This window comes from Pseudomonas sp. MWU13-2105, from assembly GCF_023242315.1.
GTDB lineage: Bacteria > Pseudomonadota > Gammaproteobacteria > Pseudomonadales > Pseudomonadaceae > Aquipseudomonas.
This window is the reverse complement of record NZ_JALLIY010000028.1, coordinates 1-55,443: the sequence shown is the minus strand read 5'-3', so window position 1 is coordinate 55,443 and position 55,443 is coordinate 1. Positions and strand designations below refer to the sequence as shown.

55 protein-coding genes, 6 pseudogenes and 1 riboswitch are annotated in these 55,443 nt (G+C 54.8%); of the genes and pseudogenes, 29 read left to right on the top strand and 32 right to left on the bottom strand.

Annotated elements, in window-relative coordinates; genetic code table 11:
* The first annotated feature begins 5 nt into the window (after positions 1–5).
* Positions 6–176: riboswitch (cobalamin riboswitch) on the top strand.
* A gap of 38 nt (positions 177–214) precedes the next feature.
* Complete coding sequence (locus M5B96_RS30405) at positions 215–1,270, top strand: HoxN/HupN/NixA family nickel/cobalt transporter (protein WP_248800662.1); 1,056 nt, start codon at positions 215–217, stop codon at positions 1,268–1,270.
* 157 nt (positions 1,271–1,427) lie between these two features.
* Here the strand turns inward: M5B96_RS30405 and M5B96_RS30400 are convergent, their stop codons facing one another.
* Positions 1,428–1,775 carry a DUF6124 family protein gene (locus M5B96_RS30400; RefSeq protein ID WP_248800660.1) on the bottom strand — a complete coding sequence of 116 codons (348 nt, stop codon included), beginning with the start codon at positions 1,773–1,775 and terminating at the stop codon, positions 1,428–1,430.
* A 590-nt stretch (positions 1,776–2,365) separates the two neighbouring features.
* Here M5B96_RS30400 and M5B96_RS30395 point away from each other — a divergent pair.
* Positions 2,366–3,607, top strand: a complete 1,242-nt coding sequence (locus M5B96_RS30395; protein ID WP_248800659.1) for a hypothetical protein — start codon at positions 2,366–2,368, stop codon at positions 3,605–3,607.
* A gap of 162 nt (positions 3,608–3,769) precedes the next feature.
* Positions 3,770–3,973: pseudogene (locus tag M5B96_RS30390) on the top strand (molybdenum cofactor guanylyltransferase MobA); the annotation flags it as partial.
* Between the two features lie 43 nt (positions 3,974–4,016).
* On the opposite strand, the gene M5B96_RS30385 reads toward M5B96_RS30390, so the two are convergent.
* Positions 4,017–5,561 carry a hypothetical protein gene (locus tag M5B96_RS30385; RefSeq protein WP_248800658.1) on the bottom strand — a complete coding sequence of 515 codons (1,545 nt, stop codon included), beginning with the start codon at positions 5,559–5,561 and terminating at the stop codon, positions 4,017–4,019.
* A gap of 315 nt (positions 5,562–5,876) precedes the next feature.
* On the opposite strand from M5B96_RS30385, the gene M5B96_RS30380 reads away from it, so the two are divergent.
* Together M5B96_RS30380 and M5B96_RS30375 are read left to right on the top strand one after the other, a co-directional pair.
* A complete protein-coding gene (locus tag M5B96_RS30380; protein WP_248800657.1) occupies positions 5,877–6,218 on the top strand; it encodes a hypothetical protein in 342 nt (113 codons plus the stop codon).
* A 326-nt stretch (positions 6,219–6,544) separates the two neighbouring features.
* A complete protein-coding gene (locus M5B96_RS30375) occupies positions 6,545–8,065 on the top strand; it encodes a tetratricopeptide repeat protein (RefSeq protein WP_248800656.1) in 1,521 nt (506 codons plus the stop codon).
* A gap of 247 nt (positions 8,066–8,312) precedes the next feature.
* Here M5B96_RS30375 and M5B96_RS30370 read toward each other — a convergent pair whose 3' ends face one another.
* From M5B96_RS30370 to M5B96_RS30340, 7 genes are all read right to left on the bottom strand, one after another.
* Positions 8,313–9,125 (bottom strand): hypothetical protein, encoded by an 813-nt coding sequence (locus M5B96_RS30370; protein WP_248800655.1) that lies wholly within the window; start codon positions 9,123–9,125, stop codon positions 8,313–8,315.
* A gap of 296 nt (positions 9,126–9,421) precedes the next feature.
* On the bottom strand, positions 9,422–10,300 hold the full coding sequence (locus M5B96_RS30365; RefSeq protein ID WP_248800654.1) for an SIR2 family protein: 879 nt from the start codon (positions 10,298–10,300) through the stop codon (positions 9,422–9,424).
* Entirely contained in the window at positions 10,301–11,314 is a 1,014-nt protein-coding gene (locus M5B96_RS30360; RefSeq protein WP_248800652.1) for a ParA family protein, read from the bottom strand. It abuts the gene before it with no gap.
* A 41-nt stretch (positions 11,315–11,355) separates the two neighbouring features.
* Positions 11,356–12,261, bottom strand: a complete 906-nt coding sequence (locus tag M5B96_RS30355) for a hypothetical protein (RefSeq protein WP_248800650.1) — start codon at positions 12,259–12,261, stop codon at positions 11,356–11,358.
* A 247-nt stretch (positions 12,262–12,508) separates the two neighbouring features.
* Positions 12,509–13,159, bottom strand: coding sequence for a hypothetical protein (locus tag M5B96_RS30350; protein ID WP_248800648.1), 651 nt, complete (start codon positions 13,157–13,159; stop codon positions 12,509–12,511).
* A 325-nt stretch (positions 13,160–13,484) separates the two neighbouring features.
* Positions 13,485–14,039 carry a hypothetical protein gene (locus tag M5B96_RS30345; RefSeq protein WP_248800646.1) on the bottom strand — a complete coding sequence of 185 codons (555 nt, stop codon included), beginning with the start codon at positions 14,037–14,039 and terminating at the stop codon, positions 13,485–13,487.
* Positions 14,040–14,544: 505 nt separating this feature from the next.
* Entirely contained in the window at positions 14,545–14,970 is a 426-nt protein-coding gene (locus M5B96_RS30340) for a hypothetical protein (protein ID WP_248800644.1), read from the bottom strand.
* A gap of 808 nt (positions 14,971–15,778) precedes the next feature.
* Here M5B96_RS30340 and M5B96_RS30335 point away from each other — a divergent pair.
* From M5B96_RS30335 to M5B96_RS30325, 3 genes are all read left to right on the top strand, one after another.
* Complete coding sequence (locus tag M5B96_RS30335; protein ID WP_248800642.1) at positions 15,779–16,330, top strand: DUF2857 domain-containing protein; 552 nt, start codon at positions 15,779–15,781, stop codon at positions 16,328–16,330.
* Between the two features lie 271 nt (positions 16,331–16,601).
* Positions 16,602–17,081 (top strand): hypothetical protein, encoded by a 480-nt coding sequence (locus tag M5B96_RS30330; protein WP_248800640.1) that lies wholly within the window; start codon positions 16,602–16,604, stop codon positions 17,079–17,081.
* Positions 17,082–17,093: 12 nt separating this feature from the next.
* Entirely contained in the window at positions 17,094–17,336 is a 243-nt protein-coding gene (locus tag M5B96_RS30325) for a hypothetical protein (RefSeq protein ID WP_248800639.1), read from the top strand.
* 260 nt (positions 17,337–17,596) lie between these two features.
* Here M5B96_RS30325 and M5B96_RS30320 read toward each other — a convergent pair whose 3' ends face one another.
* From M5B96_RS30320 to M5B96_RS30310, 3 genes are all read right to left on the bottom strand, one after another.
* Entirely contained in the window at positions 17,597–17,932 is a 336-nt protein-coding gene (locus M5B96_RS30320; protein WP_248800637.1) for a DUF6124 family protein, read from the bottom strand.
* A 450-nt stretch (positions 17,933–18,382) separates the two neighbouring features.
* Entirely contained in the window at positions 18,383–18,970 is a 588-nt protein-coding gene (locus tag M5B96_RS30315) for an NADPH-dependent F420 reductase (RefSeq protein ID WP_248800635.1), read from the bottom strand.
* A gap of 36 nt (positions 18,971–19,006) precedes the next feature.
* Positions 19,007–19,615, bottom strand: a complete 609-nt coding sequence (locus tag M5B96_RS30310; protein ID WP_248800633.1) for an FMN-dependent NADH-azoreductase — start codon at positions 19,613–19,615, stop codon at positions 19,007–19,009.
* Positions 19,616–19,734: 119 nt separating this feature from the next.
* On the opposite strand from M5B96_RS30310, the gene M5B96_RS30305 reads away from it, so the two are divergent.
* Positions 19,735–20,637, top strand: a complete 903-nt coding sequence (locus M5B96_RS30305; protein WP_248800631.1) for a LysR family transcriptional regulator — start codon at positions 19,735–19,737, stop codon at positions 20,635–20,637.
* Positions 20,638–20,656: 19 nt separating this feature from the next.
* On the opposite strand, the gene M5B96_RS30300 is transcribed toward M5B96_RS30305, so the two are convergent.
* Complete coding sequence (locus tag M5B96_RS30300) at positions 20,657–21,856, bottom strand: lysozyme inhibitor LprI family protein (protein WP_248800629.1); 1,200 nt, start codon at positions 21,854–21,856, stop codon at positions 20,657–20,659.
* Positions 21,857–22,091: 235 nt separating this feature from the next.
* On the opposite strand from M5B96_RS30300, the gene M5B96_RS30295 reads away from it, so the two are divergent.
* Positions 22,092–23,447, top strand: a complete 1,356-nt coding sequence (locus M5B96_RS30295) for a Fic family protein (RefSeq protein ID WP_248800668.1) — start codon at positions 22,092–22,094, stop codon at positions 23,445–23,447.
* Positions 23,448–23,714: 267 nt separating this feature from the next.
* On the opposite strand, the gene M5B96_RS30290 is transcribed toward M5B96_RS30295, so the two are convergent.
* The gene (locus M5B96_RS30290; protein ID WP_248800627.1) at positions 23,715–24,056 is read right to left on the bottom strand and encodes a DUF6124 family protein; all 342 of its coding nucleotides are present in this window, start codon (positions 24,054–24,056) and stop codon (positions 23,715–23,717) included.
* 760 nt (positions 24,057–24,816) lie between these two features.
* On the bottom strand, positions 24,817–25,158 hold the full coding sequence (locus M5B96_RS30285; RefSeq protein ID WP_248800626.1) for a DUF6124 family protein: 342 nt from the start codon (positions 25,156–25,158) through the stop codon (positions 24,817–24,819).
* Positions 25,159–25,732: 574 nt separating this feature from the next.
* On the opposite strand from M5B96_RS30285, the gene M5B96_RS30280 reads away from it, so the two are divergent.
* Positions 25,733–26,692, top strand: coding sequence for a DUF3742 family protein (locus M5B96_RS30280; protein WP_248800625.1), 960 nt, complete (start codon positions 25,733–25,735; stop codon positions 26,690–26,692).
* 201 nt (positions 26,693–26,893) lie between these two features.
* Entirely contained in the window at positions 26,894–27,253 is a 360-nt protein-coding gene (locus tag M5B96_RS30275) for a DUF3742 family protein (protein WP_248800624.1), read from the top strand.
* A 3-nt stretch (positions 27,254–27,256) separates the two neighbouring features.
* Here M5B96_RS30275 and M5B96_RS30270 read toward each other — a convergent pair whose 3' ends face one another.
* The 5 genes from M5B96_RS30270 to M5B96_RS30250 are packed head-to-tail and all read right to left on the bottom strand — an operon-like array spanning position 27,257 to position 31,920.
* Positions 27,257–28,786: a conjugal transfer protein TraG N-terminal domain-containing protein gene (locus M5B96_RS30270; protein ID WP_248800623.1), complete on the bottom strand. Its 1,530-nt coding sequence runs from the start codon at positions 28,784–28,786 to the stop codon at positions 27,257–27,259.
* A gap of 2 nt (positions 28,787–28,788) precedes the next feature.
* A complete protein-coding gene (locus M5B96_RS30265) occupies positions 28,789–29,130 on the bottom strand; it encodes a hypothetical protein (RefSeq protein ID WP_248800622.1) in 342 nt (113 codons plus the stop codon).
* A complete protein-coding gene (locus M5B96_RS30260; protein WP_248800621.1) occupies positions 29,127–30,521 on the bottom strand; it encodes an integrating conjugative element protein in 1,395 nt (464 codons plus the stop codon). The genes M5B96_RS30265 and M5B96_RS30260 overlap by 4 nt, the downstream gene beginning before the upstream one ends.
* A gap of 50 nt (positions 30,522–30,571) precedes the next feature.
* Positions 30,572–31,519 carry a TIGR03756 family integrating conjugative element protein gene (locus M5B96_RS30255; RefSeq protein WP_248800620.1) on the bottom strand — a complete coding sequence of 316 codons (948 nt, stop codon included), beginning with the start codon at positions 31,517–31,519 and terminating at the stop codon, positions 30,572–30,574.
* The gene (locus tag M5B96_RS30250) at positions 31,516–31,920 is read right to left on the bottom strand and encodes a TIGR03757 family integrating conjugative element protein (RefSeq protein ID WP_248800618.1); all 405 of its coding nucleotides are present in this window, start codon (positions 31,918–31,920) and stop codon (positions 31,516–31,518) included. Before M5B96_RS30250 ends, M5B96_RS30255 begins: the two co-directional genes overlap by 4 nt.
* Before the next feature lie 214 nt (positions 31,921–32,134).
* On the opposite strand from M5B96_RS30250, the gene M5B96_RS30245 reads away from it, so the two are divergent.
* The 5 genes from M5B96_RS30245 to M5B96_RS30225 all read left to right on the top strand — a co-directional run bounded on the left by M5B96_RS30245 (position 32,135) and on the right by M5B96_RS30225 (position 35,791).
* Complete coding sequence (locus tag M5B96_RS30245; RefSeq protein ID WP_248800616.1) at positions 32,135–32,800, top strand: site-specific integrase; 666 nt, start codon at positions 32,135–32,137, stop codon at positions 32,798–32,800.
* 141 nt (positions 32,801–32,941) lie between these two features.
* Positions 32,942–34,132: a Fic family protein gene (locus tag M5B96_RS30240; protein WP_248800614.1), complete on the top strand. Its 1,191-nt coding sequence runs from the start codon at positions 32,942–32,944 to the stop codon at positions 34,130–34,132.
* 139 nt (positions 34,133–34,271) lie between these two features.
* Positions 34,272–34,478, top strand: a complete 207-nt coding sequence (locus M5B96_RS30235; RefSeq protein ID WP_248800612.1) for a hypothetical protein — start codon at positions 34,272–34,274, stop codon at positions 34,476–34,478.
* Positions 34,479–34,696: 218 nt separating this feature from the next.
* Entirely contained in the window at positions 34,697–34,876 is a 180-nt protein-coding gene (locus M5B96_RS30230; RefSeq protein ID WP_248800610.1) for a hypothetical protein, read from the top strand.
* Positions 34,877–35,083: 207 nt separating this feature from the next.
* On the top strand, positions 35,084–35,791 hold the full coding sequence (locus M5B96_RS30225; RefSeq protein WP_248800608.1) for a hypothetical protein: 708 nt from the start codon (positions 35,084–35,086) through the stop codon (positions 35,789–35,791).
* A gap of 207 nt (positions 35,792–35,998) precedes the next feature.
* On the opposite strand, the gene M5B96_RS30220 is transcribed toward M5B96_RS30225, so the two are convergent.
* From M5B96_RS30220 to M5B96_RS30210, 3 genes are all read right to left on the bottom strand, one after another.
* On the bottom strand, positions 35,999–36,307 hold the full coding sequence (locus M5B96_RS30220; RefSeq protein ID WP_248800606.1) for a hypothetical protein: 309 nt from the start codon (positions 36,305–36,307) through the stop codon (positions 35,999–36,001).
* Positions 36,308–36,418: 111 nt separating this feature from the next.
* Complete coding sequence (locus tag M5B96_RS30215; RefSeq protein WP_248800604.1) at positions 36,419–36,571, bottom strand: hypothetical protein; 153 nt, start codon at positions 36,569–36,571, stop codon at positions 36,419–36,421.
* Between the two features lie 439 nt (positions 36,572–37,010).
* A complete protein-coding gene (locus tag M5B96_RS30210; protein ID WP_248800602.1) occupies positions 37,011–37,277 on the bottom strand; it encodes a hypothetical protein in 267 nt (88 codons plus the stop codon).
* A 496-nt stretch (positions 37,278–37,773) separates the two neighbouring features.
* On the opposite strand from M5B96_RS30210, the gene M5B96_RS30205 reads away from it, so the two are divergent.
* Entirely contained in the window at positions 37,774–37,938 is a 165-nt protein-coding gene (locus M5B96_RS30205; RefSeq protein ID WP_248800601.1) for a metallothionein, read from the top strand.
* Between the two features lie 89 nt (positions 37,939–38,027).
* On the opposite strand, the gene M5B96_RS30200 is transcribed toward M5B96_RS30205, so the two are convergent.
* The gene (locus M5B96_RS30200; protein ID WP_248800600.1) at positions 38,028–39,125 is read right to left on the bottom strand and encodes a hypothetical protein; all 1,098 of its coding nucleotides are present in this window, start codon (positions 39,123–39,125) and stop codon (positions 38,028–38,030) included.
* A 13-nt stretch (positions 39,126–39,138) separates the two neighbouring features.
* Complete coding sequence (locus tag M5B96_RS30195) at positions 39,139–39,378, bottom strand: hypothetical protein (RefSeq protein WP_248800599.1); 240 nt, start codon at positions 39,376–39,378, stop codon at positions 39,139–39,141.
* Positions 39,379–39,533: 155 nt separating this feature from the next.
* On the opposite strand from M5B96_RS30195, the gene M5B96_RS30190 reads away from it, so the two are divergent.
* From M5B96_RS30190 to M5B96_RS30180, 3 genes are all read left to right on the top strand, one after another.
* Positions 39,534–39,848, top strand: a complete 315-nt coding sequence (locus M5B96_RS30190; RefSeq protein WP_248800598.1) for a hypothetical protein — start codon at positions 39,534–39,536, stop codon at positions 39,846–39,848.
* Between the two features lie 100 nt (positions 39,849–39,948).
* Positions 39,949–40,473 (top strand): hypothetical protein, encoded by a 525-nt coding sequence (locus M5B96_RS30185; RefSeq protein ID WP_248800597.1) that lies wholly within the window; start codon positions 39,949–39,951, stop codon positions 40,471–40,473.
* 58 nt (positions 40,474–40,531) lie between these two features.
* Complete coding sequence (locus M5B96_RS30180; protein WP_248800596.1) at positions 40,532–40,981, top strand: hypothetical protein; 450 nt, start codon at positions 40,532–40,534, stop codon at positions 40,979–40,981.
* An 84-nt stretch (positions 40,982–41,065) separates the two neighbouring features.
* Here M5B96_RS30180 and M5B96_RS30175 read toward each other — a convergent pair whose 3' ends face one another.
* The 6 genes and pseudogenes from M5B96_RS30175 to M5B96_RS30150 all read right to left on the bottom strand — a co-directional run bounded on the left by M5B96_RS30175 (position 41,066) and on the right by M5B96_RS30150 (position 44,980).
* Positions 41,066–41,461, bottom strand: coding sequence for a hypothetical protein (locus M5B96_RS30175; protein WP_248800595.1), 396 nt, complete (start codon positions 41,459–41,461; stop codon positions 41,066–41,068).
* Between the two features lie 88 nt (positions 41,462–41,549).
* Positions 41,550–41,873 (bottom strand): low molecular weight protein tyrosine phosphatase family protein, encoded by a 324-nt coding sequence (locus M5B96_RS30170; protein ID WP_248800593.1) that lies wholly within the window; start codon positions 41,871–41,873, stop codon positions 41,550–41,552.
* A gap of 5 nt (positions 41,874–41,878) precedes the next feature.
* Positions 41,879–42,604, bottom strand: a complete 726-nt coding sequence (locus M5B96_RS30165; RefSeq protein ID WP_263859733.1) for a retron system putative HNH endonuclease — start codon at positions 42,602–42,604, stop codon at positions 41,879–41,881.
* Positions 42,601–43,977, bottom strand: a complete 1,377-nt coding sequence (locus M5B96_RS30160) for an AAA family ATPase (RefSeq protein WP_318654864.1) — start codon at positions 43,975–43,977, stop codon at positions 42,601–42,603. Before M5B96_RS30160 ends, M5B96_RS30165 begins: the two co-directional genes overlap by 4 nt.
* A gap of 336 nt (positions 43,978–44,313) precedes the next feature.
* A pseudogene (locus M5B96_RS30155) lies at positions 44,314–44,579 on the bottom strand (TraU family protein); the annotation flags it as partial.
* Positions 44,576–44,980, bottom strand: a pseudogene (locus tag M5B96_RS30150) (TIGR03757 family integrating conjugative element protein). The pseudogenes M5B96_RS30155 and M5B96_RS30150, both read right to left, overlap by 4 nt.
* Between M5B96_RS30150 and M5B96_RS32925 the strand changes: the two are divergent.
* The 4 genes and pseudogenes from M5B96_RS32925 to M5B96_RS30135 all read left to right on the top strand — a co-directional run.
* Positions 44,929–45,141, top strand: a pseudogene (locus M5B96_RS32925) (IS66 family transposase); the annotation flags it as partial. The pseudogenes M5B96_RS30150 and M5B96_RS32925 overlap by 52 nt on opposite strands.
* 441 nt (positions 45,142–45,582) lie before the next feature.
* Positions 45,583–46,395 (top strand): annotated as a pseudogene (ltrA, locus tag M5B96_RS30140) (group II intron reverse transcriptase/maturase).
* On the top strand, positions 46,325–46,726 hold the full coding sequence (locus M5B96_RS32920) for a group II intron maturase-specific domain-containing protein (RefSeq protein ID WP_412548668.1): 402 nt from the start codon (positions 46,325–46,327) through the stop codon (positions 46,724–46,726). The pseudogene ltrA and the gene M5B96_RS32920 overlap by 71 nt, the downstream one beginning before the upstream one ends.
* 82 nt (positions 46,727–46,808) lie before the next feature.
* A pseudogene (locus tag M5B96_RS30135) lies at positions 46,809–47,024 on the top strand (transposase domain-containing protein); the annotation flags it as partial.
* A gap of 28 nt (positions 47,025–47,052) precedes the next feature.
* Here the strand turns inward: M5B96_RS30135 and M5B96_RS30130 are convergent.
* Positions 47,053–47,520, bottom strand: a complete 468-nt coding sequence (locus tag M5B96_RS30130) for a hypothetical protein (protein WP_177104820.1) — start codon at positions 47,518–47,520, stop codon at positions 47,053–47,055.
* 865 nt (positions 47,521–48,385) lie between these two features.
* On the opposite strand from M5B96_RS30130, the gene M5B96_RS30125 reads away from it, so the two are divergent.
* The 4 genes from M5B96_RS30125 to M5B96_RS30110 form a co-directional block, all read left to right on the top strand.
* Positions 48,386–50,563, top strand: a complete 2,178-nt coding sequence (locus M5B96_RS30125) for a type I secretion system permease/ATPase (protein WP_248800590.1) — start codon at positions 48,386–48,388, stop codon at positions 50,561–50,563.
* On the top strand, positions 50,550–51,971 hold the full coding sequence (locus tag M5B96_RS30120; protein WP_248800588.1) for an HlyD family type I secretion periplasmic adaptor subunit: 1,422 nt from the start codon (positions 50,550–50,552) through the stop codon (positions 51,969–51,971). The genes M5B96_RS30125 and M5B96_RS30120 overlap by 14 nt, the downstream gene beginning before the upstream one ends.
* Before the next feature lie 158 nt (positions 51,972–52,129).
* The gene (locus M5B96_RS30115; protein WP_248800586.1) at positions 52,130–52,756 is read left to right on the top strand and encodes a hypothetical protein; all 627 of its coding nucleotides are present in this window, start codon (positions 52,130–52,132) and stop codon (positions 52,754–52,756) included.
* A 95-nt stretch (positions 52,757–52,851) separates the two neighbouring features.
* The coding region (locus tag M5B96_RS30110; RefSeq protein WP_248800584.1) for a beta strand repeat-containing protein at positions 52,852–55,443 on the top strand (2,592 nt) is incomplete at its 3' end.

Genomic DNA, 55,443 nt, shown 5'->3' with positions numbered 1-55,443 from the left:
GCCCTTTTATTCATGAGAACCGCGGTCCTAAGTGTAGACTGGCCCGGCAGATGTATCTTTATGTTCCAGGTGAGAAGCCGGTTCAATCCCGGCACGGTCGCGCCACTGTATCCGCACCTCCAGGTAGCAGCCCGGGTGTTCGGGAGTCAGACCTCGCCTTGTAACGTCATTCCTTCTCCTGGTTGGGACGCGTGTTCCCATAAGGTGCCGTTATATGATCCGTCAACTCGCACGAGTTTTCAGCGACTCCAACACCCAGATACGGGCCCGGCTCTTTGGTATCTACGGGGTGCTGATCGGCATCAATGTAATTGCCTGGGTCTGGGCGCTGCTGGCCTTTCATGACTATCCTGTTCTGCTCGGCACGGCCCTCCTGGCCTATAGCTTTGGATTGCGTCATGCGGTGGATGCCGACCATATTGCAGCCATCGACAACGTCACCCGTAAACTGATGCAGGAAAAGAAACGCCCGGTCTCCGTCGGTTTTTTCTTTTCCCTTGGGCACTCTTCCGTGGTGGTGCTGGCGTCTCTGGGCGTGGCTCTGGCAACCTCGGTCATGCAAGACCGGATGGAAGAGTTCAAAGCACTGGGCGGGTTGATCAGCACCTCGGTGTCGGCACTGTTCCTGCTGGTCATTGCGTTGATGAACCTGGTGATCCTGCGCTCAATCTACAAGTCCTGGTGCCATGTTCGCCAGGGCGGTGCCTACGTCGATGACGACTTCGATTTACTGTTGGCCAATCGTGGTTTCCTGGCCCGCATCTTTCGCCCCATGTTCCGTCTGGTGACGCGCAGCTGGCATATGTTCCCTCTGGGTTTTCTGTTCGGACTGGGCTTTGATACTTCCACCGAAGTGGCCCTGCTAGGCATTTCCGCGAGCCAGGCGGCCCAAGGGCTATCGCCTTGGTCAATCATGGTGTTCCCGTTGTTGTTCAGTGCCGGTATGTCGTTGGTCGATACCCTGGACGGCCACCTGATGCTAGGTGCCTACGGCTGGGCCTACATGAAGCCCATTCGCAAGATCTACTACAACATGACTATTACCCTGGTGTCAGTGGTAGTCGCCGTGGTCATCGGCACTATCGAGGCCCTGGGTCTGATCTCGGACAAACTCGAGCTCAAGGGGCCGCTTTGGGGCATCGTGGGCAATCTCAACGATCACTTTGGAACCCTGGGCTACCTCATCATCGGCATTTTTATCGTCAGTTGGGCACTCTCGGTGCTGCTCTACCGCCTCAAGGGCTACGACATGATTGAGGTCAAACACTAAGGCGTTGTGGTTCAACAGACTCGGGCACTGCATAGAGTGGTTTTGGTCTCGGTCCGAGCAGGGGCAGGCAATCGACTGAGGGGGGGCTGACACGGCTGTTGAATTTCGGAGCCGAACGAGCGGAAAGCCAGGTTTTCCGCTCGTTCGCAGAGCGTGGTCAGCCGCTGACGCTGATTGCTTGCCCATCCAGCACCGAGTCCATCTTCAGCTGTGCCAACTCAATCAAATGCACCACACCCATCGCCACCTTGCGGTTCGAACCGGTCTGGTTGTCGGCGTGCTCATAGGCCGTGGCCGCCGCGGATTGCAGAATCGAGTAGACATCGGCCAGGGCGTCTTCCTGGTTCCCGGGTTCATGCAGATGATCATGCAATACGGTGACAGGCGCTGGTTTGGTACCTGCCTTCGGACCGAGGTTGTAGTGAGACAAAGCCCGATCGGCGATACGAGGATCGATGCTTTCGATGTTTGAGGTTGCAGGCGGATTGGGGGTGGGCTTGAACATAGTACGAGGTACTCCAAGTGCATGTATTGAAGCCGTCACCATCGCTACCAAACGATTGAAGGGTGGCGGCCGTACGCAGGTTGGTAGACCGGTGCACTAGGAACCCGGCGCGTCCGCGGACGCCCTGCGCACGGCCACCATAAAAGCTGAGGCCGAAAAAAAGCGCCTTGCTCAAGGTGGCGCTTTGCGCCTAGTTACACCGAGGGCTACCAAACCCTGTCACTGATGAGCAGTGACGGCTCGAAGATAGCCACCGGCGTGGGCAGGCGCAAGCGGTCAGGATTTTCTAGGAAATTTCAGTCAAGGGAAAGAGAGATCTCTTGCGTGCCGCTGAAATCACAGGCTTCTGTTAGGGGGGGCGAGGGCGATTGGCTGTAGGGGGGGCAACCCAGCGTGTGGCCGTCTGTAGCTCCCTTGAAAGAACCTGGGTAGCGCTGCTGAGATCGATGCCTATATGCTTGGTGGATTCATATTCAGGGACCGTGTTGATGTGGAAGTTTTGGCTGAAAGGACTCACTCGTAAACGTCAAGATCCTATTGTGGCTGAGCCCGTTGTCCCGCTACCGGCAGAGCAGGAGCCTCCACTCCGGGTGAAAGACTGGCAGGTACTGGTTAACAGTTGGGATGGTTTCGACCGTGAAACCGGGCTGAATCAGATCAGATCGTCCCAGTCGACGATACGGCTGGCCGCTATCCTCGAACGTCTCAACGACTGGGTGCCTCAAGTCCGCGTTACCGCGGTGATGGCGCTTGATGATTATCTGACGCCGCAGCATGCCGAGTCGCTCATCGCGCAAATGCCCGCCATCATGGCGTTGGGCAACCGAAAGCGCGCCGATCACACCCAGACGATCAAGAAGCTTGAAACTGCGCTGGCGATGAAAGAGTGCATTGCCCACTGCAATGAGGCCTTCTGGGGGAGTAGGGGGGCTTCTGCTCGATTCCTCTTCAATGTCCTGATTCAAACCAAGGTGGAGAACGATCTCACCTTGTTCCTGGTCGAGACGATGGGCCACCCGGATCTGGCGGCTCGACAGATGGCCATCGCCAAGACTGAAGACCTTGCCGAAGAACCGGCGCAAAGAGTCATCGCATTAGGGTTGAGCAACGCAAGCGGTATCCTCAGAACCCAATCGTTCCGTGCAGCCATGCGATTTCAGGAGGGGCGTATTCGCCTGATAGAGCAGTTTCTGGTGGATCCTTCGTCGGCGGCGAGGTCTGCCGCACTGTGGGCTGCCAGTCAGCACGGCATTGATCCTTCCCGGATCCTGCTCGAACGTTTGGCCGGCGACATGCCGATCTCCAAAGCTCAATGGCTGGGTGTGCTGGGGCTTGCGCAAAACCTGAGTGTGCGAGTACCTGAGGAGTGGGTACGCCCAGGTATCAACCAGCGTAGTGGTGCCGTTCGTGCGCTGGTACTGGCAATTGAGGGTGACCACCGGCCGGAGATGGTCGTGGCGGCGCTCAGTGACCCGTCCCAAGGTGTATTCGAAGTCGCCATCAAAGGCGCTCATGTGGTGGTTTGGCGCGATATCCAGGACGAGCTGACATCAAGGCTTGAGCGCGAGTGGGAGACTCTGCAACCCTTTCGCAGACGGGCGCTTCACCGACTCATGCCCAAGTGGGCTCAGGTGCAATTTCTGCTGGAGCAGTTCCAGAAGCAGGGCAACGCTAGCTATTGGCTGGAGCAAATACGCCTCTGGGTTGAGGAGCACTACATGGTCTTTGACCAGATCACCTCGAAGATTGAGCGCCAGCAGACCATTCAGCGCCTGACTGAACTTGAAGCGACAAACGCATTGCCAGTCGGGTCGCTTGCTCGACTGATATGACTGGTAGAAGGTCAACCGCTTCTGGATTCCTGCAGTCATTGACGTGAGCCGCTACTCGCCAAGGGCAGCAATCGGCCAGTAGCGGACATTCGAGGCGTATTAAACGCTTGTTCAGGAGAGTTGTCGTTTCGCAGCCAACACCTCTACCCACCTTCGATTAACCTGCTCAGTCTTGCAGCGACTCGTGACAGCGCTGCCATGGTGTGTCAAGGCGGTTACTGGCAGACGATGTTCAGCGCGGTACCGCGCCGGTTTCTATCTGGGCTCGTGCAAGGGTGGAATGCCGGAGAGCGCAGCCTGCAGAAAGCCTTGTCCTGCGAAGGTGTGGCAGGGCTCGAATGCCCGGAGGCGATACTCGCTGAGTAACTTCACCCCCCCTAGGCCCTGCAAGGCTGAGCGCCTCTTCAAATCATAGGTAGTCTTCATAGACGCGCATTTGATAGGTCAGGCTTTTCAACAACTGAGGATCAAACGACAGTTGGAAAATGCTCTTTGGCAAGCGCTGCGGTGACTCGATCACGCTTGCCGATATCCGCCCTGTGTTCGCATCACGCCAGGTCGCGCTAAGCCGATGCCCCCCTGGAACGGTTTCAACCCTCAACCACACCTGGCCACGTACGTCGCTGGCGCCGACGGCACCCTGTTGCGTCAGCAGGCGGTCCTCGTCTCGAAGCGTTAGTTGCAGCGTCGCCAGTTCGTAACCTTGGTCATTGACCTGGAAGAACGAGACCACCCTGGCCAACCAATCAGGTGAAAGTGGCTGATGTCGGATAATCGCACCAATCACGCGTGGTTCATTGAGCCAGCGACCGGGCTCGACCAGCGCCGCGTAGCCTCCATCCAACTCGAGCGCCAAGCGTCTGGAACCTAACAGATCAGTCAGGCGAATGCCTGCCCCCAGCAGCACGCTATCACCGATCAGGGCGCTGATATCCTCCAGCGGCAACTCACCAGTGCTTGGCAAGATTCCACCCAGGCCTCCCACCAGTTCCAGAAGATCGGACTGCCACAGCTCTGGCTTTGTCTGGCGCAGGAACTGTGCATATTCGTTCACCGCCGCATAAGACCCTGTCTTCTGCGCGATATAGAGCGCCAGCTTGGAGCGATAGTAACGGTCCACCTTGCCCACATTGTCTTGGGCGAACGCCAAGGCCATAGGATCTTCGAACAGTTTGAGGTTATCGAATGCCAGCATTTTCATAGACCAAACGTTATCTGCGTCAGCGATGAGGGTGCGCGAGAATGGTAGGAAAGCACGGTCTAATTTCAGCCGCTCCAGCAGCAACACCCGCTTGTGCTGGCTCAAAGATGAGTCGTTTACCAGTTGGGCAAGGGCTTTACCGGTTGGGTCCTCCATCCAGGCCGGTGCGAACAGCCCACGGCTACGGGTAATGATGGTCAACGCGTCGGAGAACTGCCCGACGTCCGATAAGGGATCTTGAAGGATCACGAGTAGACGCTGCCGCTCAGCTTCTGTCAGAGACAATGAACCATTGCGCCCATCCAGACGCTCACGGGCGAAACGCACCATGTACGCGTTCAGCAGCGCTTGGGTGCGTATTGCATCAAGCGCCTTGCTTTCACGGCTATCACCGTCCTCGAAGCGTAACCACCGATCAACCTTGTTCGTGAAGGTGTTCGTCAGGCTGTCGGCAAGGTTCTTGTAGCCAAAGAATGCTCCCACGGCCAATGCCAGGGTGATGAAGGTTCCGACCGCGAGAATCCACTGCTTGATGTGATGAAGAATCGACAGTGTCTTCTCTATGGCCCGCTCGGAAACCTTCGCCTCGGCATTGCCGATCTGGCTCTGGACTTCGTGGAGCAGACGAGCGCTGGACGCCTTGAGCTCTTGCAACTCCAGGTGGAGGGCCAGGTTTTGCTCAAGCGCCTCGGCACGCAGTTGCGCCGCTGCCTTATCCAGGTGCAGGGAAATGAGTTCCTTGGTAGCAGACAACAGCATTCTTCCTTATATATTCGGAGCGACCAATAATTCCATATCCACCGCTCTATTGACATCCTGTAACCAGCAGCAGTTATTCAGTGCCGACGGGTGAGTGAATCGCCCCGGAGTGTCTAGACACATCGAACGGCTGCTTTTGGCCGATTGCCGTCACTCGGGATCGACAGTTTGCTTGGGTGGACGTGCCGCCATTGGAGGCGCAGTCGACACTCATCAAGTGCACATGACTGGTCAGATTGTGTGAGGGGGGCTTTTTCGTTTTCGGCTACCCAATGCTACAGTCCCGCAAAATCTCAACGAGGGAACGACATGAAATTGATCGTAGGGGCTTTGGCCTTGGCACTGCTTTCTGGCTGTGCAGACAGCGGCCCAATAAAGGTCGGCCCAGACACCTACACGATTTCAACGCGCGTCCCCTTCGGCGGCCCGGCATCTGCAAAAGGGCAGGCCCTGAAAGAAGCGAACGTATTCTGTGAATCCCAGGGTAGAGAAATTCTCCTCGACCACATGCAAGCGAGCGAGTGCGCTTTGCACGGCGGTTGTGGCGAGGCCGAGATCTATTTCTTCTGCCTGGCTAAAGGCGATCCGCAGCTGAAGCGTCAGAAATACAGCCCTGATCCGACGCAGAAGATTGAGATCGATCAGCGCTGATCTTGTGGGCTTGCTGCCTGGTGAATTGGACGGCTGCTAGCCCTAGTCCAGTACTGGGCTTTGTCGTTTATGGGGACTGTGTGGCCAGGGTCGTCATATCTTGCACGATGTTTTCGTGCCGCGTGGCGAATGACGTCTTTCGGCCAAAAGCTGACCGTCATCCAGAATCGGGAATTGGCTTTAAACAAAACGGCTGGTTGGTTGAGTAGACCACTTCACACTGTGTAATCATTGGCGCGACACGGGGTATTTTCAACGTCGCTTTCATGTGCCTCTCTGGATACGCGACACTGTCGGTAAATCCCGCCTGCATTTAAGGCCGTACGATGAACGATATTGAGTTTGCGCACAGCGTCAGCCCTCAGCTGGGTAACCTGTACGAACAGGCAAAGAACCTAGGCGCTTCGACGCCGGGTTATGCAGTTACTTTCTTGAGAAGCTTCGCCGAAGCGTTCTGCGAAACGCTAGTTCCGACTATGGATCGGGATCTGAATCTTGATCGCAAGATCGCGTACCTACGAGATAGGCGTTTGGTAGACCACAGGGTGCTGAACCCGTTACGCGTCCTACAAAAAAATGGGAATGTTGCGGCTCACCCGAAGGCGTTTAGCTATACGTCCCACGACTCAACTGAAATGCTTAGCCAGGCGCTACCCGCCGCCCTCGGATTGCTTGAGTATCTGCATTCCCTGAACCCTGTGCTCGGAGAGTGCCCTGAATACACGGTCACACCATTCACACAGCACAACCTTCGAGAATTGAGCTACATCGCTATTTTTGAGGAGGACGCTGAGGCGCGCTACACGCTCGGAGTCCACTTCAAAGAAAAAGCTAATGTCCTAAAAACCTCCGAGGTAATGTTCAGATCTGATGACGGTTACGGCCTTGAATCCCGAAAGTCTATTGATCAAGCCAATATTTGGTTCAAACTCGCCGCAGAAAGTTCGCATGTCGAAGCAATGTATGAATACGGCGTCTACCATGCGCGCCTCCAAGGCGATGAGTTTCAAGAACAACGCCAAAAAGGTGAACACTGGGTTTGGCGGGCAAGTGATAAAGGCTACGCTAATGCGTTAGCCTTTATCGGCGACTGCCACTTTTGGGGATCGGCTCGATACGCGCAAGATTTCGAGTACGCAAGAGAGCTGTATCAACAGGCTGCCGTCCAGTCTCACCCAGGAGCACTTGCTCAATTGGGGGAAATGCATGAACGGGGGATCGGCGGCCCGAGAGATCTCAATGCTTCATTCGAATGCTCTTTACAGTCTGCCGAGGCTGGATTTCCGCAGGCACAATTTCACTTGTACACGCTGCATCATCAAGGTCACGCTTTCGCCGATGACCGCCTGAAAGCTATCGCCTGGCTAATCGAAGCAGCGGAACAAAAGTATCCAGAAGCGATGCTTGAGCTCGGCAGACTTATCAGTCAGAAGCTCATTCCGGGCCGGAGCGAAATTGATGCTCAAGCTCTTTATGAACAATGCCTCAACAGCGAAAAAACTCGAATAAAAGCCCGGTATGCGCTGGCTCACAGCTTGGTAAAGCAACTGAACAGTCTAGACGCATTGCAATCAGCGTTGGCGCACATTACTAACTGCCAGGATGAAATCAGTGCTACGTCACAACATAAGGATCTGCTTCCTGCGTGCCGAAGGCTTGCCGCATATATCTGGGAGAAGATACCGAAAGCTATGGCTAGCGCACACCCTCACCTTACGTTTCAAATAAGTGTCCCGCCCCCCATCGCAGACGAACCGCCCCAACGGGTTTACGTTGGCTCGCCGGTAGGCAGGAACGAACACTGTCCCTGCGGCTCAGAGAAAAAGTACAAGCACTGCTGCCGTTGACGGCAAAATGGGCTAATGACCTGATCTCCCAAGTCTTGTAAAAGCCCTAAAGCTTCAATTGAGGTTGACTAAGCTAATGAAGGCCGTCCGCTCTTGGCCGACTGCTGCCCCTCGCGAAGGGCAGCTTAGGGTCGATAGCAGTCATTGAGAAGCCTAAAATCAAGCTGGCCACTAGCAAGCCATACGATTGCCAATATTAATTTTCTTGATAGACCGCAGCCATAAGCCATAAGCCATAAGCCATCAGTCAGAAGATAGTCTTGATGACCTTAGTCACACCATTGATGAGGTCTTCGGCCTCTTCTACGGTCGGCTCTGTCGCATTCCTGTGGCCACACTTATTTCTGAGGTCACCTAGGAACTGAATCTGCCGATGCTGGGACAGCTCAATAACGTTGGCAGACTTCAAAGCGTCATTAAGGACAGCGATAGTGCCAGACTTTTTAGGGAGGCCGTGGTTGTCACACACTTGCTTCAAATGGCCTTCCAGGACAACACCAGCTATAGCCCCTGCTGCCCGGGCGTATTTGTTCTTAAGCAGCTCTTGGGCGCCATCCAGCTCCGAGTCGAAGACATCCGCTTGCACCAATTGCCTGATGTCAAATAGTGAGCTCTCAAATCGACGCTTTATCGCCTCGACGATGGCTATCTGTTGTGCCAAAAGCGGGATCGCAGCCTTCGCGTCAGCTTTGACGGTTCGGCCATAGGTCGTGCGCAGCCCTTGGCAGGCATCTTCGATGCGGTAGCTCTCATAAGTTATATCCTTACGAGATTTTGGTTTTTCGTACAGCCGGATAAAGTCGCTCAGGCGATCAGGAAGTAGTTGTCTCACGAGGGGCAGCGCTTCAGAGTACCAGTACTGGTATACGGCCTCGAACGGCTTGATCGTCTTGACAAAGGTTTTCGCCTTTTCTTCGTCCCCCCCCAGCTGCTTTAGCAGGCTGCTGTAGAATTCGTTGTGGCCAAACGCTGAATAGTTTAGCGAATTTTGGACCAAGCCAGCCTCTTGCAGGAGTGTGTCCAAGTCTTTCCGATATTTTTCCAAATTCGTTATTGCCATGGGGCTACCTACCTGAGGGTGCACTCTGCTGAGCGCGGAAACATCAAGGGTAGTGGCAACGTGCCTTGCGCGCCAGGCTGTTCGACGCACCTCGCCACATCTAACCCTTTCTCCTCGTGCGCCTTGTTGCCCGGAGAGCAAAGGACGGATCGGGTCGAAAGCGGGCTCCCTGGCCGCCCCCACCTGGCTGCGGCGAAATCAAGCTAGGCTCCAGTAAGCCAGACGATGGGCAATATAAAATTTCTCGATAGACCGCTCTCGGCCAATAGCGGACGCTGAGTACAACGTTATAGTGGCTACCATGCTTGATTTTTACTCAGCTCGATTCTTTCAAGTTCAACTAGCGCCTTTAATAAATCTAGTTCTCTTGATAAATGAGCGTGATCTTTCGTTGCGGAATACTCTATGAAGTTTATTTTCAGTGAATCACTCAGCACGGATTTAACCTCCGAACAGAAGTTTTTTGAAGCAGTTACAAAGTAATGGCTCTGGCCATAAGGATGTCGGTATCTGTAGTTCTCTAATAACGATCTAATATCGGGATCGCTCACGCCACAACCAACGAAAATAAAAGTATGGGTGCGCAGAAGCGCATCTAAAAGCTCATAGAATTGACTGTGAGAATTTCGAGCCTTGGCGTAATCGGTCCTTGTGAAAATCAATTTATTTGGCGACGAAATCGTCCCATGGCTCTTTATCAAAACTCGTTCATGTCTGCGCAAGCAATCCGCAATGTCATCATCATGATATATCTTTGTAGTTAGCGCCCCAGCTCCACGCTCACCTGCTGCTGTTTCGTAGATGCTATCAAAGTTCGGAGTGATTGCAATTCGTAAATCCAGATTAAAAAGTGTCTTATGTATTGGGGCCGCTTTGAAGTCTGGTGTGTGGAAGCGAGCCTTTACTAAATTTGTAAACTTCTCTTGCTTGATTTCGTTTCGTATTACCTCCGCCGCGGTCAGGTAGTCCCCAGCCTTAATGAGCGCATTAATTTCTTTTACTATCTTCTTTCCAGGAGCGCCTATTTGGCTTGCGGCCTCAATTAAAAAGCTTGCCCAACTAGGAGGCCTGACACCTTCATTCCCCGAAGAGTTCATCGAGACGCCAGCGCCAAAAAATAGTACGCAGCGCCTACAAGCAATAGAGTGAACTAGTTCCTTAGGCCAAATTGACATTTAGATGACCTCGTCCATGTTTGCGCGAAGGCTTGCAGCGATATCTGCAATAACTTTTTCAAATTGCTTTACTTTGTCAAAATGTGCCCCCACGACTCCGTCTGCGGACTTCAGCATAAATATAGGCTTCGTAGATGTTTGGGCCATGGGGACCAAGCTGCTGAAGTAAGGAATTTCACCAAGTTTGTACTCTAGAATTTTCCCTTGGTTTATTTTTTCTATTAGGCTTTTTTTAATGGCAGGCCCAATACGTTTGATTATTTTTTCATAGGCATCAACGGGCTGCTTTTTTCCCGCAACAGTTTTAGCAGTGTATTGCTGAGTGACATAACCGAGAAACTTAATCCCCTGAGGATTCCTTTGGTGTAGGCCATCAAAAAGGAAATCCTCATTATTGTCTTCTTTGTAACTCGTAAGGCCGCGTTCTAAGCCTTTAGTCCAGCTAGTGATCGCAACCTCAATATTCTGAAGGCCACGCAAACTGAAAATATCCGATGACATAGGCAGAATGAAATAGTCGCACGACAAAAGAACAGTACGATTTATCGCGCCGAGAGAAGGGCCTATATCAAAGAAGACATAATCGTATTCTTTCTTTGAGGCCCACTCGAGTAGTGCCCTGAAAAGAAAAGTTGTTTTTAAACCTCGTTCTTGTCCACTAGTTGCATCCACCCAGTCTTTCGCCAAAAAATCCTCGGCCAAAGAAAATCTAGGGTCCCCAGGTACAACATCCACACCGAATGACTCACTTTTTTTAATCGGAATATCAGAGTAGCCTTTCGATTTTTTTAATGAGGTTACTAATTGATTTATAGTCTCTCCATCCTTAGATGAAGAGTATAGATCGTCAAGTATTTTTTCTTTGAACATGTACGCGGTAGCATTGCATTGTGGGTCAGCATCTACCACAAGTACCTTTTTATTGCCTCTTAAAGCATAGTGTGCAGCCAAATTACAAAGGAGAGTAGTTTTTCCTACTCCGCCTTTGTTGTTGAAAACGCAAAAAGCTTTCATATCAGATCCTTTAATGAAAAATCAATCAGGCGCAGCCCCGATTACGCACGTAGCAATTGACGAATTTTCCCTATCCACTTTTTATCATGAATTACTCTTAAGTGCCCTTGTTCGCCATTTATAATTTCTTCTTTTGACAGGGATGAGAGCTCTTCCCAGTTGTCGCCAAATACATATGTAGCATTGTTGAGGTGTATGCTTTCTAAAAAATGGAGTTTTTTAGATGTGAAGCCATAAACAAAATATCCGGAGTATCCACCGCGACCTGTTGCTAAAAAATCGGGTTCGTATTTAGATATTTCTCGCATTCTATGCTCAATCACTCCTTTTTCAGATTGGCTAAGTTTTGCTAGATAAGGAGTTACAATGTCAGAGGCCTTATTCCAAGGATATTTCCCTTGAGGCAATATTTCCCATTGAAGCTGCCGCGCAGACAAGTCTGTTATCTTGTATCTTGATAAATCGAATATCTCAAATTCACCGAAATATTCGAGTAGCAAATTGGCCAGATGCATGACCGATACCGGGTCACTTAAAAGATCTATTTGACGTGTGGAGATATACATCACGCCGCCAATATCTCTAAGCGACAGCTTTTCAGAAGGAGGAGATATGAAATCTATGGGATATACATCCATAGTGCGATGTTGGATTCCATCATGTTCTCGTCCATGCCAGTCTTTCCATGTGCGATATTGAGGTATCATTTTTTTTATTAGAGGAAGATCCTTCCGCTTAACTTCTTTCCCGCTAGCATTAAAGCTTGAAATTTTTCCGATGTCTGAGGCGAGGATTGAATCCCCATCATGCTGGAGGTAATGAATGCCAATTTCTTTTTGCCGAGTTTGAGTTACAGAACTCCAACAAACTACGAACATTACATGATTTGCACCTTTTGCCTCAGCTATCAGGCGCGCGATACTCTTAATTGACCGTCCCTTGATCATTGCTACCCCCCCTTTGAGTGATGTCGCTCATTGTTGAAGGTAGCATCCTGACATCATACTTGAAACCCCTACGACACAAGGGATTCTCGTGGGCAAAAGTAGGTGGGGTACGTCTGGACGAGCGTCTGCTTTTGGCCGACACCGGACTGTCGCAATAGCAGCACCAGCATCCAGCGCGGGTCTCGCCCAACCCTGAATGCAAAAACCGCCTACTCGCCTGAAAAGGCGGGTAGGCGGTCAGTGAGCCTCAGTCAAACTGGGGTAGGGTGGGTTCTATTGGCAGGAGTAGGGAGGTGAATCGCCTGTCTGCCGAGGTGATGATCCAGAGCTTTTTCGCCGCTCCAACGTCAACGTCGTATTGCGAGAACAAGCTGGCGCCGGTCAGTACCGCCCGTTCGTTTTTCAGTCTGTCCGCCCTAGGTAATTCTCCCCAATCACCACAAAGGTGACGGTCCAGAAAATGCGCTATGTCCAACAGACCATGTTGAGCGAGCGCCTCTACACCTTGGGTCATGACGACTTCACCGAGAGCAAAGATCTCTCCAGGAATCCGCTTTTCAAGCGCCTCGGCTTCATGCCTGAGCATGAGCGTCAGCACATGCCGTTCTGCTTCCGTACGGTCTACGACTAGACGCAGATCCAGTAGAGCCAGCGCCGACCGCTCACCGGTAAAGGGAAAGCATTTGTGGCTGAAGTCAAAGAACAATGGCTCATCATCCCAAGACTCCTGAATGATGGCATTGCGAACGGCTTGAAGCACTGCAGTCAGGCGATAGCCTTGTTCAGCGATGTTCAGTGGCTTCGCTATGTAAACACTCTCGTGCCACGCCCTTGGCGTAAAAACGACAGGCAGGTCGAGCAGCGCATCTTGTTGCTGTGTCGGTATATCTAGCTTCATTGGTCTCTCCAGAAAAGCCCAAAACGGAGAGACACTGCGCCCGGACGGGGAGTGTTCCCCGCATGGGCAGAAAGTGTGGTGTATCAGAGCAACGCGGACAGTACCCACGTCTTATAGCGTTTAAACCACAGGCCGAAACCTGCCGGTAGAGTGGTGAAACGATGAATCAGAACGGCCATTCTTTAACAACATAATCGAAAGTAAATTTTCCGATTGGAACGATTATGAAAGTGAAAATTATGCCGAGCTTCCAGCATGTGACAGTCATTTTCTTATCAACGTCAGCAGCTAAGTCCGAAATGGATTTTTTCAGCTCGCTGCCTTGCTATTCTATTGCAAGTCGGAGCTCACCTCCTTGTTTTTCCATGGCAAGCCGGAACTCGCTTCCTTGTTTCTCCATAGCAAGTCGAAGTTCGTTGCTTTGTTTTTCCATGGCAAGAGAGAAGCCGTTGCCCTGTTTTTCCATCGCAAGCCGGAAGTCACTACCCTGCTTTTCTATTGATGCACGAAGCTCGTTACCTTGATCTTTGATCTCAGCACGAAGCTCGTTACCTTGATCTTTGATCTCAGCACGAAGCCCGCTGCCTTGTTCCTTCATTTCAGCGCGAAGCTCGATCCCCTGGGTAACAATCGCTTGGCTGAGTGCGTTTATCTGCTCGCCATGGTTTTTTACCGTGTCGCCAAGCTCTTTGATCGAGCCACGCAGCTCTCGACCCAGATCGACGGTTTTTTGAGTCAGCAGTTTTTCCGTTCGTTCCAGATCGGATTTCGTTGCTACGTTTCGCACTTCGGCCTCCCAAGCCTCTACGACGGCTTTGGCTTTTTCCGGTGGTACGCTGATGTCTGACAGCGCGTCATACACAGCCATAGATCTACTCATGGTGTCTCCTACTCGATGAAAACGTGACGAGGAGGCACCACCTGACGGTAGATCTCCGTCACGGTGGGTTGCTACATTCGATCGGCGAGGGTGTCGACGACTGTTCGCACTTCCGAATGCTGGGCGAACTAGGGATGATCAATGTGCTATCTGCACACCGTGGCCTCGAAGATCACGACCACTTGGGAAGGTGCTGCCAACGACAGCGAACCAGACCAAATCATCGATCCAAACTCATTGAGTGAGATAGCCAGCCACTTCCGGTGAAAATGTAGGAAACGGCCTAGCTCGTTGCGTGCAACTACACGTATGCCGCGCGCAGCCGTACAGAGAGCAGGGGGCTTTGTTCTCGGTTCTGGATGTAGTGCTCTTGTATCGCACGAACTTTCACGGGGTGTGCCTCACGCCACGTCATTACGACTGCGTCGGTAGCGACACCGCTGTCCATAGCGGCGTCCTGGCACAACCCCTGCTGTTCAATACTGCATAGGGGGTGCGCATGGATTTAGAGCTGCGCGCCTGTTGACTCACATTGCGTCGTAGTAACTGAAATATCAGTTGATGCGGGTGTCGGCGTCGACGACTCGGTCTTTGAGACCGGTTTAGTAACAGGTTTGAGGAAAACTAAAAACAGTATCAGTACCACGCCTAAAGTGGCCACCCACGACATGATTATGAAAGTCCTTTGTTCTTTGACTCTTTCGCGTTCTTCACGAATCTTAACCACGACGTCATCGGCGATTTTATTACGAAGCTCGCGATGTTGATCGATAACGGTATTGCTGAGGGTGGCTATGCTCTTGTTCTGTTCTTTGATAGACATGCAGAGCAAACTAATTGCAAAATTTAACTTATCACCCTGATTTGAGATGTTTTGATTTAACAGATTTTCAGTAGATGTCAGATCATATTTTGATGCTGGATCTAGCACTTCGGCCTCCTAAGCCGTTGACAGCGGCTTTGGTCTTGTAAGGTGGTCCATTGCGACGGCTCGTACTCGCAAAGGCTGAATAAGCCTCAACGGATCAATGAGCCGTCAGTACAAGGTGGTCTTGAAGACAACGCCACCTGGGAAGAGGTTGTTGCCAGCCGTCATCCCGATCTAATAATCGAGCTAAACCCTTTAGCTGAGATAGCCAGCCATTTCCCGGGTGGTTGTAAGGAGACACTTCGCTTGTCGCGTGCAGGTGATTTGTTCTGAGCTGGAGAACTGAGTGAATTTTGGCGCATTCCTCGAGAAAATAGCTGCCTCACAACGGATATATGCTTTTCCCTTTTGATGAAGCGCTTTATCTGACAGAAGCTTCCTTATGGATGCACTACATAATTAGGGGTACCACAAAATCGAGCAGTTTCGCAGCAGACCCGTTCGATTAACCCGCGGAACGTTTTCGCAGGTTCGCACGGGAAAATTGACGCAGGCCGCTCAGTCATCACCGCCTATCGCACCAGGAGCGATAGCGACTACAGGGAGAACAAACAAATGGATTTGCGTCCTGATACCACAGGCGATACCACCTATACGGTCCAGTTCAAGCTCAGCACAGAGCAAATGAAGAACCATTGCTTTCTGTACGAGCTGGTCTGCCGTATGGAGGGCTGGGCAGGTGTCGAGATACTGAGTGTCCAGTGCAATGGGCATCGTGAAAATACATAGAGCCCGATGGACTGTCGAGCTATGAGAATGAACGGCCTGTAAGTGAGGCCGATAAAAAAACCATGGAATGGTGGAGGTACACGTGCACCCGTTGAATCTGGCAATCGCCTTTCAAGTTTTGGACAACATCAAAAATGGTCAGCTGCGCAGCTGCCTGGCCATGGGCTTCGAAGAGAAAGATCTGCAAACTCTGATTGATCCTCGCAGCATGGGGACGTTGGTGAATTCACCGGTTCCCTGGTTCAAGATCACCGTGGATGGCACCGTCGTCCACCGCCTGTTGGCCCATGCCAGCAACACGGATGAAGAGGACGCGATCCGCCGCGCGATCACCCTGGGCGCGAGCACACCCATGATCACTGAGCTCTTTGGTTTGCAGGCCAAAGAGGTCGCCGTCCGGCGTGACATCTTGGGTATTCCCCATCGCAAGGGGCGTTGGCCGCTGGTCAGCCCTGAAGACGAGCCCCGCCTGTGGGAGCATTGGGTCCACCTGACGAAAGAGCAGGGCACCAACTTGCAGAACCCACGATCCGTCCTGGAGGTGACCATGTCGATGACCGAGCGCGAACCCACCTTGAACCTGACCATGGTCTGGAACCTGGTCCAGCGTTGGATCGCCGACGGGCTGGTGTGAGGGCCTGAGGATTCGATAACCGTTACGGAAATTGCTGCAGGTCTGGTGAGAGGACCGTTACTCCCCCTCACCAGACCTGCAGCAAGAACCGCCCAGTCTCACCATCGCCACGACGCGCGCGAAGGCGATGGGAGGCGCGTGCGGCGGACGCTTACACCTGTACGAGCTGATCGATGAAGGCGCCTGCCGCCTTGCCAGCAAGGTGAAATGATTTGAATCCAATGCACTCCTTGTAGAGAATCGCCACCTTTGTGCCGAAAGGAAGCGCGCGATGAAGTTCGAAGGGACTTTTCAATACATGGGCAATCACGGGATCGTCTTCAACGTCTCGCAGATCACCCTCACCGACAGTGAACGCGGACGCCTGCGCGAGCTGCATTTTGGCGAGGCGAAAAGCGCCCACTATGAGGTCAACAGCAAGGTCGTCGAGGTGTACGACAAGATGCAGGCCAAGAGCCTGCCGTGCATGATGAGGATCGGCATCTCCAAGCCGCTGACCCGGCAACAGGGCGATGCCCTCAACGCCCAGCGCACCACGATCGCCAACCTTGCAGGCACGGCCTTCACTTCCGCCACCTCTGCCGTGTCCTCCCCTTACGTGGGCTTTTCTGTAGGGGCCGGTGTGCGTATGTACGCCAATGAAATCCTGCCCACCTATCATGCTGGCGACGTACTGGTCAGCATCGAGGCGCAGGTCGACGGCGGTATCGGCCCGCAACGCACCCTCTCGACACTGATCATCAAGACCTGACTGGAGACGCACATGTCCGACATTACCCAACTGGTCATTGCCATGGTGGTGTTCTTTCTGTTCGATCGGTTTCTCAAGCCGTATCTGCTACGCAAGTGGCTAGGAGTGGTGTTGGTGGTGGCGGGTGCGGTTGGCTGCGTTGTGGCAGGTCAGACCCGCTTGTTGGGGTTTGATCTGGGGTTGCTGTCGGTTTTTGCCGTGGCGATGGGGATGGGATTGTTCATGAAGCGGCGGCGGTTCGAGCAGATGGATTGAAGGGATGATCGGGAGAATTGAGTGTGCAGTGGCACCTCTGGGGTTTGCCCTCGATTCAGATCTGATTTGTACGGCTGGGCCACATGGAAAATGAACCTGACCATGGTCTGGAGCCTCGTCCAGCGTTGGATCGCCGACGGGCTGGTGTGAGGGCTTGTTGATTCGGTAACCGCCCCTTGAGGCGGTTACCGTTTTAGTAAGAAAAGCGCGCTCCCCTTACCAGACCACCTTCAGCAAACGCTGCCGCAGGTCCACTTCAGTCAGGCCTGAAACCCTTGAAGTTTTTCCTCCAGCGCTGAGTCCACTCGGCGTTGCGCCAACTCAATCAGATGAACCATGCCCATGGCGACCTTGCGGTTTGATCCTGTGAGGTTGTCTGCATGATCGTAGGCCATGGCCGCGGCCGATTCGAGAATGGAGCAGGCATCGACGAGGGCTTGCTCCCAAAGGTTTGGACTCGCGACGTTGTCAGGTCGAGAGCGTTTGGATGTGGAGGGCTGCGCAAAAATATAGTGCGCCAATGCTCGATCGACGGCATCAGGGGTGAGGTCTAATGGGCTGGGTGTCGCCGGCGGGTTGGGTGTGGCTTTGAACATGATGGAGCTCCTGTGATGGGCTACCACCGCCTGCTGTCAAACAGGGAAGGGTGGCAGCTGTACGTAGGTTGACAGACCGGACACAGGTACCCGGCGCACCCGAAGATGCCCTGCGCACAGCCGCCATAACACGCACGACAGGCTCGCGCCTGCAATGAGGATTGGGGCGCTGCTTGCGCCTGTGAGTATCGGTCTGTCAAAACCGGTCACCGAATGGGCGGTGACGAAACGCAGACTAGCCACCGAAAATAGCGGGCGCAAGCGGCCGGGATTTTCTAGGAAATTTCACTCGAGGGAAAGCGAGTCGTCTTGCTAGCGCTAACAAATCACGGCTAATGCGCGCCATACGGCCGCTCGTTCGACCTGGAGCACGCTGGCAATCGAAGTAGACGGTTCGAAACTCGCGATACCACGGACAACGGGTGCTGGCCGTCATTCGAACCGGTTCAGTCACGGGTGTTTAATGATGTTCTGAAGGATGAGCGGGCCGCCCAGGCTTAGCAGCTTGCTGCCTTGTTCGATCATCCCTAGATTGATCGCTGCGAACCCAAGCTGTCCGACCAAATCGACGACATCGGTATTGGCATCGTGGTCACGTCCCCATAGAAACATCACTCTGCGCCCGCCATTTTCTTCAGGGTGTTTAGCTAGCAGCGCTGCTGGTAACTGATTGAAGGTTTTGACCACTCGTGCGCCGATAAACGCCGATGCCACTATGTCAGTCGACTCTCTATCGCCGAGCTCCTCCGGCGAAACCCCGTAGGTGTTCATAGCATCAATCACGATTCTGTTGTTCCAATCGGCAATCGCGAGCCCGATCTCCCGGTGGGCTTTGAACGGGATGGCGAGGATGACAATGTCTGCCTTGAGCGCTTCCTGGAGGGACTGCGCAATCATTGGCTTGCCCAGTTCTTGGGCAAGCGCTGTGAGAGTGATCGGGTCACGCGTGTTGGCTAGTCCGAACTCAATACCATTTCGGGCAAATTGGCGTGCAAGGGCTGTTCCGAGTTTTCCGGAACCAATGATGGAATAAGTCATGGTGAGTTCCTCAAAAGATGGCTGCGAGTCGAGATGTCAGGCCGTAATGGCAGCAATGGCTCTTCGTGCTTGAGTAACGGCTTCTTCTTTCGCCTCGGGGCTGAACGCGACACCTTCTGCGCGAACGACGGTCGTGTCGGTGATGCCCAAAAAGCTCAAGAGTCCAATCAAGTAGCTCTCGTGATGCTCCAACGCTGCAGCAGGGCTTCCCGCTGAATAGACACCGCCACGAGCGGAGGCAATGAACGCTCGCTTGTTCTTTAGCAAACCTTCGGGGCCGGTGGCGGTGTAGTGGAACGTTTTTCCGGCCACCGCAATCCGGTCAATCCAGGCTTTCAGAGGTGTAGGTATCGACAGGTTGTACATGGGCGCGCCAATCACAACGATATCGGCTCCCAGTAACTCATCCATGTAGGCGGTGCCTTTGAACAGATCGTCAATCAACACCTTGTCCTTGTTGTCGATACCCTGCCATGCCGCTAGGTGGGCTCCCGAAAGGTGCAATGCAGGGTCGTCTGCGAGATCACGATAAATCACGCGGAGCTCAGGTTGCAGCTTTACCAAACGAGCAACGATGTCAGAGGACAGGTTGCGGCTAACTGAATGAGTGCCCAGCAGGCTGGAATCGAGATGGAGGAGTTGCATGGTGACTGACCTTCGAGGTGTAGGGGGGAAGCGTTGAGAATGATCTGCCGCTGAGTTGGATCTGAAAAGACGGTATATTGAGATGCGAAGTATCTGTTTTTGGGATGGTTGGAGGCGTTATGCTCGACGGGGTGTCACTGGATCAGCTCAGAACATTTATCGCCGCAGTCGATGAGGGAAGCTTTTCCGCCGCGGCCAGGAAGCTCAATCGGGTGCAGTCAGCAGTGAGTGGATGGGTGGGCGGCCTGGAAAACCAAATTGGTGTTGTGCTGTTCGACCGCTCAGGTCGATTTCCCAAGCTCACTCCAGAAGGAGTGCTCTTGTTGGCGGATGCGCGGAGCATCGTGTCAGGCGTAGATACGTTGAAGGCCCGTGCAAAGCTCATGTCCTCGGGGATAGAGCCGGAGTTGTCCGTGGTAATGGACGTGTTCTTCCCGACATCGTCGATAACAGCCGTCGCGAAAGAGTTTGCCAGCCGGTTCCCGCTTACACCCTTGAAAATCTTCGTCGAGGCCTTGGGTGCGGCTTACCAGCCAATATTGGACGGACGTTGCAGCTTAGGTATTTTGGGGAGTCTGCCAGTCTCTTTCGCATCGCTATCCAGCGAGCGTATCGGCGAGGTCTCGCTCGTCATGGTTGCGGCTCACGACCACCCGCTGGCCTCTTGGGTTGGAAAAACTCCAAGGCATGAACTGGCGAAACACATTCAGCTCGTTCTGACTGATCGTTCTGATTTAATGATCGGGCAGGACTTCGGTGTGTTGTCACCGTTGACGTGGCGTCTGGCAGATCTATCAACCAAATACGCGTTTCTCAAGGATGGGGTTGGATGGGGCAGCATGCCGCTTCATATGGTTGAGCAAGATATCGCTGCTGGCACACTGATTGTCCTTGATGTCGAAGGAATACCTAGGGAGGGAGTGAAGTTGGGAATATCCGCCGTGCATCCTGCAACGGCTCTTCCTGGACCTGCGGGCCGATGGCTGATCGACCGTATCAAAGAAGCTTGCGCCTACGAGTAGTTGGAAAAGTAACGGGGGCTTACCCGGCCCCGCTATTTTCGCTGATGAAATCCAGGCGCTGGCTCATCCATTGCCGAACGATTTCCCGAGCGGCCTGTTGTGCCTCACTCGTCGATAAACCGCGCTCGTGTTGTAACCAGGTGCTGGTCACCTGTCGGGCGGGTTCAACCGCAGCCAAGGCCTGCTGACGCTGTTTTTTCGGCCAGGACTTGTCGTCGGTCCAGTCACGCACGTTCTGTTCGGGATCATCCGCCTTTGCAGCCGGCGCCTTGAGAAAGTCCCGGGGAGACACCGTAGCCCGCAGCGCCATCAAGTGCCAGTCGGCATAGCTGGCAAAGCGGATGGTGCCGGCATTCCCGCTCGCCGCAGACACTGCCTCGTCAAAGCTGCTGCTCAGTTGCTTCCAGGGACCTTGTTCAAACAGGTTGCCCTGGGGCGCGCAGATCGGCGCAAAGGTGTCACGGGTAGAACCGTAGAGCGAGCCGAAGGCGTCATAGGCAGCCTCACCCTGGCGCGAGAAAACAAAGCAGTGCACATAGGCGCGCTGGTCGGCGAAGAATGCGTATTGTGCCCGTTCGATCATCATGCGCAGCAGCGTCAACTCGACCCGGTCGCGACTCACTGACTGATCATTCTCAATGTCGCTAAACACCGAGCGCGCAAAGTCATCGTCAGCCAGTGCCTTGAGTGCCTGCTGACGGCTCGCTTCGGCTTCCTCTTGCGTCACTCCACTGGCCGGCTCAAAACGGTGCAGATAAACCCGCCAGGCCGCGGCTAACTCACTGCTCGGATAACGCCTCAGCCCTTGCGCCGCCTCTGCCGGGTGGTAGGGAATGCTGGCGATAGTCGCGTCCAGGGCCGCCGTGTCCGGCTGAGTCAGCGTACCCACCTCGATCACCCGCTGGCTCAGTAGCGGTTGTAGGCAAGCAGCCAGTTTGTCCGGTTCAGCGGCGCAGGCGTTGCGGGCTTTCAACCAAGTACGTTGGCCTGTGCGCAAGGCGTCGCGCTGATCGGGCGCCAGTTTGGCGATTGCCCGGCTGTAGTGTGCACCGAGGGTGCTGTCCAGCTCGCTCAATTCGGGACTGGCACAAATAGCGTGCTCCACCGGTGTCGAGGCTTTCTGGCAATCGAAGGACGCCGCCATAGCCGGTGTGCTCGCGCTCAGCAGCGATCCGGCAAGCAACAATATTGAACGCAGGGGCGGTACGGGGCGGTCCATGGTGTTCCTTGGGAGAGTTCCTTTCAGGGGGCGCATTGTGCCAAGACCGCTGATTCCACGTCCATCGGCCGTGGTGTTCATGACGGCGCGACATCAGCTCATAAACGCTGAGGCCGAAAAAAGCGCTTTGCTCAAGGTGGCGCTCTACCGCCTCTGGGGCAGCGATTTCATTTTGTGGAATTTTGAAATGGAATGCCCTATGCTCGTTTCAATTTATAGGAATTCTGAAATGAGCATGGTCAAGTCTCCCCCTCCAACCAACCCGAATCCTTTTGCAGAGATTCTTGAAAAGCACCCGGACAAAGCAGGTGCATACCTAGAGCTGAGCCACTGCGTTGACTCGAAAGGTCGTTACCTACATTTTGACAAACTGAGATTCAGGATCCCTAGCGATTTAGATCCTGCATTGGCTTGGTCCGTGGTGAAGCATGCTAGGTTGAGGCAACTGACGGACGTTTTATTTCTAGGTGACCCCCCCAAAAATTGTAGCTTTCTTTATACCCCTGCTATGCACATAGCGATCTCAGCTTGCGATCAACACACGACCACGGCCGCGCTCGAATGGATGTGCTCAAAGATAGGTGAGACCAAACATTTACACTATCTTTTGAACGATTTGATAGAAGATGAAGCGATTAGCAGTAGTCAACTGGAAGGCGCGGCGACTACCACCAAGGCCGCTAAAGACCTCCTTAAAAGGAAAAGGGGGGCGAGAACACTTGATGAAAAAATGATCATCGGAAACTTCAAGATGATGAATCACGCCTGGGATTTTAGGGAACACGCGCTCACGCTGGACATTATCTCTGACCTGCATCAAGTCGGTGTGGAGGGCATTAATGACGAGAGCTATCGGCCCGGCGAGTTCAGACATGACGATAATGTCGTTGTAGAAGATGGCAGTGGTGATGTGGTGCATCAGCCTCCACCGGCTCAACACCTTGAAGAGCGGTTGAAATTGATAATCGATTGGGTGAACACCAATCACGCGGACATGGAAAATCAAAACTATATTCATCCGGTGGTGAAGGCGATCATTATTCATTTCATCATAGGGTATGAGCACCCCTTCAATGACGGGAATGGGCGGGTCGCGAGGTCATTATTTTATTGGTATCTATTCAAAAGCGGATTTGGCGCATTCAGGTACATAGCGATCAGTACACTGCTTAAGGTGTCCCCCATTCAATATGGAAAGAGCTACCTCTACACTGAAACCGATAGCATGGACCTTACCTATTTTATCGACCACCAGTGCAGAGTGATCACCAGGGCGATAGGGCAGTTCAGGAGGGCGTATGAAGAAGCTGTTGAGAATATGGAAAAATTCAATGCGTTTTTATACCAGTCTGGCCTGTATGGAAAACTGTCTGAAAAACAACGGATAGTCTTCAATGTGGCGAGGTCTGGAAAGGCGCAAGAATTTACGATAACTAATGTGAAGGATAATTTAGGCTGTGCCTACAATACGGCTGCAGCAGTGCTTAATGGTTTGGTTGAACATAAGCTGTTCGAAAAAGCAAAAATCGGCAATGAGTGGGTTTTTAATATGATTGATGCTAATCAGATTATAAGCGGCTGGAAAAAATAGAAGGTACAGCCTCGACGTCCAACGACGTGTTTAACGATGTTGGATACGGCCTAGCCCATGGGCGATATTCCCAGCGTGCGAGGTGCTCTTCGCAACCCGTAGAGTCACCGCGTAGTGGTCTAATGATTCCGCACTGTTGCGGTTCAACTGAGCCGGACCCGGCCTTGGGTTTCCTCTCTCGGTCCAGGCAGGCATCAGTCAATCGCCTGAAGACGGTGGAGTCGAATGAGCGGGAATCCAGGCTTTCCGCTCATTCGCAGCGTGCCGTCAGCCGCTGACGGCCTGCTTATCCAGCACAGCGTCCATTCTCAGTTGTGCCAGTTCAATCAAATGCATCACGCCCATCGCCACCTTGCGGTTCGAGCCGGTTTGGTTGTCGGCGTTTTCATAAGCGGTAGCCGCAGCGGATTGCAGAATCGAATAGACATCGGCCAGGGCGTCTTCCTGATTTCTGGCTTCATTCAGATGATCATGCAGTACGGTGACAGACGCAGGTTTTGGGCACGCGTCTGGACCGAGGTTGTAGTGAGACAAAGCTCGGTCGGCGATACGAGGGTCGATGGTTTCAACGTTGGAGAAAACAGGCGGATTGGGGGTTACTTTGAACATATTTGCACTTCCAATGTTAAGTGGAACTGCCAGTTATCGCTGCTAAACGAAGAGGTGGCAGCTGTACGCAGGTTAGCAGACCGGAACATTGGGAACCCGGCGCACCCGTGAGGGTGCCCTGCGCACAGCCACCATAAAGCGGAGGCAAAAAAATAGCGCCCGACTAGGGTGGCGCTGTGCGCCCAATGTTTAATTCCAGGCTGCTAAACCTGATCACTGATGAGCAGTGACAGTCGAAGCCTAGCCGCGAGATTGGGCGCATACAAGCGGTCAGGATTTTCTAGGAAATTTCACTCGAGGGAAAGCGAGTTGTCTTGCTGGCCTTGGCATATCACTGCAAAAAAACGTTCGTTCAACGGCCCGCCGAACCTCATAAAACTCCCTCCCGTCCATCCCGCGCCAACTTCACGCCTGAAGGTCACCGTGAGTCCTCGTGCGACGGCGTATGCCTGCTGAAAAATGTCCGCCGTTTTTGCGAATTCCCCTACACGTGTCTCACGTATCTATCTGCAAAACTGAGGGCCAGCAGGCCAGTAACGGCTAACGGCTGCTGATTCTTTGAAACGTTGTGCTGAGCATCGTGCTGGATGAAGCAGCAGACGGGCTACCAGTGACCTATGACTATGGAGTGTTGCGGTTCAACTGAGCCGGGCCCGGCCTTGGGTTTCCTCTCTCGGTCCAGGCAGGCACCAGTCAATCGCCTGAGGAGGGCAGTCGAATGAGCGGAAAGCCAGGCTTTCCGCTCATTCGCAGCGTGCCGTCAGCCGCTGACGGCCTGCTTATCCAGCACTGCGTCCATTCTCAGTTGTGCCAGCTCAATCAAATGCATCACGCCCATCGCCACCTTGCGGTTCGAACCGGTTTGGTTGTCGGCGTTTTCATAAGCGGTGGCCGCAGCGGATTGCAGAATCGAGTAGACATCGGCCAGGGCGTCTTCCTGATTTCTGGCTGCATTCAGATGATCATGCAGTACGGTGACAGAAGCAGGTTTTGGGCACGCGTCTGGACCGAGGTTGTAGTGAGACAAAGCCCGGTCGGCGATACGAGGGTCGATGGATTCGACGTTGGAGAAAACAGGCGGATTGGGGGTGGGTTTGAACATAGAGTGGTTACTCCCGATCTGTTGAGGGAGCCGCCAACATCGCTGCTAAACGAGAGGGTGGCAGCCGTACGCAGGTTAGCAGACCGGTGATCAGGAAAACCGGCGCACCGAAGTGCCCTGCGCACGACCACCATAAAACGGAGGCTGAAAAAAAGCGCCTCGTAGAAGGTGGCGCCGTGCGCCTGATCACAATGGGCTGCTAAACCCGGTCACTGAATTGGCAGTGACGGAACGAAGCCTAGCCGCGAGATCAGGCGCAAACAAGCGGTCAGGATTTTCTAGGAAATTTCACTCGATGGAAAGCGAGTTGTCTTGCTGGCCATGGCATATCACTGCAAAAAAACGTTCGTTCAACGGCCCGCCGAACCTCATAAAACTCCCTCCCGTCCACCCCGCGCCAACTTCACGCCTGAAGGTCACCGTGAGCTCTCGAGCGACGGCGTATGCCTGCTGAAAAATGCCCACTGTTTTTGAGAATTCCCCTACACGTGTCTCACGTATCTATCTGCAAAGCTGAGGGCCAGCAGGCCAGTAACGGCCGCTGATTCTTTGAAACGTTGTGCTGAGCTTCGAGATGGATGAAGCAGCAGGCGGGCTATCAGTGACGTATGACTATGGAGTGATTTACGTGGCAAACAGCGACAGTAGAGCAGCCGGTAGCATCGCAGGTGTCGTCATCAGTTTTGTTCCCATCAAGGGGTACGGTTTCATCAAAGGGGAGGACGGGGAGCAGTACTTTTTCCACCTTGATGACGTCGAGGGGCGAGTGCCTCTGGTGACGGGGCAGCATGTCACGTTCATGCCGACACCTTCTGCCAAGGGCTCGAAGGCAAAACGTTTGGTGCCTGGACCTGGCCCGACAGTCATTTATGTTGAGCCCTATGATTTCGTCTGGTCCAAAGCCGGCTCACCGAAAGGCATGAAGAGGGTGCTGATCACGGGTAAAGGCTGGAGCGAATCCAGTGACCTCAACAAGGCCCGCCAACTGCTGATCGAGACCGCCAGGCTGTGGGGTGCGAACGCGGTGTTACACGTCACCCAGTCCAGGTACACGGAAGAAGAGGGCGGCTCCAACTACAAATACACGGTGCACCGGTTTGACGCAGAGTTGGCTGTCGTGAAGGTGATCAAAACCGCCTCTGACCCTGAGCTCATTGCGGCTTCACAGGCGCAGATGCAGACGTTGAAGGACTGGTGGGCACGATGCAAAGCACAACACAACAGCGAAGGGGACGGGCCTTCTGCCGCCGATCGTGGACCGTCCTATCGGCTGGGCTTCTGGCTGGGGCGGTTCTCTGGTCGCTACCGGAGGGTTGAGGATACCGTTATGGGCTGGCTACAGGACAAGGGCGTGCCCGCGGTTCTGGCCGACGTCTTGAAAATGTCAGTGAGGCTGATCTTTCTCGGCTGTGTCTTGTATTTGGCGTTTTGGATAGCGCCCTTGATTCTTGGGCTTTTGGTGCTGAAGGGCATTCGGAGAAATGAGCCCAACTGCGGCGCAGAGAGAGTGGACTCTGATGTGGAGGAGCCTTGACCTGATCCGCCGTTGATCGATTCGACCACGCAACGGTAAGAAACTGGCGGTCTCACGGTCCGCAAGGGTGATGCCACTTCAACAGCTTCTCTATTAAAGACCTCGCCGTCAGCATTTGCCGAAAAGCCCTACAGGCTCTTCTGCGGATCATCTGCAAAGCTGCTCTGAACACGTACGGAATCTCAAAGCGAGGTCAGCAGCATGACAGCCGAAACGAAGAAAAATGGATTTTTCTATCATGTGGGTCAATGGATGCGCGAGGCATCTGCTAGCTACCTGAAATTTGAAAAAAGGGCGGCGACCTGGATGGGTAAGAAAGGCTCGCCGCCGACATTGAACACTGTGATTTTTCTGGTGGTTAGGTTGGCCTTGATTGGAGGCTTCCTGTATGTGGCGTTCTGGGTTGCGGTCTTTGTTATAGGTCTTCTTTTTCTTAAGAAAATACCAATGAATAAAATGAACCCTGGTGAGGAAATAGCGGGTTTTGATGGCGAAGCACTCTGTCCTGATCCTTACGCCCCCGAAAATATTAACGATCCAGCATTCTATCGGGACGAGTAGACGTCAGTTATTCTTTTCGGGCGATGGTTCTGCTAGGGTGCTAATTATTGTATCTGCACCTTTACTTCCTTGTTGCTGGGCACCGCTGGTTCCCTCGGCTAGTCCTCGAAGAGCAGAACCAGTCTGGATCCCAGCCCAAGTTAAAACGGTCATCCAAAAGGTTGGCAATACAATGAACAGCGCCCCCATCACATAATTCAGCAGCCAGTCCGCCTGCACATTGTTCAAGCCAAGAATCGGGTTCAGGTTCGCATGAGGCGAGGTGAACCCATACAGTGCATCAAGGATGGTGGTGTCGATCCAGCGGGCCAACTGAAACCAAAAGTCCACGAAAATCATGGAGAACTGCACCACTGACATCGTGACAGCGGCTTTCAGGTCGTAGGTACTGAACATCAGCACCAACGGCATGCAGATGACCAGAGCCATCTTGAGCGCCGCCATCACCATGGGCAGCGCCTGGCGCACGACATCCATGGCTGGAAAGTACGCCATGGCTCCCACACTGATCCCAACGGCACCGGTGACACGACTCATGTCATTGAGCATGGCGCCGCCTACCTGACCACCGTAGTCGCTATACACCTTGCCCAAGGACATCCGTTGGCTGCTCGGGGACACCACGTGCCGAATGATCGCATCGTTCACTTCATCTTGGGGCATGGAGTTGGCCCACTGAGCAAAGCGATCCAGCAAAGTGATCTCCACCTGAGTCAGTAGCCGTGCGCGCAGCCCCTGATCACTGTCGGCCCACCACTGGTTGCAGGTCGGGTAACCGCCGCCATGGCTGACTTCGGCCAACCCCATGTCTCGCACCGGATCGTAGGGCCACTCAGCTCGCGGCGTCTTGGAGTGGTAGGTGTCGTAGTACCCGGACTGCTGATTGAAGTACCGAGAGCCGATCCAGTTGATGTCATTGGTTTCTTCATCACTCAGGGTAGGGCGGCTCAAGAACAGCTTCGCCCGGGAGTAGCCATAACAGTCGTTGGTGAAGTCGGCGACTTCCTGGGCGAGCACCGGGTCATGCAGCCGGGTGGTGTTGACTTGCATGCGCATCTGCCGCAGGTCCGTCCCACACGGAATGGCCGCCACCGCGGCGCCGGTCACGGCCTTGGACATCGAGTGCACGAACCACCACCACACCGGTACGCGAGCGCTTTGGTTGTTCAGGGAGGTGAAGGAGCGACCCCAACCGGTGTCCTCGGGCGCCGGTACCTGGTACTGGCATTGCTGCGAGCGACTGTCATCAAACTGCAGGGTCGAGAGGTTGAGCTCAATGAAGGGCACGCCCGCGAACATGATCACGGCGGTGGCCAGCCAGAGCCGGTTCTCGATGCGGGTGGCGGCCAGCAGCCCCTTGTTGCCCTCGTCGGCGCCTTCATCACGGGCCTTGAGCCACTCCTGAAGCAGGATCACAAAGATCGGTAGAGCAAAGAGCCCTGAGTCCATCAGCACGTCCCAGATGCCGTTGCCGACGAGCCAGCCCACCAGGGTCAGGTAGTACTCCAGGTAGTCGTTGGTGTAGAGGGTCATAGTCAGCCTCCTAGCTGCGTGTGGGCGCGGGACAGCTCCATAAAAACCAAGGCCAGCACCACCGCGATTTCAGCTCTGCGCCATCCTGGGTTGGCGCCCGGTTCAAGCTTGAGCAGGCGAGCGCGGTACTTGAGCCAACCCAGCAGCGCGATGCTGTAAAGCCCCATGCGCCAGGCAAAGAAGTACCAGTAGGTGTGGGTTCTCCAGGTCTGCCAGGCCGGTAAGCCCTGCATCACATAAACGCCGCCCAGGTTGAAGGCGGCCGCGATGAAGATGACCAGCAAAGCAACGGCGATAGGGCCCCAGACAGTCCAGCTTTTGAGGCGGGAGATGGGTGTGCTCATGGCTGCGTCCTCCGGCGGCTGTTGACGTCCTTCTCCACGGTTTCCAGGCGGTTGGTGTCCGGGTCGCCTTCGTAGATGGTCTTGGAGTTGTCCTTGCGCTCGGTGTGACGGGCGATGATGGCGGCGGGGGAGTTGCTGGTCAGCGCACGGCGCAGCTCCAGCTCGGTCCGCAGGTTGGTGATTTCCTGTTGCAGGGATTCACGCTCCTGGTTCACCGCTGCCGTGGCGATCTCGTTGGCGGCGACGTTGGGTTCCTTCTTGCCTGCCAGCAGGGCGCGTTGCAGCAGCAGGGCTTTCTCCAGCACGCTGGTGACCGCGATCTCCGACGCCAGGCGCTGGGCCAACAGCTCCTGGTCAGGCTCATCACGCAGGGCGGTGATCACGCCCCGGGTGATGGGCATCGAGCTGCTGCCGGCAGCGGCGAGGTTCTCCAGGCTGGGCGGTTGGGTACCGGCAATCAGCGCTTGCAGCGACTGGAGTTTGCTTTCGTACTCTTCCTGTATCAGTGGTGTCAGGCCCACACCCGCTGTAGTGCTGCTCTTGGTGCAGCTTTCGCAGGTCTGCTGTTCCACTTCACCGAGGACACGGTTGGCGAAGGTGGCAGCCTCATCGGGTGAGCGCCAGACACCGCAGAGCATGCCGTTGTTGCAATCGGCGGGTGCGATGGTCCCTGTCTCTGTGGCGCCACGGCCGTTGAGGAGGTTGTAGCCAGCCTTGGTGACGGTGTTGACCACTCGGATCGGTGGCTGGCCCTGGCCACCGGCTTTGTCACCCCCCACCCAGGGAATGCCCGTGTTGCCCTTATCCGACTCGGCCTGGGCCGTCACCGCGACGGCATCGCTTTTCTGGCCCATGGCCTCCTTGAGGGCCTGGCCTTCGGCGAGTGAGCCCCAACCACTCTGATTGCCGGCCACGTTGACCATGCGCTCGGCCAAGGCGCGGCAAGTGCTCTTGGAGCGATCGAAGTCCAGGCGGGCCTGCAGGATGCCATTGGTGAGCAGGTTGTACAGGGCCGGGTCCGCCCGCTGAATGATCAGCGCCGGCAGTGAAGCCACAGCACCTGTGGCGTTCTGAATCAAACTGCCCATGATGCTTTGAAAACCATCGGTGAGCCCGTTGAGCTGGTTGTGCAGGGTCGTGGACAGGTCCATGTTTCCGCACATGAGGTTGCTGTTCCAGCCGACGCCCACACCGATGCTGCGCATGTTGCCGGCGCGTCCCATGGACACAGCGTTGCCGCCGCCAATGCGGTACAGCACGTCGTCACCGATCACGCTGCCGGAGCTGCTGAAACTGGGTGATGCCGCGAAGGTGAGGGGGCTCGATAGAACCGTGAAAAGGATGAGCCAGGGACCGGCTGAAGAGGGGTGAAACACTGACATCCGAGTCATGAGGGAAGCTCCAATTGCGATAGAGACGGTGGTGAAGCGCGAGAGCGGCGTTAATGAGGGCCCGTGCTGCCGAGGAAGGTCTGTCCCTCTCGCTTGCAGCAGGTGTAGGGGCGCCACAGCGACCAGGCATAGCCGCCGTCCCGGGCCTGAGGGAGGGGGCCCGGGTGAGGAAAGACTGAACAGGATTGACTGAGCACCGGCGTCAGCGATTGCCACTTACCTGTACTGGGATCGGACTCGCGCAATTCCCCCGCTGGCCAGTAACCCGCGCTGGGCAACGCCAGGAGCGGCTGGTAGACATGCAGCTGACCCGGACGGGTGACGATGTCCCCCGCGCGTTGAGCCGCCACGGCGGAGGCCTTGTAGTCGTCAGGCTGGTGCAGAAAGCCGCTGCGCGGATAGACGCTGCCCCACAGGTTCAGCGCCAGCCGGCTACCGATTTCGCGCAGGCCCGGGATCAGCGACGGCGGGTAGATGCTTTCCGGAATGCCGTGGCGCCAGCCGAGAGGATCCAGGGTGCTGAGCAGGTTGGGTACATAGGGTGTGCCGGCTCCCGCGCAGGTGTAACCCGACCCGCTGGCAAAGGCATTGAATGCCGCAATGCCTGGATGGCCAATCACATCGACGTTTTTGAAGACCGCAAGGTTGTTCTCGTTTGGGTTGTTGGTGGTACCGCTGCCTCCGCCCTGGGCCATCGGGTTGCTCGGGCTCAGCAGTTTGACCTCCGCCCAGGGATTCTCGCCCGTGGAGGAGTAACTGGAGACCACCGCATCGGGCACATAATGCCGGACCTTGGCCGATGTCTTGACGCTACAGCCGAAGGGTGTGCATCGCAGCCAATAGCACACCCCCACGACCTGGTACTCCAGGCAGCTCGGAGACGACACTGAAGGGACGATGGTGGCCGTGTCCAGGGCGAGGCTCAGGGTTGAGTAGGGAAGGGCGAGCAGGACCGCTCCCCACGACTTCACACGTCGCCGCAACACACGATGGCTCATGGCCGATCCCTCCTGAACTGCTCGATCTTCGCGAGCGCTTGCTCAAGGTTTGGATCGCCATAGACGACGTAGCGCTGGTCAACGACAACGGCCGGCATCTTGGTGACGCCCAGGCTCCAGGCATCCACCACGTCCTGGTGAGCCTGGCTGATCTCGGCGGCGGCTTCGGTTGTGAGGCTCTCCTGAAAGAAGGCTTGCGCCAGGGCAGGATCCGTCGGCAGTTGGCCGGACAGCACGGCCTCCAGGTGATCAAGACGATCCAGGTGAATCAGCCGAACGTCCGGCGTCACCTCAACGGGATGGGCCGAGTCAGTGATGACCCAGGTGCTGGCGAAACAGGTGGGGGCAACGGTCAGCAGGGCAAACAGGCCAAGCGGCCGGAGAGGGAGCGATGGCGTCATGGTAAAGGTCCGGGTAACAGAAACCTAGATCCTCTACAAAACGACGCACGATCACAGCAAGAAAACAGGATTTGGGGTGAGGGCTTTGTTGGGGGAGGCTGAGCAGGGACTTTCTGTGAACACTATGGTGCGCGCCTGTAAGCTATTCAGGAGGCCCGCTGCCAACTCTCTCAGGATCGTCCGTGATTCGTCATCAATCCTGACAGATAGACCCATGACTGCATCCATCCGCCGCGCAGCATCCCTTCGCCCTGGACAATTCAAGCATCTGATCCGCGTCGTATCCGTTACTGGCTGTCTGCCAGAGCGTGACGTGATGCTTTTGTGGCTCACACATACGACTGGCATTCGCGTCACCGAGTTGGCCTTGCTGGAGGTCGCAGACGTGCTGTACCCCAGCGGAGCCATCAAGCCCGAGGTGTATCTACGCGCAGACATCACCAAGGGCTGCCGACCGCGCAATGTGTTCCTGACCCATGCTCGATGCCTTACCGCTCTGGACAGTTGGATCGCGATTCGCTTGCGGCACCGCTGGGGTCTTTCCGGCGCTGACGAATACCGGGGCCTACGCCCAGGTTCAAAGCTAGTCACCACACACAAGGGCCAGGCCTTTGAACTGGCGTTCAAGTGCCGCGAACTGGACGGTGGACCGGAAGTGTACCGGGCTTGTGATTCGCTCCAGCAGACCATCAGCAGGCTCTACCGGCAGGCAGGTATCAAACAGGGCTCGTCTCGCAGTGGCAGGCGTTCTCTTGCTGCAAAAGTCTTGGCAGCAACCGGGGATGTAGAGAAAGTACAGACGATCCTCGGGCACGCCTGTCTTGACCATAACAAGCCCTATTTGAACGTAGATCAGGACGTAATCAGGCGGGCTTTTTAGGTCGCACTTTAGGCTGCTAATTGTTCCTAATGTTTGAGAAGTCAGTGATATACTACCGGCAAGCGAACCGGCAAAATTAACACCATAGAGTTCATGTTGGCCTTTATTTATAAGGCGTAGCGTAAGGTAGGTAAACGGCAAATGTCATTCACACCGTATATTCCCCAGGACAAGGCTTCCGAAGAGCTTCAGGACCAGATCGTCAGGGTCATGCGCCTCGATGCGGAACTCCACGGCAAGATCCCGCGCCCGCTGCGAGTGCCAATGACCAATCTACTGCGCGTGGTGAACTCGTACTACAGCAACAAGATCGAGGGTAACTCCACGGTACCGGCTGACATTCTGCGCGCCGAACAGGTTGCAGACGCGCCCCAGGAGGTCAAAGCCAGCGAGGACTTCTTGGAGATCAAGCGCCACATTGAAGCGCAGCGCCGCCTTACCGACGACCCGATCAACCCGGTCGATGTCTGCACTCGGGACACCATCTCGCGCCTGCATCGCGAGTTCTACGTCGGTGTGCCAGAGGGGATGCTGGATATCCAAATTAACGAACAAGGCGACGTTGTCCGTATGGTTCCCGGTGTATTCCGCGAGTACGGTGTCAAGGTTGGTCAACATATCGCCCCGACTGCTGAGCAGATGCAGGCCTACCTTGGCCAATTCGAGCGCGTTTACCGACTGGATCGGATTCACGGGCTGTCGTGTTTCCTAGCAGCCGCTGCAGCGCACCACCGGCTGATGTGGATCCACCCCTTCATGGACGGAAACGGCCGCACCGGGCGTCTGTTCACTGACCAGTACCTAAAGGCCGCCGGTTTTGGCGGCTATGGCCTGTGGTCGATGAGCCGTGGCTTCGCCCGAAACACCGCCGTGTATTACGACATGCTCAAAGCAGCCGACCACCCTCGGAAAGGCGACCAGGACGGTCGCGGCATCTTGTCGGATAGCGGTCTGATGCGCTGGACCCGGTACTTCACCGAGACTGCGCTGGACCAGGTTCAGTACTTCAGCACGCAGCTTGATCCGGAGAAGCTGGGCGAACGGATCGATGTGTACTTCGAGATGCGCAGTCGTGGCGCGCTTTCAGACGGCAAGGGCAATGCACTGCCAGAGCTCCGGATCGAGGCCAGAGACGTTTACAAAACCTTGCTCCATATGGGCGACCAGCCACGTGCCGAGCTGCAGGCCAGCCTTGGCGTTGGGGAGCGCACCACCCGGGGTTTGTTGAGCCAGATGGCAAAAGAGGGTTTGATCATCCTCGACGGACGCAAGCCGGTATCCCTGAACCTTTCGCGGCACTCAATCGAGTTCCTGTTTCCCTACCTTTGGTAGGGGGGCTGGAACACCTTCGGAATGATAGGAAAATCCAGCTCCACCACCTGCCTCGCTCTTGCGGGGCTTCGGCGGTAAAAGGGACGCCATTTTCGCGTCCGCGAAAATCAATACAAAGGAGCAGCACAGAAAAACCGCCATGCTTAAGGCTGCCCTGATAGATCAGGCAAACAAGGAGTTGAGGGAGCATCCGTGCTACCTGGAAGGTATGCAAATTGAAGATGCTCGAATGGAGAAGCACTTCCTGGTCATGTACTCAAATGCTGTACTGATGTCGGGTGTTGATTTGAATGCCCTGAACGATTTCTCAACAGCGTTTGGCAACAAATACACCCTGATCGGTTAACGGAAAATGACCCTGATGAAAATATTGCTTCGCCGGTGGTTCGGCAATCTCTCATTGACCTGTTGAGATATAGGGAATACTGCCATATGAAAACTATGACAGTTGCCGGCGAACGTCTTCGGATGAAAAGCCTGGATGTGCATCTCGTCCATACCACAAGGGCCTTGGGTCGACACAGGAAAGATCATGCACACCCTGAATAAGTAGGAAAAGTAGCGATGAGTGAGAGCAGTACGGCAATAAGAGCAGAGTTGCTCCGTGGTACGTCGATTGTACTGGCTGTATTTGGCCTGAATGGGATTGCGATGGCGCAGAACTTGCAGCCAGCGACGTTGCAGGCCCACTCGGTCATTTGTATGCACGAAACTGATATCTATGCGTTGCAGAATTTTTTTTAACTCGGCGATAACGAATCGATTATGCAATACATGGCGCCGGGGAAATGTGCCTTGACTAAAATAGATCAGGAAGTACAGGTGGTCAGCTATATTCCTGGGCGATCTTGGGCGATCATTCGCTCCAACTCAGGTAATGATGTTTACACATTTTCGCAACGAGTCGTCATGAAGCTTCAGTAGCTCGCAGAGAGGCAAAGGAGTAGTCCGATGAGGCGTTTTTCATCATGGAGTACCGAGAAAAGGGTACTCGCTTCCCGATTCGCTACCGGCAGTACGGAAAAATTTATTTTCAAGCAAGGGATCGCTGCGGTAGGGCTTATCAGCGCCTCATTGGCCTACGCCGATGACTTCGCAACTGGAGAGGTTTGGGGGCTCATCTGGGACAACGTAGGTTGTATGCCTACGCCAAACGGAGTGCAAGGTGGTACCTGGAATGAGAGGTTCGTCGCCCTGTCTCGTGAGCAGGTATTTGAAGGCAACGGTTTGAAGCTCACAGCGTCGTTCACGAACGGCAGGACGCTCACCCAGTATTGGTTCCGCAATAAGAGCACCTGCGAAAATGCGAAGCAAAGCGGGACCAGAACAGGCGTTGTCAGTCATGCCATGCAGAACGACCACGATAGTGAAAAATCGTCACTCGCACCCGCGATTACGAACGAGCACAAGCGGATTTGGTACGCTCAGGATCTTAACCATCGTCACTGTATTGCCAGTCTCTCACCCGCAGATCAAATTCGCGATGAGCAGCATGCAGGCCATCACGTTGAAACAAAAGATTTGCCAGGCAGAGCTGTCGAAGTGGACTCGTATGCTCAAGACGGGGACCATTACACGGCATGGACCTTCTATCGAGATGGTGAAGCCTGCATCAACAGTCTTCCTGGCTCGCAGAGTATCCGAAGTGACTATGAGTAGTAGGAAAAATATCAAGGACTGCCGCTAGTTACCGAACTCTGAAGCTTGGGTGTTCAACCTCGGCTCCAATTGCACACCACCGAGCACTGTACGCACCACGCCCATTGCCACCACCAACCTCTTGATGGCGCTGGTGGTGGAGCGAAGAGGGGCAGATGAATCGCTTTTTGTCTCACCCAAGATGGCAGGTTTGAGAGAGTCACGTTTTTAACTTAGCCGGTACTCTTCTGGATCAAGTCGGCCTCGTGCGGCCCAGTAATCTCGCAGCAAGCCGAACTCGGTGAGGAGAGGGCTGGCATCGGGGTAAAAGTCGTTCTGGTGGTCCATTTCCGCGAGCTCATTGACGAGCTCATCTACGGAATACCAAAGCTCCTCGTCCAGGTAGTCATATGGGTCTGTGTCGAGGGGGTCCATGGTGATAGGGAATTTTTCGTACAACGTTGTGTGAACGTTTGCTTGCGCGGCTAAAAGGCCGATTTTGATAATCAACGGCAAGCGGTGTGGGTTACACGGCATGACGAATCTCCAATGAGGAGGGGCACCCAGCCCCCGCTGGGGACGTTATGCCCCCAGAGTGGGAATGAGCGTGACCCCGCAGGGTCAGCTCATAGGTTTCAAAAAGCCTGATCAGGCTTTAAAGGTTTCGTGCTCACCTTTTTCTTCCCTCCAGTGGATCAGGGTGCTGCTGAGCGCATTCACGCAGAGAAGAATCAGTACTCCATCACCGAGAAACATCCCGGCGATCAGCAAATACAGGTTCACGGCAAACATGATTTTCATATCGAGTCCTTTCTTCAGTGAATGGCACTCGACGGTGCCGTTCGGTTGTTGTCAGTCAGAACGGTGCGCAGGCGCCTGTGACGACGCCTGGGGTCAATCAAGCCGTTCGACGAAGTCGTCGTGAGGGTGCTGAACATCGACGCCGGGATCGGCAGAGGAGGAGTGTGGATTTGCCTTCCCTGTGGCTAATCAGGAGCTCGGTACCGTGTGCGTGGCGAGCTGGGTCGAAGGTCAGGCCACCCATTGGGAGGGCGCTGATGATCCGCGGGCACGCGTTGGGGGGAGTCAGCATTGGTGCCGACGGTGTGCAGGTCGAGGGGTTGATCCTCGTGAAATCGGGTGTCGCTCATGGTGCTTCTCCAGAAAAAAGGACCGCGGAGAAACACTTCGCCCGACGGGGAAGGATTCCCCGCGTGGGTGGGTGGAGCGAGAGGTGTGGTTAGAGCACCAGGTACTTCATGGCTGCCAATTGAAGGCCAACAAAGGCGGACAGCATGACGCCGATGCGGGCGGTGAGTTTTGTCTCCAGATGAGAGCAGGTGGTTTTCACCTCAGCGATCAGCTCAGTACGAAGCGTGGTGATATCCGCTTTAGTGGCCAGTACAGATTGCATATCGCTCTCCAGTGCTTCAATCACTGCGGTAGCTTTGAGTTCCGGGACGTTGATCGCGACCAACGCCTGGTACAGAGCCAGTTCTATTTTCATTAAGCCTCCAGGTTTTAGAGAGAGGCCTGCCCCTTACGGGGTGGCCCGTATGGGGAAAATCATGCTTGCGTCGACAATGTCGACCGATCGCGCGACCGCAAGCGAAGCGATCTTGGGTTGGATCAATGCGCTCAATGAGACGCACCGTAGCCTCGCAGATCCAGGCGACATGGGTATGTGGCTGACAACGTCAGCGAGACACGGCCACAGCATGGGAAATGCGTGCGTGGGTTGTCAAAACTCAACTGCAACAAGCCTTTTCTGTCTGGGAAACACTACGAAGAAGGGGCTTGTACGCTCACGTCGTTATTGAGCTGTAGCACCTCCCGACTGATGGACTAGGCTTGTTACTGCTGAGCCTGGCGATGACTCCGAGACAATGACAAAAGAGCATCGCGAGGGTGCAAGTGGAGGCCGACGATGGATCGCGTCAGTCAGCTGTTCATGCGCGTTGCACCACAACGCTTGGCGACCATCCGACAACCGGAGTCCGATCATGAATGAACAAACCTGTGCCTGTCCGCACTGCACTTGCAAGATTGGCGAGCATGCGGTCGTGCGTCATGGCAAGCACTACTGCTGCCAGGCGTGCGCCGAACATCACCCGAATGGCGAACCTTGCACGGCTTCCAAATGCCACTGCGCGGATAAGCCCAAGTAGGGCTTGTATCTCTGCTATCTGCATTGATTGTTGAGCTCAATGACTACGTGCTTTTGCCTGTTTGGGAAGGACGAGCAGAAGAGGGGTCGCTACAGATCGGGCTCGACGGTCAGCATCGGTACGGCCCTGAGGGAGTGGTCGGGTTTGGCAGAGCTGCGCATACGCATGTGAAAGGTGTCCGCAAAGTCCTTCGCGATGGAGACCGGTTGCATGCGGCTCTGGTCGTGAGAGCAGTAGAGGCAAAACGCTGTGTTGGGTGGACTCACCAGATGGCAGGTGGAGCATTCGGTGCCATGCCCATACTCGGCAGAAATCTTCACCGTCGTGCCAACGATTTGAGCTTCACGTAGTTCGCGCTCCCCAGTGACGTTGTGCGGCCGTGGTTTCGATGACTGCTCAAGAGCCACTGCTTTCTGGTTCGCCCAATGCGCTTCCCGTTCCTTGGCTCGCACGGCGGCTAGCCTCTTTTGTTCCGCCCGTTGAGCGTCAGCCACAGCCTGCAGGTGCGCCTGTTCTTTGGCCCAGCGAGCTTCGGCTACGTGAGCCTGGGCCTGAAGTATTTCGCGTGTCCGCGCCTCCATTTGCTGGCCGCGGGCTGATCGTATCCAACGACGATTGTCGAGGTCGCTCAGTACGGCGCGTTCAAAAGCCACTGGGTCATTGATCTGCTCCAGAGTGAGCTCGCCGAGATCAATTTCAAGAGAGGAGTGCTCAAGGGCTTTCAGGCGTTGGTAACGCTCGTATTCAGCGCGAGCTGACATCTTGAATCGCACCAGCAATTGCCTTTCCCCGATGTGAAGCACGGCATGGGCGATGACCTCGTCGAAGGCGACAAAGCGCTCCACACGTTCTGCAATGATGCTCGAGGGGCCAAATCCGATCTCTTGGGCCAACGGAAGCCCAGACAATGTATTGACCGACACGGTGCCTTGGAACCCGGGCAGCAGTAATGAGTGAGGTGGGACCAACAGGGCAACGGCAGCCCTCCGAACGCCTTCCTTGTGGCCCCACAGGCAGTCTTCCCATTGAACATGGCGGAAGTAGGGGGAGACGATTTTTCCCTGATTGGCCGCATTTAAGGGCCTGTGGCAAGCGGGACAAACACAGCCACAGGCCAGTCCGTTTTCTACTTCGAAGGCGCGGTACATCACGCCGTCTCGCTCTCCGAAGGGGATGGTGTTGCCCATGCTCAATGCATCCTCAATCGTCCCAGCCCAGTTCTTTGTAGGTCATTGTGTCTTGTTCGGGGAAGTCCGTCTGGTAATCCCCCCAGTCCATGTACGAATAATAACGGGTCATCGCTTCGAAATAACTTTCAGCTTCAACTTGCCACACAAGCGTCGCGTCTGCATGAAGCAATGCACGCGCGCCGTCTCCATGGGCACCAGCTAAGCAGAAGGTCTGACACCCATCTGGTTCCAGCCAAAGCTCATGATTCATGTTCCGCCCTCGTGTTCTGAATAGTATTTTGGGGCTCACCACGTTGGCCCATGTTTGGCCATGCCTGGCGATCTCTAGATTGAGCCTCGAAGCTGCGCAGTGGTGAGTGGTCACCGTATCATGAGGTGGCGCGAGCAACTGAGCAGCAGGCCAATATGAATCTTATGGAACTGAACATTTCGGAGTCCAGTGACTGGTATCTGTTTGAGCGTATCGCTCAGACACTTGAGCAGGGGCTAAATGGCACTTGGGCACGAAAGCTCGATGGGCTCGACCAGCGTTACTGGGATCTGCTCGTCGATGACCAGATCATCACACTTCACCTTGAGCACTACCTGGGTATCAGCCTGCTCGTTTCTTGCGATGATCAAAATCCATCAGCGAATCTTGGTGCAAGGGCCTATAGCCTGCTGGACGCTGATATTGCTGATAAATTTCGTCAGGATTGGACGCTGGGTATCAGCGGTTAGCAGGGGGTGGCTCTGGCTCCAGAGTCCTGTCTCGGACGCAGACAAGGCCTTGAGCTCGCCGATAACATCACTTGTTGCAGTCTGATCATTAGGAGTAGGCATGGCTATGGACGCAGCGGCGATTGCAGCATTTCACGTCTTGCCAGAGAGTCAGTTGGACGAAGACGCGTTTGATCGCTTTCCGGTTTGGTCAGAGCATTACGATTTCGACGAAATCGATGACATTGTAGGTTGGGGATTGGATCGCGAGCAGGTGCTTGGGTTATTCGATGCGAACTCACCCGGGAATGAGCATTGCGTTTACACCCTTCTGGAGTCCAACCCATTCCCGCCGCGGATGCGCATTTTCATACGCGCTACGATTCGGGCCGCCGACGGGAGAATTCTGAAAGGGTTCGTGATGAACGAGGACGCCTTCTGCCTCGAGATTTTCCATGGTGGTGAGCGCTTCATCTTCAGTCGGCATTCCATGCTGGAGAGCGAGGGCCAAAAGCAAGAACGAGACCTCCTGACAGCACTCGGGTCAGGTGCCCGAGTCTTTCCGGTCTGGTACGACACTGAGTTTGACGATGCCGACGGTGCAGTGATTGCTGGCGCATTCATGTATGGAACGAAAGAGGCTTAGCACGTAGCCAGAGAGCAGTAGGTGAGTTTCTGGTGTGGAGCAACGACAGGGGGAACGCATGAAAATAGGAAAGCCTAAGCGAATTCTCGACCCCTATGAGTGGTTGCCTGGCTATGGGGAGTCACGGGTTTCGTTTCGATCTGTTGGGGCAGACGTCGTGCTGGAGATTGAGTATGACGGTGCTGATGACGGTACTGATGGGGCGGAAGACATACCTTCCTTGAAGCGAGAGCTCAGATTCAAGGGCGCCCGAAGCTTTATGAAGACACCTTTCCCAGGGGAGACAATGTTTGAGCTGTCCGGTAAGCCGGATGCATTGAGCCTGGGCGATTTGACGGAGTTTGAAGAGTCAGAATTCTTGGTGCGTACGACTGAGGCATGGCGCTCGGTATCGGGCCATACGCCGCCTCTACTGAGGCATTTCCGCATTCTTTTTTTGTCGGAAAATTTAGCCTTCAATGTGTTGGCAGAAGACGTCATTTTATCCGAGGCGCTTTCTGTCGACTGAGTGGATGCCCAAAAAGCCACGAGCCAGCTCATGGGAGCTCCACCGGTCAAGTCCGGGCGAAAAGAGTCGAAGCGATGGTGCGGGTCAGCTCCGGTCATTTTTATGCTCAAGCAAGATTCGCTCAATCATTGGCCTCGTGTATTTCTCTGCGGGGCAAACATCGATCGGGTCGCCGGACCGTTTGAACTCGCCGGCATCGAAAGCCAGGTAGATGGAAAGGGCGGGCTCAGGTGTTTCGCCATCGACGGCCAGTTGAACCACAGCGCCTTCCAGGCCATTCATGGCCTGACTGCAGAAGTCGAAGTCGAGGGTCATTGCGTTAAAACCGTTCGCCACCGCCAGCGCAAGCTCGTTCACAAGCTGACGAGGGGCGATCCCGAGCCGTGTTCCAATGGGCTCGATATCGTTGATACTCAGCCCGGTTTCAGCCGCTTCAAGCATTAATCGGCGAAGCTCCGCCTTGCTCTCACTCGTGGTCATTGCGATTCTCCCTCTTAGACACGGTTACCCAAATTGACCTGCGGGCCGCCTGCCGAGGATTGTCGTAGCCAGTTCAGCCAACCGATCATCAGGCGGGTAGAAATCGGCGCACTCGGGTTTGCAATAGATCGATCAGCTCGGGCGCCATGTAGTCAAAGTCATCCGGGATGTCGAGGCATATCACACGTTTTCTGGCCAGTTCAGCGGGGAATCGGACCGTGAGCTTCCTGCGATGGACGGGCTCCATGACGAAGATCAGATCGGCCCACGCCAGGAGCTCAGCATCCACAAGGACATCCGCGTCATTGCCAACCCCGGCCGATGCCGTTTCCACACCCGGCCAGGAAGCAAACACGTGCTCGGCGGTCGGACTTCGGAGCCGATTTTTACCGCAGACAAACAGTACATTCATCCCGGTCATCGTAAGTCAGGAGCGTCCTGCTCAAGGACCTGCTCGGCGATGCGTCCGAAAAGCTTGCGCGTGATGCTGAAGAATGGGCTCAGGTCGTTTCCGACAGGTATGAGGTCAATGCCCGCCAGACAATGCAGGTCCATGTCGTGCTCAAGGTGTTCCTCGATAAGCGTTTCCAGCTCTTCCCACCAGCGCTGACGTAGATCTTGAAGATAAGGGCTGTTCAGGTTGAGTAGGCCGATGGTGTAGCGAGCACGGTCCTCATCCAGCGGTGACAATCCGTCAGCCGGCACCACACGACCATCGGACAGGTAGGCGAAGAAGCGCGAGCAATCTGCCTGATGACACGACACAAAACGGGTTAAATCGACACCGTTTGACTTGCCGAGCGCGTGGCCACCGAATACTTCAGTACCTTGCGTCTTGAGTAACGGCAAATCGTTTTGGCTATCCAAGGCGCTGGCCGCCAAGTTGCTGTAGTCGAAGGTACGCTGGGGGTGCTGGCTTTTGTTCTCGACGTGTTCGATGTGGAAACCTAATCCCACCCGATCCGGGCGAATTTCGCTGTAGCAACACAACCCATACTGCTCAAACAACAGGGCGTCCAGAACCGGCTTTTTGTATTGGAATCTACTCCACCGGCTGGAGGCTGAATCGTGGGTTGTTGGCGGATTAGTGTGTGCATGGGACAACTGAAAGGGAGCCTCTGCACGCTTACGAATCACCCTCATCCGTTCAATGCCTTTTGCCGTCTGATGCTGCGTTGCAGGCGCTGAAGCTGAGGGTGCTGTTCACCCAGCTCCTCGGTCAGCTTGTTCAGCAATGCAATTGTCGGCCCCTCATCATAACGGCCTTTGTCCACCCACTCGGTGAGTTGCAGCAGGTCCTGCTTTTCATCCACCGGTGGTTGCGGATCGACTTGCATCACGCTGCGGAGCACGCTGTTGCTCGGCTCGCCGTAGGTCATGGCAAGTGGCTGGGACGCCATGAACTGGCCTTCGGTGTCCTTGCTGATGACCCGGATGTTTTCACGCCGGACTGTGCTAAGGACTTGCGGGCTATGCGTCGTGACGATGAACTGCATGGCGGGAAAAGCTGCTCGCAATGACCCGATGATTGTCTGCTGCCAGTGGGGATGCAGAAACATGTCGACTTCGTCGATCAAGGCGATGCCTGGGGTTTCCTGCGGTGCGCGCTCCCCGAGATGGGGGTTGAGTTTGCAGGCACGAAAGGCCAGATCGGCAACCATGGAGATGGTGTTGCGCAACCCATCGCTGAGCATGTCTACAGGTAACACCCCTTGCTCAGGGTGGTGCATGACCAGTTGCTGTTGATGGCTGGCGCTGTACTCCAGGCTATGCCAGCCGGTGGAGGCTTTGAGCAACTGATCAATGGCGCCCTTGATGGCGGCGATGATCTGTTCAAAACGCTGCCCGGTGTCGGACAACTGGGTATTGCGCTCCAACCCAATCAACTGGGCTTCACGGTAGCTGCGATATATCCAGCTGTACCAGGCGGTGAAAGTCTTGAAACTGGACGAGTAAGCCAGGCAGTTCAGGTACCCGGATGTTCTGGAGTATTCGCTTTTGTCGAGTGTCGTTTGAGCGGCTGCTGAAGTGAAGCGCCCCTCGTACCAGAGTCGGGAGGTTCCCAGGTAGGTCACCATCGGCAGTGTCGCCGGCGCGTCGCTGCGCACCTGCTCTTGCAGCCTTTTGCCGTGCGCGTTTAGGGCCTTGACCCCAGCGTCACCCAGGGTGTTGGTGGACTTTTTCAAGCTGATGCGCTGCTGTAGCCAGTGTTCCTGATGAGCACTGTCCGACCAAGCTCCCCAGGCTTCGATCGAGCAAGGGACCTGAGACTCCATGTTGCCACTGCTGAACTGCGCGAGTCGCACATCCTCAATCTGGATCGTGGCTGAGTTACCGGCTTGGCTGCCCACGTCGAACGCTTTGATGAAAGGCCATAGCGCAACCCGAGCCGCATCCAGAATGGTGGTTTTACCGCCACCATTAGAGGCAATCAATATGGTCAGATGCGGATCGAAGTCGATCTCGAACGCTCCAAAGCAGCGATAGTTCTGCAGGCGCAGCTTGTCGAGCCTCACAGTATTTTCTCCGGTTTTATTACCTGGCCCAGCATACGGGGGCACCTTTGTGTCGCAGTTGGAACAGCATACTAAATACAAACCACAAAAATGCCAGGCAAAGTGAGCACCTGACCTGATTGATCACACTGCCGGAGCCGCTGAAACTACGAGGCGCTGCGAAGGTGAGGGGCTCGACAGGGCTGTGAGGAGGATCAACCAGGGAGCGGCTGAAGAAGGGTGAAACACTGACATCCGAGTCATGAGGGGGAATTCCGTTTCGTAAAGGACGATGCAAAGACGGGAAAAACGTTACTGAGGGCCGATGCTGCCGAGGAAGGTCTGTTCCTCTCGCTTGGGATTCTCGCCCGTTGAGGGATAGCTGGAGACCACAGCATCGGGCACGTAATGCCGAACCTTGGACGACGTATTCACGTCGCAGCCGAAGGTGGTGCACCGAAGCCAATAGCAGACCCCCACGACCTGGTAGTTATGCAGTCCGGGGATGACACAGATGGGACGATGGTGGCCTTGTCCAGGGCAAGGCTCAGGGGCGAATAGGGAAGGGCCAGGAGAGCCGGTACCCACAATTTCACACGCCGACGCGGCGTACAAAGGCTCATGGCCGATCCCTCCTGAACTGCTCGATCTTCGCGAGCGCTTGCTCAAGGTTTGGATCGCCGTAGACGACGTAGCGCTGGTCCACGATAACGGCTGGCATCTTGGTGACGCCCAGGCTCCAGGCATCCACTACGTCCTGGTGAGCCCGAGCAATATCGGCAGCAGCTTCGGCGGTGAGGCTTTCCCGAAAGAGAGCCTACGCTTGGGCAGGGTCGTCCGGCAGCAAACTGGAAAGTGAAGCCTCCAACTGATCAAGGCGATCCAGATGGACCAGACGAACGTCCGCCGTCACCTCAACAGGATGGGCTGAGTCCGTGATGACCCAGGTACTGGCGAAGCAGGTGGGGGCAATGGCCAACAGGGCAAACAAACCGAGCGACCGGAAAGAGGGCGATAGCGTCATGGCAAAGGTCCAGGGTAAGGGGCCGGCGAACACACCTTCCGAACTCCAGCATGAAGTGGGCAGCGCTGTCACGCTACCTCGATGACGGGGCCGTACCCATTGATAATAATTGGGCAGAGAATCAGATCCGACCATGGGCTCTTGGCCGCAAGAACTGGCTCTGTGTGTCACGAAGGAGGCGTCATGGCGACGACATGAAAACGGCGGCATGACACTCCATGTTCCAAGATGGATGGAGGTAGGCCCTCCGGTCAGGGCGTGCAGGCGCACTGATCAAACGACCCGATGCTGCGAACATGTTCAGCATGTTGGTGGTGAGCGATTCGGGAAAAGGCAGAGAAACTACTGTCACGTAAGGCTCAGGTAGTTGAACGAAAGTGAACTGACTGATGAAGCGACGAAATCTCCACTGGTGTCAAAACGGGCTTGTATAGCCGGGCCCCGAGAAGTGCAGAGGACACCTGTCTACCGACTGCACGGCACCCGTTGTTAAGGCAGCAAGAACCTGAGCCAGGCCATTTTGGGGAACGTGAGAACCTATTCTCTGCACGTATCGTGGGGATAGGGACGGACTCACCCGTAGTAGTGATGAAAGACCTGTAATGGGGCTGGAGCGAAGGGGTGGGGATCACTTTCGTTGTGCGGGACACAACTCAAACGAGGATGACGTTTTAGTGCAGCGAAAAGCATTCGAGATACCGAAGTCGCTGGTGTGGATGGCGTACCAGGATGTACGCCGCAATCGTGGCGCGCCGGGCTGTGATGGTCAGACGCTCACGGACTTTGATCGGCAGCGCGATTATAACCTCTACCGCATCTGGAACCGGTTGTGCTCAGGGTCGTATTTCCCGCCACCTGTACGGGAAAAGCGCATTCCGAAAGACAACGGCAAGGAGCGCATCCTTGGCATCCCAACGGTCTCTGATCGGGTAGCTCAAGGCGCGGTGAAAAGATATGTGGAGGCTGTGATCGATCCGATTTTCCATCCTGACTCGTATGGGTACAGACCCGGAAGATCGGCCCACGATGCTTTGCGTCAATGTTCCATTCGGTGCCGTCGTAAGAACTGGGTACTGGAAGTGGATATCAGCGCGTTCTTCGACCACGTTGGGCACGACCTGATCATCAAGGCTCTGGAACATCACCAGATGCCGAAATGGGTGATCTTGTACTGTCGACGCTGGCTGCAAGCGCCGATGCAGAGTGAGACGGGATTGCTTCAGGAACGGGGGTGAGGGACACCTCAAGGAGGTGTGATCTCGCCCTTGTTAGCCAATTTATTCCTGCATTATGCCTTTGATCGTTGGATGGACAGGACGCATCGCGGCGTGCCGTTTGAACGGTATGCCGACGATATTGTTATTCACTGCACAAGTGCGAACCCTGAAGAACTCCAAAGGCGAACTCTTTCGTAAGTGCATGCCGGGAGCGTCGATGAAGGCGATGCGCAGGATGGTAGACACGATCAAACACTGGCGCATCCATCGATCCACGACTGATGACCTGAGGGATTTTTCTCGCAGGTACAATGCTGTGATTCGAGGATGGATCGAATACTACGGTAAATTCTGGTACAGAAACTTCAGCTATCGATTGTGGAGCGCGTTGCAATCGCGCCTGCTCAAATGGATGAAGAGCAAGTACCGAATCTCTATACGTCAAGCGGAGCATCGGCTGCGTCTTGTTCGAAGAGAGAATCCGGAGCTGTTCGCGCATTGGTATTTACTACGTGCATCGAATGTGTGATCAAGAGCCGTATGACGGGAGACTGTCACGTACGGTTCTGTGAGCAGCCGAGGGGTGAAACTCCCTTCGGCTGACTCGACTTGCTGGGTCGCTGCGCAGCGGCAAGCGGGCAGCAGCGATCATGAGCTTGATCCAGTCAGCGCGCATAAATGGGCATGATCCGTATGCTTATCTCAAGGATGTGCTGACGCGGTTGCCGACGCAACGAGCCAGTGAGATCGAGCTGCTGCTGCCGCATAAGTGGATGAAGACGGATTGGCTGGACGCTTGCGGTCTAGGGAATGGCCTGAGGCGATGAACAAGCGACGGCGACCACCTTATCGGCATCATCCTGGGCAGTTCAACTGTTCAGGGTGAAGCTCAATGGAAAAGAGTGTGCTGTTCCTGGCCAGGTAGTAATGCTCCTGGTGAAACTTGAACCTGCGCATCATCGCCAGCAACTGCGGTTCCTTGCAGGCCAGTTGTTCCAGATCACGGCGTATTCTCGCCTCCATGCTGGCCTTGCGTTCCTCGGAGAGGCTGCTCGCTGCTAAGTCGATCCTGTAGCGGTAGAAGATCGTGTCACCGTACGTCAAACCGACGTACTCAAGGGTGGTAATTGCATCCAGTTTCTTTGGCAGGGTCGCGTCCAACTGGGCGAGGCGCTCGACCAGCAGCGCCTGTTGGGCCACCTTCTCCTGCTCAGCCTTGAGCGCGAAATAGCGTCCAATCCCGGCAATCAGTATCACCGCAGCGATACCCAGATAGAAATTACGTGGGTTGCGCCGCTTCTTCGGCGCCAGCTTCATCAACATCTTGAATGACTCGTCCTGAGCATGAAAAAGCTCCTAGCGAAACTAGGAGCTACGAGTGAAAACGGCATAGCCTGACACAATACCCCCGGGGGAGCACTCGGCTAATCCGGGGAGGTTGTCAGGGCGAGCACTGCGTGAGCTGTCTGCCCAGGCCTGAACTGACTTCGACGCGCCGCGGCTGCGAATCGAGAAGCCAGGAAAAATCTCTAGCCAACCTTCAACTGCCTAGTATGTTGCAGTTCAGCGCTCAGGGTGGTCACTGGCCCACTATCGCCCTCAATGCTGGAGTTCGAAAGGTGAATTGGCCGGACGCTTACCAAATGAGAGCGTATCGCTATAACAGTCTGGCGGTTGCTGAACAAAGGCTGAACAGAGTTGAAGTTGCCGGGTTTGGACTGCATCGGAATTAATGTTTTTTCTCATCTGTAGCGCATGTTTATGTGTGTGCTGGGCGAGTGATGGTATCCAAGATGTACCGTTGGCGTTACCCGGCCGAGCAACAGCGATTTAAGCCGATGAGCCTTTATCGGCGTGTTGTACTGAGCCTGCGAGCGTTATTTCTGGCGCGCGTTGTTATTAGTATATTTCACGATTGGTACAAATAAGTGGCGCCGGATCCTGGAGCGGAACCGTCCACCCAGTCAGCTTTTTGGGTTGAAAATTACCGCTTTTGGGGCTGCGATGATCGGTGCTAGCCTCTGATGGCTCTTTGATATTTTTAGCGCTGAGCATCGAACTCTGAACAGGTGGTCAGTCGCGATTTTGCGGCGGCGCTATTTGAATAGGGAACGCCAGTCAAGGTTGGTTCGTAGCGCTTCCAAAGACGCGCCACGTGCTTTCATTTGTTGTTAAGCCGTGAGTTGACATGCCTGACCGTAACGCAAGGAGCAGCGTTTCGCCTGAAGCGCTAGAACCCACAGGAAGTGAAGACAGTGGCATTGCCTCACTCGTCGTCATCGCCCAACTTTCGGGTGTCGCCGTCAGCGCCGAACGGCTCAGGCATCTGTCAGGACTGTCCCGGCCTATCGATGCCCTGACGCTGGTGCGTCTGGCGCGGCAGGTCACGCTCAAGGCCCGTTCCACCACCAGCCAGATCAGTCGTCTAGCCCAGACACCACTCCCAGCTATCGTCGAGCTTCGCGATGGACGTTTTCTGGTCCTGGCCAAGTGCGCGAACGACAACGTCCTGCTACATGACGAAGTGCAACAGCGTACTTTTCAAATCACCTTGGCCGAATTCGACCAAGTCTGGTCCGGTCGTTTAATTCTGGTGACTTCGCGTGCCGTTCTCGCCCAAGGCGGCGGCAAGTTTGATATGTCATGGTTTATTCCTTCGATTGTCAAATACCGCAAGCAGTTTATGGAAGTGCTGGCCGGTTCGTTCTTTCTGCAATTATTTGGTCTGGTTTCGCCCTTATTCATGCAGGTCGTGATTGATAAAGTGCTGGTGCACAAATCAATGTCGACCTTGGACGTGCTGGCGTTCGGCCTGATTACCATTTCGGTGTTCGAGGCCTTGCTGGGTGGGCTGCGTACCTACGTGTTCAGTCACACCACCAACCGGGTCGATGTCGAACTGGGCGCGCGGCTGTTCAATCACCTGCTGGGTTTGCCGCTGGCGTATTTCCAGGCACGGCGAGTGGGCGACAGTGTGGCTCGGGTCCGTGAGCTGGAGAATATCCGCAACTTCCTCACCGGCAACGCGTTGACCGTGGCGATGGATATGTTCTTCACCCTGGTGTTCTTCGCGGTGATGTTGACCTATTCGCCCTTGTTGACCTTGATCGTCTTTATCTCGCTGCCGTGCTACATCGCCTTGTCGGTCCTCGTCACGCCGGTGCTCAAAGCCCGGCTCGATGAAAAATTCCGCCGTAGCTCGGAAAATCAATCGTTCCTGGTGGAGTCCGTGACCGGTATCGAAACCATCAAGTCGATGGCGGTCGAACCCTTGATGCAGCGGCGCTGGGAGGAGCAGTTGGCGGCTTATGTTTCCAGCGCCTTCAAGGCCTCCAATCTTTCCAGTTCGGCCAATCAGGTGGCCTCCCTGATCAGCAAGCTCACCACGGCCGCCTTGCTGTGGTTCGGCGCCCGGTTGGTGATTGGTGGCGACCTCTCGGTCGGTGAGCTGATTGCCTTCAATATGCTGTCCGGGCGCGTCAGTGGCCCGGTCCTGCGCCTGGCCCAACTATGGCAGGATTTCCAGCAGGTGCGGTTATCAATGGCTCGTCTGGGCGACATTCTCGATAACCGAGCCGAATCCGGCGTCTCCGCCGGGCAAGCCTCAATGCCACCGGTCAAGGGTGAAGTAGTGTTTGACCGGGTGGTGTTTCGCTACCGCGCCGACGGTCCCGAGATCCTGCGTGGGCTCTCGTTGACGGCCGAAGCGGGTAGCGTCATCGGCATTGTTGGCCCTTCCGGATCAGGCAAAAGTACCCTGACCAAATTGATCCAGCGTCTCTACTCGCCCGAGCGCGGAAGGGTGCTTATCGACGGCATGGACTTGTCGGTGCTCGATCCCGCGTCACTGCGCCGCCAAATCGGCGTGGTCCTGCAAGAGAACATGCTGTTCAAAGGTACGGTACGCGACAACATCGCCTTTGCTTCACCCGGCATGCACTTCGACCAGGTGGTTGAAGCTGCGGAGCTGGCCGGTGCCCATGAGTTCATCTTGGAACTGCCACAAGGTTACGACACGGAACTGGGCGAGCGCGGCAATGGTTTGTCTGGCGGTCAGCGGCAACGCATCGCCATTGCCCGGGCCCTGGTAACTAATCCGAAAATTCTGATCTTCGACGAGGCCACTTCGGCGCTGGATGCAGAGTCGGAGTCCATCATCCACGGCAACATGCACAAAATCTGCAAGGACCGCACGGTGTTCATCATTGCCCACCGCTTGTCCGCGGTCAGAATCGCCCAGCGGATTATCACGGTCGAGAAGGGCACCATCGTCGAGGAAGGCAGCCACGACGAACTGCTGCAGCAGGACGGGCGTTATGCCTCTCTGTGGCGTCATCAGACGGGGCATCTACATGTCGCTGCTTGATCGCTGGTTCCCCCGACTGCGGCATTACCGCGACATTGCCCGCGCCGCACTCGACGCTGAAAAAGCCCAGGGCAACCCGCTGCTACGGCAACGCGACGAGGTCGAGTTCTTGCCGGCGGCGCTGGAGGTGCTGGAAACACCTGCGTCCCCGGTGGGGCGCGGTTTGATGTGGGCATTGATGCTGTTGTTCGCGATTGCCCTGGTCTGGTCGACCATCGGCAAACTCGACGTGGTCGCGGTGGCCGAGGGCAAGGTCGTCCCCAACGGCAAGAGCAAAACCATCCAGCCGCTGGAAGCGGGCATCGTCAAGGCGATCCTGGTGGACAACGGTCAGCATGTGACTCAAGGCCAGGCCTTGATCGAGCTGGACCCGACCGAGGCCACGGCGGATGTCAGCAAGTCGAGGACAGCGCGGGTCGACGCGATGCTGACGATCAACCGTGCCCAAGCCTTGCTGGACGCACAAAGCGCCAATCGAGCACCGACTGTTCAAGCGGTCCCGGATGCCACGGAGGATCGCCAGCGCGATACCCAACGCTTTGCCGAAAGCGCCTTCTACGAACAGCGCAGCAAAGTCACCAGCTTGCGTTCGGAGTTGCAAAAGCGCGTGCAGGAATTGCAAACCACCCAGCACAAGATCAGCAGCCTGCAGCAAACCTTGCCGATGACCCGCGCCGAAGAGGAGGACTACCAGACCTTGCTTCAGCAGAGCTATGTACCGCGCCATGCCTACCTGGAAAAGGTGCAGGCGCGCATCCAGCAGGAACAGGAACTGGCCGGGCAACAGAGTTACGCCAAGGAATTGCAAGCCACGATTCAGGAACAGCGCGACGATATCGACACCGCTATCGCGCAATTTCGTCGTGAACAGCTCGATGCGCTCAACCAGGCGCAGCAGCAACTGGCCCAGGATCGGGGCGATGAAACCAAGTCCCAGCAGCGGCAATGGCAAACCCATTTGACCGCTCCGGTGGGCGGCACCGTGCAGGAGCTGGCGGTGCATACGATTGGTGGTGTGGTCACTCCGGCGCAGGCCTTGTTGGTGATTGTGCCGGACGATGCGGGGCTGGAAATTGAAGCGCAGATTCTCAACCGGGATATCGGCTTTGTTCGCCCGGGGCAGGAGGCTGAAATCAAGCTGGATGCCTTTCCGTATACCCACTACGGCACGATCCCGGGCAAGGTCATGTCGATTTCGCAGGATGCGGTGAAGGATGACAAGTTGGGGTTGGTTTATCCGGCAAGGATTCAGCTCGGTGCGCATGTGATTGTGGCGGATGGCAAGGATGTTCAGTTGGAGCCGGGGATGTCGAGTTCGGTGGAGATCAAGACTGAGCAGAGAAGGATTATTGAGTATTTGTTGACGCCGTTGTTGAAGTATCAGAGTGAGGCGTTGAGGGAGCGGTGAAATGATATGGCAAATTAAAATATTTAATTGCGCAGTAAGGATCGTTCGTAGAAGCTATCCGTGGCGCTGTTTTTTTTGTATTGATGTTTTTCGTTGTTTGGTGGATTTTTGGTGCGCGATAATTTAATTTTTTTATTGGTTAATGATGAGTGGGTGTCATGAGTAACAATGAGAAGAAAATGTCTTGGCTTTCTGCGTTCGATATGATGTTGAATGGGACGGCTTTAGGGCTTGGGAAGAATCACTGGGCAAAATCATTATGGCTGAAGTTTGCGATAGTGTTTATGGTTGCAGGGCCCATGTTTGAATATATTGGTGCTCAAGATTACTCGGGCGATATGCCGCCAGAAGTTCCGATGATTAAAACGACAGGTGCGTTCATACGCTACGTCGGGTATGCCGGCGTTAAAAAAGTGTCATACATCCAGTTTAACGCTGATAATGGTGTGACGTATCGTACTCAGAATGCTGTCGCCCCTGCGGAGCTTGATGATCTAGGGGGGTTAAAGTCACCCATTAAAGTATATGCTGAAGGGTTTCTTCTTAAAAATGGAGAAGGGTCGTTTTATCCCCTTAGGTTAACCACTCTCGATGGGGTTGATTTAGCGTCGCCGGATAAGCTGATGAAGTCGCTTTTAATAGGTAGAAACCCATTTCACATAAAAAAAATAGTAGGGCTTTTTTTTATAGCTCTAATTTTATGGGGTGGGTCGTTTTTTTATGCTAATCAATTAAGGCGTTTTGATTCAAAGAGGCGTGGCGAGATCCGAAGCTCCAAAGATTGATTCGGCTGAAAATTTGCTGTTGGCCAATTTTTTTGCTGGGCCTGCATGGAACTCGAATATTGTCAATTGAAAATTTGTAGAGTGTGCGGATCCAGGTGATTTTTGATCTCTTATGTTTTTCAGCTAAGAGATTTTTATTAAATGGAGGGTTGGCTATGTCTCAAACAACAGCGCTTAATAGTCTTGGAACACTTGTTGTCAGTCAGCTGCTTGGTCAGATCGCATCAGGTGCAGATGCTGCCAACGCAATAGGAACTGCAGCTCAATCAATCGTATCCGACATTGCTAAAGCCGCCAATAATATAATGGCAGGAGCGGACTTGGCGAGTATTGCAGCTAGTAGTGTGGCAATATTTAAACAGTACTCAGCGTTGGCTGGTAACCTTGCTGTTGCGGCTGGAAGTGTTGGGGTTTTTGCGAATGTGGCTGCGATATTGGATAAGGCAATAACCGAAGGTCCTGCAAAAATTGATACAAACTCCATCGTTGGCACGGTTGCAGGAATAGTGTCGACAGTGGCAGCTGCTGGCGTTATTGGAGGCGCAGTGCTGGCTGCTCCGGAAGTTACTGCCCTGGGTATTTTAGCCATAGGTTTGACTATTTCTGCTCAAACTAATTTGGGTACGTTAGGTAGTAACGCAGCTTGGCTGGAAAATACGTTTAGTACCATGGCCGATGCCATAAAGCCCTACTATGATAGTCTTTCGACAGACGCCCAGGCAGCCTTTCAGGGGGCGCTGACGAACACCGTCCAAAGCACTTTAAATGGCGGAATGTTAGTCCCGGAAATCGACTCTGATGGCCTAATATCAGGCTATTCGATGCAGGTTCCAATCTCGGTGGTACAACAAGATGATGGTAGTACTGTCAGCTATTTTAATGGAGGTGTTGGTGTTGTGACGCCCGCCCCAGGAGATAATTCTACCGGTCCAGTTTGGACAATCCCTCAGCCCGGCTCTGATACGCCAGCAACTATTTACACTGATGGTAATGGGGGCTATAAATATAGCAGTACTGATTCAGATCAAAACAACATTCTTCTGGAAAAGAGTGGTGATGATTCTGGATCAGCTCAAAATGAAGAGATGGTTCAAACCTCGCCGAACGGTGACGTTAATGCTAATATCGGTGGCACTGGTGCTGTCGCTGATCTGAGCAATGCCACGGTCACTCTTGCACCCGATGCCCAGGCAAATGTCACGGGCACGGGAAATACCTTCGCGATCGATAGTGGCGCAAGTCTGGTGTCCCAGGCACCTGACGGCGCTTCGGGCTCTCAACAAGGCAATCAATTTACCTTGTCGAGCGGCGCTATTCTCATTGACTACGAAGGCAACAGCACTGTCGCGGACATCATCACGCAAGCGTTCGGCTCTACAGGTGCGAATGTAACGTTGAGCGGCGGCATCGCCACCACAGAACTCAGTGGCGCCACCATTACTACCCAAAATGGCACCACCCTGACGGTTGTGGGTGATAACAATTGCGTGGATGGCAACTGTACTGTTGCGATTGATGGCGACGGTAATCAATTCACGTTGCATGCAGGTGATATCGCCAGCATCAATGGTAACGACAATACAGCAAATGCCGTAGGCGACGGTGCGCAGCTGAGTGTGGCCGGAGCGAACAATAGCGTTGATGCCACCGATGGCATCATTACTTTGGACAACGGTACAAGTACGACGCTGACTGGTGATGACAATCAGCTCTCGGTGGGAAGTGATGTGGCCGCTACCATTGCGGGTACTGACAACACCGGCACCCTTACTGGTTCAGGTAGCACAATCACGGCCGGTGATGATTTTACGTTGAGTATGGCTAGCGGCAGCAACAACGACAGTATCTCCGTCGGGATCAGCGGCATTGTCAACATCGCCACTGGAGATCAAGGTGAGGTGGTCAACCTCGCGAGCGGCATTATCAATCTGGGCTCGGATGTCGGTGTGACGAGCGATGGGGTTGGCGGTAATACGATCAATGCTGGCGCAGGCGATAGACTGACAGCGAGCAACGACACGATCAGCTTTTCGGGTGGTGGAGATTCCATCAGTGGGGCAGGCGACGCGATTTCGGCCAGTGGTGACACACTTAATATCTCAAACTACAACGGCGCCAGTGATGTCATCACCGGTGACAACAATACGGTTACCTCTAGCTGGAGTGATGTCACGCTCGACGGTGCAAACGAGTCGCTAACCGGTACCTACGACGTGTTGGCGTTGAGCGGATTGGGTGAGCGCGTTTCCGGCGATAACAATTCGATCAGTTTTGGAGCCGGTACCACGGCGTCTGTGACCAGCTATGGTGACTCGATCAACTTGGGCGCAGGTTCCAGCCTGACGAGCAACGGGGAAGGCAACAACACCATTTTCGCCACCTCGGACGATGCCCTGGTCTTGGGCAGCACCTGGGGCACAGCGTCTCCTTACATGGACACCCTGCACGTCAGTGATGACCAAAACATTACTCTGGGTAGCGGCTCGGCGTACAATTTGATCGGCAGCGGCAACGCACTCAATGCGGGAGAAGGAGACCTCTTGATCGCAAGCAACGACGCGATCAGTTTCGCCGGCAGCAGTGGCTCGGTCAGTGGTTCGGGCGACATGATCTTGGCCAGTAACGCCACGCTCAGCATCTCGAACTACAACGCTCCTAGCGATGTCGTCACAGGCGACAACAACGCA

Excerpts from the sequence above, each read along its gene's own strand:
- M5B96_RS30405 (WP_248800662.1), top strand. The coding sequence starts at position 215 with ATGATCCGTCAACTCGCACGAGTTTTCAGCGACTCCAACACCCAGATA.
- M5B96_RS30400 (WP_248800660.1), bottom strand. The coding sequence starts at position 1,775 with ATGTTCAAGCCCACCCCCAATCCGCCTGCAACCTCAAACATCGAAAGC.
- M5B96_RS30380 (WP_248800657.1), top strand. The coding sequence starts at position 5,877 with ATGAAATTGATCGTAGGGGCTTTGGCCTTGGCACTGCTTTCTGGCTGT.
- M5B96_RS30375 (WP_248800656.1), top strand. The coding sequence starts at position 6,545 with ATGAACGATATTGAGTTTGCGCACAGCGTCAGCCCTCAGCTGGGTAAC.
- M5B96_RS30370 (WP_248800655.1), bottom strand. The coding sequence starts at position 9,125 with ATGGCAATAACGAATTTGGAAAAATATCGGAAAGACTTGGACACACTC.
- M5B96_RS30365 (WP_248800654.1), bottom strand. The coding sequence starts at position 10,300 with ATGTCAATTTGGCCTAAGGAACTAGTTCACTCTATTGCTTGTAGGCGC.
- M5B96_RS30360 (WP_248800652.1), bottom strand. The coding sequence starts at position 11,314 with ATGAAAGCTTTTTGCGTTTTCAACAACAAAGGCGGAGTAGGAAAAACT.
- M5B96_RS30355 (WP_248800650.1), bottom strand. The coding sequence starts at position 12,261 with ATGATCAAGGGACGGTCAATTAAGAGTATCGCGCGCCTGATAGCTGAG.
- M5B96_RS30350 (WP_248800648.1), bottom strand. The coding sequence starts at position 13,159 with ATGAAGCTAGATATACCGACACAGCAACAAGATGCGCTGCTCGACCTG.
- M5B96_RS30345 (WP_248800646.1), bottom strand. The coding sequence starts at position 14,039 with ATGAGTAGATCTATGGCTGTGTATGACGCGCTGTCAGACATCAGCGTA.
- M5B96_RS30330 (WP_248800640.1), top strand. The coding sequence starts at position 16,602 with ATGAAGTTCGAAGGGACTTTTCAATACATGGGCAATCACGGGATCGTC.
- M5B96_RS30325 (WP_248800639.1), top strand. The coding sequence starts at position 17,094 with ATGTCCGACATTACCCAACTGGTCATTGCCATGGTGGTGTTCTTTCTG.
- M5B96_RS30320 (WP_248800637.1), bottom strand. The coding sequence starts at position 17,932 with ATGTTCAAAGCCACACCCAACCCGCCGGCGACACCCAGCCCATTAGAC.
- M5B96_RS30315 (WP_248800635.1), bottom strand. The coding sequence starts at position 18,970 with ATGACTTATTCCATCATTGGTTCCGGAAAACTCGGAACAGCCCTTGCA.
- M5B96_RS30310 (WP_248800633.1), bottom strand. The coding sequence starts at position 19,615 with ATGCAACTCCTCCATCTCGATTCCAGCCTGCTGGGCACTCATTCAGTT.
- M5B96_RS30305 (WP_248800631.1), top strand. The coding sequence starts at position 19,735 with ATGCTCGACGGGGTGTCACTGGATCAGCTCAGAACATTTATCGCCGCA.
- M5B96_RS30300 (WP_248800629.1), bottom strand. The coding sequence starts at position 21,856 with ATGGACCGCCCCGTACCGCCCCTGCGTTCAATATTGTTGCTTGCCGGA.
- M5B96_RS30295 (WP_248800668.1), top strand. The coding sequence starts at position 22,092 with ATGGTCAAGTCTCCCCCTCCAACCAACCCGAATCCTTTTGCAGAGATT.
- M5B96_RS30290 (WP_248800627.1), bottom strand. The coding sequence starts at position 24,056 with ATGTTCAAAGTAACCCCCAATCCGCCTGTTTTCTCCAACGTTGAAACC.
- M5B96_RS30285 (WP_248800626.1), bottom strand. The coding sequence starts at position 25,158 with ATGTTCAAACCCACCCCCAATCCGCCTGTTTTCTCCAACGTCGAATCC.
- M5B96_RS30280 (WP_248800625.1), top strand. The coding sequence starts at position 25,733 with ATGGATGAAGCAGCAGGCGGGCTATCAGTGACGTATGACTATGGAGTG.
- M5B96_RS30275 (WP_248800624.1), top strand. The coding sequence starts at position 26,894 with ATGACAGCCGAAACGAAGAAAAATGGATTTTTCTATCATGTGGGTCAA.
- M5B96_RS30270 (WP_248800623.1), bottom strand. The coding sequence starts at position 28,786 with ATGACCCTCTACACCAACGACTACCTGGAGTACTACCTGACCCTGGTG.
- M5B96_RS30265 (WP_248800622.1), bottom strand. The coding sequence starts at position 29,130 with ATGAGCACACCCATCTCCCGCCTCAAAAGCTGGACTGTCTGGGGCCCT.
- M5B96_RS30260 (WP_248800621.1), bottom strand. The coding sequence starts at position 30,521 with ATGACTCGGATGTCAGTGTTTCACCCCTCTTCAGCCGGTCCCTGGCTC.
- M5B96_RS30255 (WP_248800620.1), bottom strand. The coding sequence starts at position 31,519 with ATGAGCCATCGTGTGTTGCGGCGACGTGTGAAGTCGTGGGGAGCGGTC.
- M5B96_RS30250 (WP_248800618.1), bottom strand. The coding sequence starts at position 31,920 with ATGACGCCATCGCTCCCTCTCCGGCCGCTTGGCCTGTTTGCCCTGCTG.
- M5B96_RS30245 (WP_248800616.1), top strand. The coding sequence starts at position 32,135 with ATGACTGCATCCATCCGCCGCGCAGCATCCCTTCGCCCTGGACAATTC.
- M5B96_RS30240 (WP_248800614.1), top strand. The coding sequence starts at position 32,942 with ATGTCATTCACACCGTATATTCCCCAGGACAAGGCTTCCGAAGAGCTT.
- M5B96_RS30235 (WP_248800612.1), top strand. The coding sequence starts at position 34,272 with ATGCTTAAGGCTGCCCTGATAGATCAGGCAAACAAGGAGTTGAGGGAG.
- M5B96_RS30230 (WP_248800610.1), top strand. The coding sequence starts at position 34,697 with ATGAGTGAGAGCAGTACGGCAATAAGAGCAGAGTTGCTCCGTGGTACG.
- M5B96_RS30225 (WP_248800608.1), top strand. The coding sequence starts at position 35,084 with ATGAGGCGTTTTTCATCATGGAGTACCGAGAAAAGGGTACTCGCTTCC.
- M5B96_RS30220 (WP_248800606.1), bottom strand. The coding sequence starts at position 36,307 with ATGCCGTGTAACCCACACCGCTTGCCGTTGATTATCAAAATCGGCCTT.
- M5B96_RS30215 (WP_248800604.1), bottom strand. The coding sequence starts at position 36,571 with ATGAAAATCATGTTTGCCGTGAACCTGTATTTGCTGATCGCCGGGATG.
- M5B96_RS30210 (WP_248800602.1), bottom strand. The coding sequence starts at position 37,277 with ATGAAAATAGAACTGGCTCTGTACCAGGCGTTGGTCGCGATCAACGTC.
- M5B96_RS30205 (WP_248800601.1), top strand. The coding sequence starts at position 37,774 with ATGAATGAACAAACCTGTGCCTGTCCGCACTGCACTTGCAAGATTGGC.
- M5B96_RS30200 (WP_248800600.1), bottom strand. The coding sequence starts at position 39,125 with ATGGGCAACACCATCCCCTTCGGAGAGCGAGACGGCGTGATGTACCGC.
- M5B96_RS30195 (WP_248800599.1), bottom strand. The coding sequence starts at position 39,378 with ATGAATCATGAGCTTTGGCTGGAACCAGATGGGTGTCAGACCTTCTGC.
- M5B96_RS30190 (WP_248800598.1), top strand. The coding sequence starts at position 39,534 with ATGAATCTTATGGAACTGAACATTTCGGAGTCCAGTGACTGGTATCTG.
- M5B96_RS30185 (WP_248800597.1), top strand. The coding sequence starts at position 39,949 with ATGGCTATGGACGCAGCGGCGATTGCAGCATTTCACGTCTTGCCAGAG.
- M5B96_RS30180 (WP_248800596.1), top strand. The coding sequence starts at position 40,532 with ATGAAAATAGGAAAGCCTAAGCGAATTCTCGACCCCTATGAGTGGTTG.
- M5B96_RS30175 (WP_248800595.1), bottom strand. The coding sequence starts at position 41,461 with ATGACCACGAGTGAGAGCAAGGCGGAGCTTCGCCGATTAATGCTTGAA.
- M5B96_RS30170 (WP_248800593.1), bottom strand. The coding sequence starts at position 41,873 with ATGAATGTACTGTTTGTCTGCGGTAAAAATCGGCTCCGAAGTCCGACC.
- M5B96_RS30165 (WP_263859733.1), bottom strand. The coding sequence starts at position 42,604 with ATGAGGGTGATTCGTAAGCGTGCAGAGGCTCCCTTTCAGTTGTCCCAT.
- M5B96_RS32920 (WP_412548668.1), top strand. The coding sequence starts at position 46,325 with ATGCCGACGATATTGTTATTCACTGCACAAGTGCGAACCCTGAAGAAC.
- M5B96_RS30130 (WP_177104820.1), bottom strand. The coding sequence starts at position 47,520 with ATGTTGATGAAGCTGGCGCCGAAGAAGCGGCGCAACCCACGTAATTTC.
- M5B96_RS30125 (WP_248800590.1), top strand. The coding sequence starts at position 48,386 with ATGCCTGACCGTAACGCAAGGAGCAGCGTTTCGCCTGAAGCGCTAGAA.
- M5B96_RS30120 (WP_248800588.1), top strand. The coding sequence starts at position 50,550 with ATGTCGCTGCTTGATCGCTGGTTCCCCCGACTGCGGCATTACCGCGAC.
- M5B96_RS30115 (WP_248800586.1), top strand. The coding sequence starts at position 52,130 with ATGAGTAACAATGAGAAGAAAATGTCTTGGCTTTCTGCGTTCGATATG.